Raw genomic sequence first — 57,671 nt, 5'->3', positions numbered from 1 at the left:
GCCCCCGAAGGGAATCGAACCCCCAGTATGAGAACCGGAATCTCATGTGTTATCCATTACACCACGAGGGCAATAATTGTATTATAACATAGACAAGTATATCTTTTGACCTTGTTTGACTAATATGTTTTAATAAAATTACGATATGTATATACAGGAGGATTTTTTATGAACTTAATACCTACAGTAATTGAATCAACTAACCGCGGTGAACGTGCGTATGATATTTACTCTCGTTTATTAAAGGATAGAATTATTATGATCGGTAGTGCGATTGATGATAATGTCGCGAACTCTGTTGTAAGTCAGTTACTTTTCTTACAAGCACAAGATGCTGAGAAGGATATTTATTTATATATTAACTCACCAGGTGGTAGTGTGACTGCTGGTATGGCAATTTACGATACGATTCAACATATTAAACCAGACGTACAAACGATTTGTATGGGTATGGCAGCGTCTATGGGTTCTTTCTTACTTGCTGCTGGTACTAAAGGTAAACGTTTTGCGTTACCAAATGCTGAAGTGATGATTCACCAACCATTAGGTGGTGCTCAAGGTCAAGCGACTGAAATTGAAATTGCTGCACGTCATATTTTAAATACACGTGAAAAGCTTAATAAAATTTTAGCTGAACGTACAGGTCAACCACTTGAGCGAATTGAAAAAGACACAGATCGTGACAACTACTTAACAGCTGAAGAAGCTAAAGAGTATGGTTTAATCGATGATGTGTTACAACCAGAAAAAGTTAAATAAGTATAAGGTAAAAGGGATTCAACTTTCGTTGAATCCCTTCTTTTATTTATTTTGTTTGTAATTATTATTAGATGACTTTACTCGTCGTGTTTATTTAACACTTTTCTTTTGATTTTGTTAGATATAATGATTTATCTAACATATTTCGGTAGTTTAGGATCATTTTTGTTAAATATATTGTTTTATCTAACATATTTTAGTTATATAGGATCATTTTTGTTAAATATAATCATTTATCTAACATATTTTTAGATTCTAGTCTCATTTTTGTAAATAACACGTAGAAATCATCGCATTATCCCCTACAACTTCACATCTTGCCCGCTTCTCAATTTATCTGCGATCTCATCGATTTTACGTAGTCGATGGTTGACGCCGGATTTTGATATCGGTCCTGTTGAGATGCTTTCTCCGAGTTCTTTTAAACTCATATCATGGTTGTCTCTTCTTAAGTACGCAATTTCTCGTAATCGGTCTGGTAGTTTTTCTAATCCGATTTCTTGGTCGATGTATTTGATGTTTTCTACTTGGCGCATCGCTGCGCTAATTGTTTTGTTTAAGTTTGCTGTTTCACAGTTGACGAGTCGGTTGACGGAGTTTCTCATGTCTCTTAGTATTCTAACGTCTTCAAATTTTAGCATTGCTTGATGCCCACCGACGAGTCCTAAGAAGTCTGAGATTTTCTCTGCTTCTTTTAAGTACGTAATATACCCACGTTTTCTATCGATGACTTTTGCGTTGAGTTCGTATTCGTTCATTAGTTTCATTAAAGAATACGCATGTTCTTCATAGAGTGACGCGATTTCTAAATGATAAGATGATGTTTCTGGGTTATTGGCTGATCCTGCTGCTAAAAATGCGCCTCTTAAATAACTTCTTACGCATTCATCATCTGTGAGTGACGTCAGTTCGACGTCATGTATAATCTCCCCGTCACGCATGACGTTTAGGTCATCTAATATTTCTCTCGTGTTTTCTTTTACTCTACATATATAGACGTTATTTTTCTTTAACTGCATTTTTCTTCGAACGGCTAATTCTGGTTCGATTTTATATAATTCTTTAATGAGTCTAAATATACGTCTTGCGATCGCTGCATTTTCTGTTTGGATGTTGATGATCCATTTTCCTTCTGATACTGCGATCGATCCGTTCATTTTTATAATTGCGGACAATTCTTCTTTACTACATTTTTCATCCACTTCTATTCGGCATAGTTCACCTTTCATTTCTGAGGCAAACGACATATTGACTCACCTCACTTTCAATATTCAATAGCTTCAAATAATTCGAGTATGAGTTCATATATATTTTTAGCTAATTGTATTGAGTCATGTCTTAATATACCATCCTCTGTTTTTTGGACGATATTATCATATAAATATACGTTAATTCCTCGTTGTTGTAGTTCGACTTTATTCAAGATCACTGCACTTACGCCTTCTTCTTTGTAGCGCTGTGAGACGAGTTGCTTAGTATCTTCGTCACTGGCGATAACATGTTTAATGACGTCTTTTCCAATATGTTTATGAATCGCATCGACACAGTCCGCTGCTGTCATCGATTTTGTTTCTCCTGGTTGCTCTACGATATTACTTATATAAATCTGATCTGCAGTTGATTCTTGGAGTGCCTTATTGATACTCGTCGGTAAAACGTTTGGGATAATACTCGTATATAAACTTCCCGGACCATATATAATAAAGTCCGCGTTTTGAATCGCTTCGATTGCGGTACTCGAACCTTCGATTCCCGATGGGCTTAAATATATATGATCGATTTTCTTTTTAACTTTCGGAATATAACTTTCTCCCTCGTATTTTGTCCCGTCTGTCATTATCGCGACGAGTTTTGGGGAGCGGTTTGTACTTGGAATCACTTTACCTTTTACGTTTAATATCTCAGATAACTTTTCAACCGCGACTGAAAAATCACCTTGCATATCATACATCGCAGCGAGCATTAAATTTCCGAGACTATGTCCGCTGATCTTTTCACGGTTAAAGCGATATGTAAATAAATCTTTTATTAATGCTTCAGATTCACTTAGTGCAGCGAGAACGTTTCGAATATCTCCTGGTGCTGGCATATCAATTTCAGAACGTATTTTTCCTGTCGATCCACCATCATCTGCAACTGTAACGACTGCAGATATATCGACTGGATATTTTTTTAACCCACGTGCGAGTACACTTAACCCAGTTCCACCGCCGATTAAAACGACGTTAATTGTCTTATGATTCATGGCGGTGCCTATGTGTTTCTTTGTGGATTGTATTAATTTTATACATATGCTTTGTCTTTAAATCATTTGAAATACGTTCTGCGATCGCAACTGAACGGTGCTGCCCACCCGTACAACCAATTGCGATATTTAATTGAGATTTTCCTTCTTTTACGTATAACGGGAGTGAAAAATTAATGATATCGATTAACTTCTCGTAAAATATTTCTGTATCTTTAAACTTCATAACGTAATCATAGACGTCTTGGTCGAGTCCCGTTTTCGGACGAAGTGACTCGATATAATACGGATTCGGTAAAAATCTAACGTCATACATAATGTCCGCATCTTGAGGGATTTCATGTTTAAACCCAAAGCTCATCACGTTAATAGTAAACTTTTCATCGCGGTCATATTTTAAGTAGTCGTAAATCTTTTCTTTTAATTCTTTTGCAGATGTTTCTGTCGTATCGATAATAATTGTCGACGCTTTTTTCACGTCTTCTAGTAAACTACGCTCATTTTTTATCGCTTCAGATAATGATACATTATCATTTAACGGATGACTTCTTCTCGTCTCTTTGTATCTACTAATTAATTTATTATCTGTCGCATCTAAAAAGACGATTTGTGTGCGAATCCCTTTTACTGAAATAAGATCGTTGATCGCTGGAATGAACTGACTAAAAAACATACGATCTCTTAAGTCGATACTTAGCGCAACGTCATGCATATCTTCGTTTGTCGACTGCATCATTTCTACAATTTTCGGTAATAACGGTACGGGTAAATTATCAATCGCAAAATAACCCATGTCTTCAAGAGATTCTAATGCGATAGATTTACCTGCACCACTCATCCCAGTTAATATAATTAAGTTTTTCACTCGAATTCCTCCCATCTACGTTTAAAAAGATGGAACGAGCGTCCCATCTTTTAAATTCTATTCTGTAAATGTTTCGATATATTCGCTTGCATTTTGTGCCGCGATACTGCCGTCTCCAGTTGCAGTGACAATTTGACGTAACGTTTTTTCACGTACGTCTCCTGCTGCGAAGATTCCTGGAATACTCGTTTCCATTTCTTCGTTCGAAGTGACATATCCTGTTTCTTCGTCTAAAATACCGAGGTCTTTAAACGGTTCAGTTAACGGGAGCAGTCCGATGTAAATAAATACCCCGTCTGCTTCATAGTCGTACGTTTCGCCTGTATTTTTGTCGAGTAGCGTCACTGATTGTACGACGCCGTCTCCATTAATAGACTGAATTTCAGTGTCCCAAATGAACTCCATTTTGTCGTTGTTAAATGCACGGTCTTGAATAATTTTTTGTGCACGTAACGTATCACGACGGTGAACGACTGTTACTTTACTTGCGTATTTCGTTAAGAAAATACCTTCTTCTACTGCTGAGTCTCCACCACCGATAACGACTAAATGACGCTCTTTAAAGAACGCACCGTCACATACCGCACAGTAACTGACACCTTTACCTGCTAACGCTTCTTCACCAGGTACACCGATTTTTTTATGTTCTGTACCTGTTGCGATAATCACTGCTTTTGCTTTGATCGTCTCACTACCGAGGTCGATCAATTTATAATTACCGTCTAATGTAACTGATTTAACATCACCATATTTATATTCTGCACCAAACTTCGTTGAGTGCTCAAACATTTTTGATGATAATTCAGGGCCTGTTATTAAAGAAAATCCTGGGAAGTTTTCAACGTCTTCAGTACTTGCTACTTGCCCACCAGGCATACCTCGTTCGATCATTACTGTTTTTAACTCTGCACGTGAAGCGTATACTGCAGCAGTCATCCCCGCAGGACCTGCCCCTAAAATCGCGACATCATACTCTTTTACTTCTGACATAATGACTCTCCTTTACTCGTAACATACTTTTCATATTATATCTAAAATGAGCCGGGTGTGTCACTCATTCTGCTTAATATCTTCAATTGCTTTTTTTAATTTATGCGGATAAACCTGATACTTTTCTGACAATGTTTCTACTGTAAAACCGTCGTTATAATACACATATAAAAAAGCTAACGCATATGTTTTCCCAGATTCTTTTAACTCGCTAATGTCGATATGTGTAATCGCGTCAATCCAGCCAAGTAAAATGTCATCTCTATCGAGATAATCAATCGATAACACTTCAAGTCCTTCATGTAATATATCAAACTTTTTAAACTTAAAATTGTTAAATATATACGCCGTGTACATCTTTTCAAAGTTTCCAAACTGTTCAATTAAATCCCATACGGGTGACCCTAATATGACATCTTCAGGTCGAATAATACTCGTACGGAACAAGCCGAGTATGCGCTTATGTGGATCATCACTTTGTAAATACTCGTCGATAATTTTATTTAACGTTTCAGCCGCTTGTTCTTTTTGCCATGGACTGTGAATTTCATCGAGTGGGTGATAGAGCTGCATCTCTTTCCAAAACATTTCTGCTTCTTCGACTTCGCCAATTTTATACGCGGCTTGACTGAGTGCGTGTAATAACTGGAAATTGACCATATACTTCTTTTTATATAATGGATAAAGTAATTGATACGCTTCTTTATGCTTTTTTAAAAAGTTTAAAACGAGGCCGACTTTTAAACGGTCGTCTTCGTCGAGTGGTTCGACGACTTCTAAATGACGTAAAAACTTTACATATAAGTCGTGACGATTCGTATAAAAATAAAGCAACGTTAAATGACTTAACGCATGCATATCTGTTTGGTCTTCTTTTAATAGCTCTGTTAAAATCGCTTCTGCTTCTTCGAATCGATTTAAAAAGAGTAACGCCATCCCACGTAAATTTCTAAATTCACGTTTATTTGATAAGTCAAAGTCGATATCATCTAAATAATCGAGTGATGTTTCAATTTGACCACTCATAAAGTACGACTGGAATATATATTGACCAACGAATTCTTTCGCTTCCTTTAGGAGTTCATCGTAACTATAGTCTTCAACGGTAAACATTTCCATTAAATCGTCGTAATAATCATCATCTTTATGAAGTTCCGCATACAATATACCAAATAACAGTCCTTTATTTGCATCTTCGATTAACACATTCATCTCAGATAATTCATAGTAATATGTCGTATCAAAATTTGACGCTGCAAACTCTGTCATTATAAACTGTTCTGCTCTATCGTATTCACCGAGTAGCGTGAGAATATACGCATATTCACTCACATATTCGCGTTCTTTACTTTCATTTAACGCTCGCTCCATAAGATTTAAAGCATCACGATATGATCCGTGATGCTTTTTCTTCATCGCTTGACGGTAGTATACCCTCCCGTCGTTACGAAGCGAGATAATTTTACTTTTCAATATCGCTTCTCTCCTTTATAACTAACGGATTACCGTACGCGATACTATTATCTGGAATATCTTTAGAGACGACACTTCCAGCACCGACTAATACGTTGTCACCAATCGTCACACCAGGTAACACCGTAACGTTCGCGCCGATCATCGTATTTTTACCGATCGTAATTGAACCGATACGGTACTCATCGACTAAATATTCGTGCGTAAGTAACGTTGCGTTATAGCCGATAATCGAGTTCTCTCCAACTGTAATATTTTCAGGATAAAATAAGTCCGGCATCGCTTTATATGCAAAACTTACTTTGTCACCGAGTTTCATATTGAGTCCCGTTTTATACAGTGTATGTTTCATTCTCGTCGATGGGAAATACCTTCCCGCTTCAACAATGATGAAGTTTTTAACAACTCTAAAAAACGAAATCGTACGGTACATCCGCCAAAGCGGATTTTCTTTTTTTGAAGGAAAACGTTCGAGCTTACGCATAATTATTTCCTCTTTTTCTTTTTCGTGTTTTGTTTAACTGTCGCACGCTGTTTTTTGTTAAACGTGTTAAAGTTTCCGTGTACGTTACCATATACCGGTAAGTCGTACTTTTTATTTCTATATATCCATACAATAATCGCAAGGGCGATAAGCGAGAGACTCATCACTTGTGCTGTACGGAGAAGGTCTAGAATCATTAAACTATCTGTACGCATTCGTTCGATAAAGAAGCGCCCGATAGAATAGTAAATTAAATAGAGTAAAAACGTCTGACCAATTTTTAATTTCGGACGTAAACGCATCAGTATAAAAATACCGACGACGTTCCAAATCGATTCATATAAAAAGGTCGGATGATAATACACACCGTCGATATACATTTGGTTAATGATAAACTCTGGTAAACGTAACGTCTCTAAAAACGCTCGAGACACAGGGCCACCGTGTGCTTCTTGGTTAATAAAGTTCCCCCAACGTCCGATTGCTTGGCCGAGTAGTACACTCGGCATTAACATATCCCCAAACTGGAAAAAACTATAATTGTTTTTACGCGTGTAGTAATATCCTGCAAGGACCCCACCGATGAGCCCACCGTGGATCGCCATTCCACCTTCCCATACTTTTATAATATCGAGTGGGTGGAGTAAATAATAATCTAAGTTGAATAACACGAAGTAAAGTCTCGCACCAACGAGTGAGAAGACGATGATATATACCATCATCTCCGTGAGTGTTTCGTCGCTAAATCCTTTTTTAACCATTTCATGATTTGCTAAAAAGTATGCACAGATCATTCCTGTAAATATTAAAATCCCGTACCAGTAAATATCGAATCCACCGATACTTACTGCGACGCGGTCAATCGCATATATCATTATTTCCCTCCGTTATCTTTACTCCTAATATGCGCAATTAAGCGCTCGTTAAATTCTCTCGCGGCACTGACTCCCATATTTTGAAGTCTAAAGTCCATCGCTGCCACTTCAATAATATTCGATACGTTTCGCCCTGGTCGTACAGGGATTAACTTACTCGGTATTTCAGAATTTAATATATTTTTTGTTCGTTTATCTAATCCGAGGCGGTCGTATTCTTTATCTTCTTGCCAAAACTCTAAATGAACGTTTAACATAATACGCTTTTCACTTAGCACAACACTTGCACCGAATAATGTCATCACGTTTATAATGCCGAGCCCTCTAATTTCAAGTAAATTTTCGATGAGCTCTGGAGATTTACCGATGAGAACGTTTTTACCGATTTCTTTGATTTCGACGTTATCGTCTGCGACGAGACGATGTCCATTTTTAACGAGCTCTAACGCAATTTCACTTTTACCGATACCACTTTCACCAGTAATTAATACGCCGATTCCGTAGACATCTAATAGTACGCCGTGAACGTTCGTCTCAGGTGCGAGAGAAATCTCTAAATAATCGGTTAAGTAAAACATTAAATTCGTAATCGTATTCGACGTTTTTAAAAGTGGAATATTTGCATTCTCACACGCTTCTATAATTTCTTTTGGTGGTATTAAATCGTCTGTAAATATAAAACACGGCGTCTCATTTGTACATAGTAGTTGTGCACGAGTTGCGCGTTCTTCATCCGTTAATTTCGTATTAAAATACGTCGTTTCAGTCAGTCCGAATAACTGAACGCGTTCTTTTGAATAATGTGAAAAATAACCCGCAATCTCAAGACCTGGTCGTGAGACGTCGATACTTGTGATTGGTTTATGTATACCTGTTTTACCAGTGATAATTTCTAATTTGAATCGTTCGATGACGTTACTTACCGTTAACATAATATACCTCTCAAATTTGATACTTCCTATTATAGCAAAAAAGGACAAGTCTGATAGCTACTTGTCCTTTAAATACGTTTTATACTGTATGGAGTGTGACTGAACCTACTTTAGTGCTCGCTTCTATAACGAGACCTGATTCATCTGTGTCGTTAATGATCATAATTTCTTTTAATCCTAAATCGGATGGCTTCATATCTCGGATGTTTAACCCAGGCGGATAGTTAATATGTCCAAGCACTGTGTTTAAACGTCCTTCGACTTTACGACCTGACGGAATTTCTACGTTGATGCTTCCCATGTTCGTTTGAATTTTAGCATCACGTGTATCTTCATTTAATGAAAGTGACACTGAGCCGTTCGCTTTAATGTCGATTTCTTCAACATCTAGTTCTTTCGTTGAAATCGTACCGAGCATCGATACGAGTTCTAAATTCGTAAACGCACTTTCTTTAACATCTAACGACCCGCGTGACGTTCTAACGAATGCATGTTTTGCTGAAATATCTTCGACTTCGATATCTCCATTTAAAATATCGATAGATAAATCTTTTAACAGTAAATCTTCAACGTCGACGCTGCCGTTTGAACTTGAAATGTGTAAGTGGTCGAGTGCACGTTCGTTAATTTCTAATACGACGTTTACTTTCGCACTACGAAGTGGTGACATAATTTCTAAGTTGCCGTTTTTTACTTCGCAGAAAATATCTTCAAAGTAATTGCGTTTTTTATCGAGTTTTCTATAGAACGGTGTCACTTCAAAACGTACCGCTGTTACGCCATCTGTCTTTTTCACTTCGACGTTACCATTCGTTACGTCTAACGTAACAGATGAAAAATCTTCTTCGATCGTTTCGATGAGTTTATTTTTAGACCCTTGCTGGAAAATCGCATCGATGTCTCCTGTTTTAGCTTTGTCGAATACGTCTTCTAACGTTTTTAAAATATCTGACGTGCTCTTCGTTGCTTTTGCTTTACGACGGACATCGTCAAACGTTTCTTTCGCGTTTTTTTGAATCGTATCGGGATCTAAAATCTTTCCAACTTCGTCTGTCATATTTTCAAAAAACTTATAAATACTGTTCTCTTCTTCTTTTTTATCGCTCGTGTGTTTCTTATCTTGATCGTCTTCGTTTAATGCATTCATAAGGTCGATTGCTTCTTTTGTCGTGATTAAACCATCTTCAAGCATCTTTAAAATTCGCGCTTTACTATCCATTATTTAACCTCCTGATGGTTACGATTAAGCCATTTTTTTAAGTGATATCCTGTATGGCTTTCTTTCGTCTCCATGATATCTTCTATTGTACCATGCGCAACGACTTCTCCTCCACCGTCGCCCCCTTCAGGGCCAAGATCGATGATGTGATCTGCAACTTTTATAACGTCTAAATTATGTTCGATAATGACGACGGTGTCACCGTTATCTACGAGTCGCTGAATGACTTTAATCAGTTTTCGAATATCTTCTGAGTGGAGTCCCGTCGTTGGCTCATCGAGTATATAGAGCGTCTTACCATTTGAACGTTTTTGAAGTTCACTCGCAAGTTTCACGCGTTGTGCTTCCCCACCGGATAACGTCGTTGCCGGTTGGCCGAGTTTTACATAGCCGAGTCCAACATCTAATAACGTCTCTAGCTTACGACTGATTTTCGGAATGTTTTCAAAGAATTTCGCTGCTTCTTCTACCGTCATTTCAAGGACATCTGAGATGTTTTTATCTTTATATTTCACTTCTAACGTCTCTCTGTTATAACGTTTACCGTGACATACTTCACACGGCACAAAGACGTCTGGTAAAAAGTGCATTTCAATTTTTAAAATTCCGTCACCTTTACACGCTTCACAACGTCCACCTTTTACGTTAAAACTAAATCTCCCTTTTTTGTACCCTCGAACTTTCGCTTCGTTCGTTTCAGCGAAGACGTCACGAATGTCATCAAAGACACCTGTATACGTCGCCGGGTTACTTCTCGGTGTACGACCGATTGGAGATTGGTCGATGTCGATAATCTTATCTAAATACTCCGCGCCTTCTATTTTTTTAAACTTTCCAGGTACGAGTTTAGATTTATATAACTCTTTATGGAGTCCTTTATATAAAATTTCGTTCACTAACGTACTCTTACCAGATCCTGAGACACCTGTTACAACGTTTAAGAGACCATGCGGGAAGTCTACATCGATATTTTTTAAGTTGTTTTCTTTCGCACCTTTTACTCTAAACTTTTTAGTCGTTTGTTTTCGATAATTTTCTGGTAATGGGATTTCTTTTTTACCACTTAAATATTGACCTGTAATTGAAGCGTCGTTATTCATGACTTCTTTCGGTGTTCCAGCTGCGACGATTTCTCCACCGTTTTCTCCTGCTCCTGGTCCGATATCGATTAAATAATCACTCGCAATCATCGTATCTTCATCGTGTTCGACGACGATTAACGTATTCCCTAAATCGCGCATCTCTTTTAGCGTTGCGATTAGCTTATCGTTATCTCGCTGATGTAGTCCAATCGAAGGCTCGTCTAGTATATAAAGCACGCCACTTAACATCGAACCGATCTGTGTCGCGAGTCGAATACGCTGTGCTTCCCCACCAGATAACGTACCGCTTCGACGATTGAGCGTTAAATATCCGAGCCCAACATTTCTTAAAAACGTGAGTCTGTCATTGATTTCTTTTAATATCGGTGTTGCGATTGCTTGATTCTTTTCACTTAAATGTAAATCATTAAAGAATTGAAGCGCATCATTCACCGATTGATCGACTGCTTCACCGATATGGCGTTTGTTAATTTTAACTGAGCGCGCCTCAATATTTAAACGATATCCATGACACGTCGAACAGTCTGTTTCACGCATATACTGCGCCATTTGTTCACGCGTATACTCTGACGGGCTGTCTTGATATCTTCTCTCGATATTATTTAAAACACCTTCAAATTGAATCGTACGAGTACGCTGTGCACCGTTACGCTGTGTGAACGTAACGTCTAAATAATCGGTAGACCCTTTTAAAATAATGTCTTGTTCTTCTTTAGATAAATCTTTGAACGGTTGGTCCATATCGATATTAAAATGTTCAGCGACTTGTTTTAAAAGATTCGGATAATAATCTGAACTTATCGGTCTCCACGGTAAAATCGCACCGTCATTTAACGATAACGTGTCATCTGGAATAACGAGTGACGCGTCAACCGACCATTTTTTACCTAATCCATCACACGTTGGACACGCACCGAACGGACTGTTAAATGAAAAGAGTCTCGGCTCTAATTCACTAATTGTAAATCCACATTCAGGGCACGAAAAGTTTTCTGAGAAGTGGATATCTTCTCCATCTATAACGTTAGCGACCGCGTTACCTTCTCCTTTTTCTAATGCGATTTGAAGTGAATCAGAAAGTCTCGCTTCAATGCCTGGTTTAACTCCGATTCTATCGATTACGATATCGATATCGTGTTTTTTATTTTTATTTAATTCTGGTACGTCCTCTATATCATACATTTCACCGTCAACGACGACTCTTGCGTATCCTTCTTTTCGAAGACTTTCAAATATCTTTTTATGTTGTCCTTTTCTGCCACGTACAACTGGAGATAATATTTGAAGACGTGTACGTGTCTCTAGTTCCATAATCGTATCGACCATTTCTTCAATCGTTTGGCTTTTAATTTCAATATCGTGATACGGACAATACGGCGTCCCCGCACGTGCATATAATAATCGTAAATAATCGTATATTTCTGTAATTGTCGATACCGTTGAACGCGGGTTGTTACTCGTCGTTTTTTGGTCGATTGAAATTGCTGGTGATAACCCTTCAATCGTATCGACGTCTGGCTTTTCCATCTGTCCTAAAAACTGTCTCGCATACGCACTTAAGCTCTCAACGTAACGGCGTTGTCCTTCTGCGTAAATCGTATCGAATGCGAGCGAAGACTTACCAGAACCCGATAAGCCCGTCATTACGACGAGCTGATCTCTCGGTATATCTATATTTATATTTTTTAAGTTGTGCTGTCTTGCACCATTAATTTTAATGAATTTATTATTTATCTTTTCACTCACGTATTTATCACCCTTCTGCTTCTAACTCAAATAACGCATCTCGAAGTTCTGTTGCTGTTTCGAAGTCTAAGTTTTTTGCCGCTTCTTTCATATCGCGTTCGAGTTTTGCTTTTAAATCTTCGCGCTCTTTCTTTGTGAGTTTTACTGTACCCGTTTTTTCATATGTTTTATCATCTTTAATTTCAACTTCTGCACTGATAACGTCACGAATTTCTTTTTGAATCGTCGTCGGTGTAATCCCGTGCTTTTCGTTATATTCGATTTGAATTTTACGTCGCCGCTCTGTCTCATCAAGTGCAACTCTCATAGAATCCGTAATTTTATCTGCATACATAATGACGTGACCTTCACTGTTACGCGCAGCACGCCCGATTGTTTGTATTAATGAACGTTCGGAACGTAAAAATCCTTCTTTGTCTGCATCTAATATCGCAACAAGTGACACTTCAGGTATATCAATTCCTTCACGCAGTAAGTTAATACCGACGAGAACGTCATAAGTTCCTAATCGTAATTCACGAATGATTTCGATACGTTCTAACGTTTTTACTTCGCTGTGTAAATATTGAACTTTAACGCCAGCTTCTTTTAAATACGCCGTTAAGTCTTCTGACATCTTCTTCGTTAACGTCGTAATTAACACTCGTTCGTTCTTTTCAACACGCGTTTGTATTTCATGAAGCAGATCGTCAATTTGATGTTCAGTCGGACGTACGTCAATTGTTGGGTCAAGTAGTCCTGTCGGTCGGATAATTTGCTCGACCATCTTATCTGTATGTTCTAATTCATACGGTCCAGGAGTTGCAGACACGTACAATAGTTGTTGTGCTTTATCTTGAAATTCTTCAAATTTTAACGGGCGGTTATCTAACGCTGACGGTAATCTAAACCCGTGATCGACGAGCACTTGTTTACGCGCTTGGTCTCCGTTATACATTCCTCTAATTTGAGGGAGTGTCACGTGCGACTCATCGATCATAATAACGAAGTCTTTGAAATAATCGAGCAGTGTATACGGTGTACTTCCAAGTGGACGTAACGTTAAGTGAACCGAATAGTTCTCGATTCCTGACGTAAAGCCCATCTCTCTCATCATTTCTAAGTCGTAATTCGTACGCTGCTCAAGTCGCTGTGCTTCGAGTAATTTGTCTTCATCGCGTAATTCATTTAGTCGTTCTTCTAATTCTTTTTCAATACGGTCGATCGCAACAGTCATCTTTTCATCGCGCGTGACGAAGTGAGATGCTGGGAATAGAACGAAGTGCTCGCGTTCACTTAACACTTCACCACTAATAAAATCAATTTCACGTATTCTATCGATTTCATCACCGAAAAACTCAACGCGAATACACTGATCATCTCGAGCTGCAGGGAAGATTTCAACGATATCTCCGCGCACTCTAAACGTACCACGTCCAAAATCGATATCGTTTCGTTGATACTGTATGTCGACGAGACGACGTAATAATTCGTTTCGTTCAATTTCCATTCCAACACGTATATTTAAACGTAAGTTTTGGTATTCTTCTGGGTTACCTAAACCGTAAATACACGACACAGAAGCGATGATTATTACGTCATCGCCTTCAAATAATGCACTCGTCGCCGAGTGTCTCAGTTGGTCGATTTCATCGTTAATAGACGCATCTTTTTCTATAAACGTATCCGTAGATGGTACGTACGCTTCAGGTTGATAAAAATCATAATAACTGACGAAATATTCGACTCTATTATTTGGGAAAAACTCTTTAAATTCACTATATAACTGTCCAGCTAACGTTTTGTTATGGGCGATAATTAACGTCGGCTTACCGATTTCTTTAATAACTTGACTCATCGTAAATGTTTTACCTGTTCCAGTTGCACCGAGTAATGTTTGGTGTTTTTGTCCGGAACGTATTTGTTCTACTATTTCTTTAATCGCTTGCGGTTGATCACCGGCAGGTTCAAAGTTTGAAACGAGTTCAAATTCTGCCATAATGTACCTCCAAATTTTTAACTTATATCTATCTTACACCACTTCTTCGAAATTAAAAAAAGAAATGACCGAACGGATGTTTGTCATTTCTTAAATATCATCTTTACTATCTAAATTGTATACTTCAACGAATATATAGCCAATCACAATGCTTAGCGCATCTAAATATATAATCCAATCCGAGTTATAGTATCCACGGTACATCGAAATTGCAAATACGATAAACGTTAAAAATATTGCGACGTAACGATTTCTCGTAATCGTCGTAAATAAAATCACTGTAAATGCTGGTACAGTAATTGCCATCATATACCAAAAAACGTCTTCCATATTATTCATCCTTTACATATTGAATGTAACTGTCTAACGTTTTTTTAGAAATCTCTCCGACATATGTCTTCACAATCTCACCATCACTGTTAATAAACAACGTTGTCGGTATGATCGTTAAACGAAGACCTACCATAAAGTCTTTATCATTGTCCATATTGTATATCGGATATTGAACATCAAACTCTTCAATAAACGCATCTCGTGCTTTACTACTATCTTGTACATTTAACCCGACAAGTTCTACGTCATCTGGTAAATCTTTCAAATAAAATTCATTTAAATCTGGCGTTTCATTGCGGCATGGATTACACCAAGACGCAAACAAATTCACAACAGTTACTTCATTGTTTTTAATAATATTATCAAACGATTCATCTGTCGTCACACCATTAAACGAGTATTCCGTAATCAACTGACCTTCCGCATGATTATTAGTAGGTGGCTTTTGTTTTATATCATTTGCTGCTTCATCCTTCAACAATTCACTCGAAAACGTAATAACCTGGTATATGCTAAAACTAATCAGCGCAAAAAGAACAATGCCAACTAATACTTTCAACTGTTTACTCACAGAACTAACCTCCGTCATCCTACTACTCTTATTATAATAAAAAAAGCACCCGTTCGGGTGCTTGCAGATTGTAGACGAACCTTTTTTTAAATTCTAAAAAAGAGGTTCGTCTTTTTTTCTACATATATTTTAAAATAAGTTTGATATTTCAAAGAAAAAACAGTGGTTTACACTGTCAGTTGAGGCTCTTTGATGAGCCAGTTTGCCAACTTTTTCAAGTTCATGCATGCACAAATAAGCGTGGTGTCTCGGAACACTTTTTTAATACCTCTATGACGTGTCCATCTGAGTCCATGCTGCTCTTTCGCATCTCCAAAACGACGTTCGACGGTTTGGGATCTCTTCTTATATTCAGTTTTACCTTTTTCCGTATGTCGAATTTCTTCGACTGTATCAATGTAGGATTGCCATACATGTCGGGTAATCACTTTTTGTTTCCCCTGACTTTTTGTACACTGTGAAAGTAACGGACACTCTTTACATTTCATAGGATCTGACATATACAGGCGATAACCGTCCTTATCTGTGCGTCTGTAAGTGAGTTCTGAACCGCCAGGACATAAGTAAACATCATAATATTCATCATAAACATATTCACTCTTTTTGAGTAAATCCTTTGAACCTCGTGGTCGAGTATATGGCATATACGGTGTAATGTTTTTATTAAGTAAATATCTCGCGTTCGCTGGTGTTTTATACCCCGCATCTACCGCAACACTTTGAATGGAATAGCCCTTTTCGAGTAAACGATCGATGGAGACATGGAGTTGGGTACTATCATGAATGTTTCCAGGGGTCACATGTTGATCAAGTACAAATCCGTGACTATCTACACAGGCATGCATACTGTAAGCAAATTGTTTTTCACGCTCACTTTTTACATAATATCCTGCATCCGGATCTGTTTTACTAACACGACTCGTTTTTTCTTCATTGGATTCTTTTGGAGGGTAAAGCTTTTTTCCTTCTGATAACCGGATGTCATTGACTTCTTCACGTAATTCCTCAGCATAGAAAGTCGCTGTTTTTTTAATCGTTTCTTTCGTATACTTATTACGATTAGCGTTTGCTTTGATATGCGTTGAGTCTATGTATAATGCAGAAGTGTCAATCAGTCCATGAGACATCGCGATTTCTAAAATATGCTCAAAAATCTCGTCAAATAATTGACCGTCACTAAAGCGACGTGCATAATTCTTTCCAAAGGTTGAAAAATGTGGCACCTTATCATGAAATCCAAAACCAAGATACCAACGATAAGCAACGTTTGTATCAATTTCTCTAATTGTTTGTCGCATGGATTTTATACCAAATAAATGTTGAATCAACACAATTTTTACAAGAATTACTGGATCAATCCCAGGTCGACCATTATCTAAACAGTATCTATCCTTTACAGAATCATACACAAAATTTAAATCTAATACGGCATCCACTTTTCTTAGTAGATGATCTTTTGGTACGAGGTCGCTAATCGCTACAAATTCTATTTGATCACGTGAATTTAATGATTTTCCTAACATGATTTCCCTCCAAAATAATCATATTAATTATATTTTATAAAAAAAGGCTGTAGACGTCATCTCATAAGAGACTTTGTCTACAGCCTGAAAGCACCCGTTCGGGTGCTTGATTTTTATATTTTAGTGAATGTAGTTAAATGTTGATACTTGTGATGCTGGAATTGTACGGTAGCTTACAACACCTACAGTACCGTTCCAACCCATTTCTGAGATTGTGATTGATCCGTCGCCGTTGATTGATTCGACAACTGCAACGTGACCTAATGCACCTGCTCCGTTTGTACCTGCATAACTTTGTGCAACTGCTCCAACTGATGGTGTGTTGTTAACAGCAAATCCATTCGCACTTGCTCCGTTTACCCAGTTATTTGCGTTGCCCCACATGTTGCTGACAGGTTTACCGAGTGCCGCACGTTTTTCAAATACGTGCCATGTGCACCATCCCCAGTCATAGTAGTTAGATAAACCAGCAAACTGTGAACTATTTACAGATGGTGCTGAAGCTGCTGGTGCTTGTTGTGTTTGTTGTGCTTGTTGTACTTTTTTAGCTGCTTCTTCTTGAGCTCTCTTTTCAGCTGCTGCTTTTTCTTTAGCAACACGTTGTGCTTCTGCACGCTCTGCTGCAATACGTTGTTCTTCAGCTTTTTGAGCTGCTGCTACTTGTTCAGCTGCTACTCTTTCAGCTTCTGCTTGAGCCGCTGCTGCTTCTTCAGCTGCAATTCTGTCAGCTTCTGCTTGAGCTGCTGCAGCTTCTTGTACTGCTTTTTCAGCTTCTGCTTGAACGTTGTTTTCAACTTCTGCTACTTCTTCAGTTTGTACTTCTTGCACTTCTTCAACTTGTTCTACTACTTCTTCAGTTTGTACTTCTTCTACTGTTTCAGTAACAACTGGGTTACCTTCTAATACAAGTACGTCACCTGCAACGATATGATCGCTTGTTAAACCGTTTAATGCTTTTAGCTCGTCAACAGAAAGTCCTGTTGCACGTGAGATTGAGTATAAAGTGTCTCCAGCTTGGATGTGGTAAACACCTGAAGCAACTTCGTTTACTTCATTTTCTTCTACTACAGGCTCTACAACTTCTTCTACTGCTTCAACTTCAACAACTTCTTCAACTTGTGCGACTTCTTCAACCGCTTCAACTTGTGATCCAACTGTTAATACAAGTCCTGGGTGAATTAAGTCTGATGAAAGGTTGTTTACTGCGAATAACTCATCTAAATCCATACCGTGGTCTAAAGCAATTTGCCATAAAGTGTCGCCTGCTTTTACTGTGTATGTATTACCGTTGTTTTCTTCTACTGCTTCAACTTCATATGTTAAAACATCTTCTGGGTGAATTAAATCACTGTTTAAGTTGTTTAACTCTTTTAACTTCTCAACTGTCGTGCCAACTTCGTTAGCGATACCCCAAAGTGTATCTCCTTCTTTAACGATAACTTCTTCTGCGTTTGCTGTAAGTGATGTCCCTGTTAATGCTGTTAATGTTGCTACTGAAAATACTGTCTTCTTCATAAGTTCTAATGTCCTCCTGAATACTATGTATTAAATAAACGTATATAAATAATAAAAGTAAAATTCAAAGTTGATAAATATAAAATTAGTGAATGTAAATCAAACTATAGCACATATTTTTGCTGTTTTTCGCGTTGTAACATAAATGTAACAGAATAGATATAACACCATAATAAAAAGGCGCTGTTTGTTACAGCGCCTAGTATTTACGTAACATTTACTTCTGTTCCATTAGCCATTCTACGAGTGCATCTAAGTCTTCTTCATCCGTTACTAAGTCGCTCGGCATACTTCTCGTACCATTTTCGATAATCGAACGGATATATTCTGGTGATTTTTCGCTGCCGATTTGAGATAGATCTTTTGCACTACTGCCGCGTCCTCTTAAATCGACGCCGTGACATCCAACGCACGTCTGCTTATAAACAACTTCTCCGCGGTGCATTTCTGACGCCACACGGCTTTCTTCAGTCGTTTCTTTGTTAGACGTGCACGCTGACAAAATAACAACTGCCATTAAACTTAATAAAAATCGCTTCATATTTGTCTCCATTAATTAAAAGGCTTTGTCGAGTGACAAAGCGTTACGAGTTTTATTTCGTGAAGTAGTCGTATAAGTCGCTAACTTCTTCGTCTGATAAACTACCAAACGCTGGCATTCCGCCTTTACCGTTTTTCACGATATCTGTAAATTCATCTTCACTTAATGAAGTGCCCGCTAGTGCTGGACCTGAAGCTCCTGTGAAGTCAGCTCCGTGACAAGATGAACAGTTTTGTTTTGCAACTTGTTCTCCTGGATGTGCTTCGTCAGTGCTTGAGTCGTCACCATTGTCTGCAGAGTCGCCGCCCCCGCCGCACGCTGCTAATACTAACGTTGAACCTAATAAAAACGTTGATAAGAACTTTTTCATAATGGTCACCTCTAATAAATTTTTAAAAGCTTATTCATACTTTTACATACCTATATTTTATCATATATAAACATTTTGTCATAAATAATGTTTTAAACATTTAAGTGCCATCTTAAATAACTGTCGATAAACGGCATTAAAACTCCGTTCATTACTTTGTCGACATTACCGACTTCGTAATTCGTACGGTGATCTTTTATCATCGAATATGGGTGAAATACGTATGAACGAATTTGCGATCCCCATCCAATTTCTTTTTGCTCACCTTTTAAAGCCGCGATTTCTTCTTGTTGACGTTCTAGTTCTAGCTGATAAAGTTTTGACTTTAACATCTTCAGTGCCGTTTCACGGTTTTTAATTTGTGAACGTTCATTTTGACACGTAACTACGACTCCTGTTGGACGGTGTGTAATACGTACCGCTGAATCTGTCGTGTTCACGTGCTGCCCCCCAGCACCACTTGCTCGGTACGTATCAATTGAAATATCTTCTTGATTAATTTCGATATTAATTTCAGAGTCTTTAAACTGTGGTGTTACTTCACACGACACAAATGACGTATGTCTTCGTCCTGATGAGTCAAATGGTGAAATACGAACGAGTCGATGGACGCCTTTTTCACCTTTTAATAATCCATAAGCAAACGGACCTTTAACACTGAGCGTCACACTTTTCACACCCGCTTCATCTCCAGCGAGATAGTTTAACACTTCTGTTTTAAATCCTTGGTTTTCAATAAAACGCTGATACATTCTCAGAAGCATCTCTGCCCAGTCTTGTGCTTCAGTACCACCCGCTCCAGGATGAAGTTCTAAAATCGCATCTTGTTCATCGTGCTCTTCACTTAAAAGAATGTTTAACTCGAATTCATCGGATTCTTTTTTGACGTTTTGAATCGTCTCTTCCATCATTTCCTGTAAATCCGGATCGTTTTCTTCCTTCAATAATTCTAAAGACACCTCGATGTCATTCACTTCGTCTTCTAGCGTATTAAATCCATCGACGACGCGTTTTAACTGGTTATTTTTTTCAATAATTTCGTTTGCTTTATCTGTGTCGTCCCAAAAGTTAGGTTCGACCATTAGTTCTTCGTACTCACGAATTTGTGTCTCTTTTTCTTCTAAGTCAAAGAGACCCCCTAAATTTTTCTAGTTTCGTACGCATCTCTTCTATAAAGCTTTTAATTTCACTTACTTCCATAATTTTCTCCTTAAGCACCGTGGCAGTTTTTGTACTTTTTACCAGACCCACATGGACATGGATCGTTTCTGCCAACTGTTTGTTTTTTAACGACCGGTTGCTTTTTCATTTTCTTTTTACCGTCAGATGCTTGCATTTTATTTTTATCGACGACTTGTTCACGTTTAATTTCTTCGTCAGATTGTACTTCTGATTTTAGAGTCATACGTGCTGTTGAGTCTTCGATTGCGTTCATCATCTCTTCAAACATTTCTAGCCCTTCGTTTTGATATTCTCTTAACGGGTTAATTTGTCCGTAAGATCTTAAGTGAATACCTGTACGGAGTTGGTCCATCGAGTCGATATGCTCTGTCCATTTTTGGTCGATCGTACGTAACATCATCATGCGCTCAAATTGACGCATACGTTCAGGTGTTAAAATCTCTTCTTTACGCTCTAACTCTTTATACGCTTTTTCTTTGATGAGTTCGATAATTGACTCCGTCGATTGACCGACTAAGTCATCCATTTCAATTTCACCTTCACGAACGTAATACTGCTCGAGCAACTCTTTAAACGTTTCATAGTCGATCATTGAACTGTCTTGGTCATTGTAATAGTGAATTGTGCGTTCAATAGAGTTATCGATCATACCGTGAAGTAAGTCTCTCACGTCTTTTTTGTCGATAATTTCGTTACGTTCACCGTATATAATTTCACGTTGTGTTCTTAACACTTCGTCATATTCTAATACACGTTTACGTGCGTCGAAGTTATTTCCTTCCACACGCTTTTGTGCAGATTCTACATTACGTGTAATAAAACGACTTTCTAACATTTCATTTTCCATACCGAGTTTTTCCATCATCGCTTGAATACGTTCAGATCCGAAACGTTTCATTAAGTCGTCTTCTAAGGATAAGTAGAACGTACTCACTCCGACGTCACCTTGACGCCCTGAACGCCCACGTAACTGATCGTCAATACGACGTGATTCGTGACGCTCTGTACCGATAACTGCAAGTCCACCGAGCTCTCTAACTCCTTCACCGAGCTTAATGTCTGTACCACGACCGGCCATGTTTGTAGCGATTGTAACTTGTCCACGTTGACCCGCATCTTCAACGATTTGAGCTTCTTGTTCGTGGTTTTTAGCGTTTAATACGTTATGGCGTACACCCGCTCGACGCAGTAAATCAGAAATAATTTCTGACGTTTCTACCGCGACTGTACCGATTAAGACCGGTTGACCACGTTTATAACGTTCGACAACTTCTTCGATGACTGCCTTATATTTATTATCTTTTGTCGAATAAATTCTATCGTTTAAGTCTTCACGTTGAACCGGACGGTTCGTCGGAATTTGCGTAACGCGCATATTGTAAATATCTAAAAATTCTTCTTCTTCAGTTTTAGCTGTACCTGTCATACCCGATAACTTATTGTATAGCCTAAAGAAGTTTTGGAACGTAATAGATGCGAGTGTTTTAGATTCGCGCTGAATCTCAACCGCTTCTTTTGCTTCTAACGCTTGGTGTAACCCTTCAGAGAAACGACGCCCTGGCATCGTACGACCTGTAAATTTGTCGACGATTAATACTTCTCCGTCATTCACGACATAATCGACGTTACGCTCCATCGTATAGTTTGCTTTTAACGCTTGGTTAATATGGTGAAGCGTCGAAACATTTTTAACGTCGTAAAGGTTATCTAACTTATACCATTTCTCCGCTTTTGTCATACCATCTTCAGTTAAAAGAATCGTATTTTTACGCACGTCATACGTATAGTCTTGTTCTTTCTTTAACGTTGATACAAATAATTGTGCTTGTTGGTATTCCGTCACGCGCTCATCTGCTTGACCTGAAATAATTAACGGTGTACGCGCTTCGTCGATTAAAATCGAGTCGACCTCGTCCACGACACAGTAATTTAACGGACGCTGCACACGATCTTCTTTATATGCGACCATGTTGTCTCGTAAGTAGTCAAATCCGAGCTCGTTGTTTGTCGTATACGTAATATCACAGTTATACGCTTCACGTTTTTCTTCACTATTTTTTTGGTTTAAGTTGAGTCCAACTGTTAACCCTAGGAAGTTATATAACTTTGCCATCTCTTCACTTTGTACTGAAGATAAATATTCGTTAACAGTAATTACGTGTACACCGCGTCCTGTTAAGGCATTTAAATATACCGGCATCGTCGCCGTTAACGTTTTACCTTCACCGGTTTTCATCTCTGCGATGTCGCCTTTATGAAGTGCAATACCACCCATAATTTGTACAGGGAATGGTTTCATTTCTAACGTACGCTGAGATGCCTCACGTACAACAGCGAATGCTTCTGGTAAAATTTGATCTAAAATTTTGTCTTGCTTTTTTCTATCTTCACTATGTTCAGTTAATTTCGCTTTAAATTTTTCAGTTTCTTGCTGTAGTTCAGAATCGCTATATGTGCTATAGCGTTCTTCAAGCGCGAGTACTTTTTTCATTTCTTTTTCAAGAGATTTAAGTTCGCGTTTATTGCCGTCGAATAATTTACGCAACATACTCATCGAAATTTCTCCTTATAAAATCATTATCATTACATTTTACCAAATTTTTTGCTGAAAATAAAAGCTTACACATTAAAAGCCTCTAGCTTTTTGCTAGAGGCTTAGATGTTCAATTAATTTGTTTCAATTAAACCGTATTTACCATCTTTACGTTTGTAAACGATACTTGTCGCTTCTCTATAACGGTCGTTAAACACGAAGAAATCGTGACCAAGCATATCCATTTGTAGAATTGCTTCTTCAGCATCCATCGGTTTTAACGTAAACTCTTTAGATTTTACAATTTTAATATCATCGTCATCTTTAGATTCTTCTGGTTGCTCACTTAACACTTGGAATAAATCTACGTGGCTTGCATCTTTTTCACGGAATTTACGGTTAATTTTAGTTTTATGTTTTCTAATCTGACGTTCTAATTTTTCAACGACTGCGTCTACTGCAGTGTATAAGTCGTCATGTCTTTCTTCCGCGCGTAATGTTAAGCCTTTCATTGGGACTGTAATTTCTACTTTCCCCATTTTGTTGTGGTACGTTTTGATGTTTGCGTGTGCAAATACGTCTTGCTGATCGTTAAAATAACGATCTAATTTATTTACCTTATCTTCGATAAATGAACGAATTGCATCAGTGACTTCGATGTTTTCTCCTCTAATTTCGACTCTAATCATGATGATACCTCCTAATGTTATCTTGTACCTTAATTATATCAAAGTTTTCTAGATATAGAAAACGTTAACACATCGATACGCTTTGGATTATGCGCCTTTAATATTTCACTCACTTGGCGCACAGTTTCTCCGGTCGTAAATATGTCGTCGACGATTATAATCGACTGATTTTTTAAATCAATATCCTCTCGCATTGAAAATGGATTAACCTCTGTCTCTCTTTCATATTTAGAAAGTTGTGATTGACGCATCGTTCGATGTGACGTCAAAATATCGTCGTATTTAACGCCCGCATCATCTAATATGCGCGTCACTTGATTAAACCCACGTTCTTTTAAACGAAGCTTTGATATTGGGACCGGGATTACTTTATCATATAGCCGGATTTTTTCTTTTACAAACATCGAAAACACCTTTTCTAGCGCGACATCTCCTAAAAACTTATATCGCCGTATCATCCGCTTTACAATTCGTTCATACTCATACAACGTTACGACATTCATATCATGAAACTGAAACGATTCATCGATTTTTAATTCCATTAATTCAGATAAACAACCGTCACATAAACAAGACGGTTGTAGAAATATATTAATTAGATTATAGTCCCTTTCTATCTCATTATGACAATACACGCAGTTCATAGTTTTACATCTCCTTTATTAAACCGATACGTTTTTTCTAATGCTTTTATGATGCCGAGCGTATTGTGCTTTGCAAAAATATAAACGTTGCCTTTCGTATCTTCGAGTTTACGTCCAACGCGTCCTGCGATTTGTATGAGTGACGTGTCATCAAAATATTCACCGTGAATGACGAAAACGTCTAAACATTTAAATGTGACACCGCGCTCTAAAATTGTCGTTGTGATCATAATATCGATGTGACCGTTTCGCATAGCATCCATCTTCTCTTTACGATGAGGATCTCCACTAAAAATCGTTTCGACCGTTTTAAATTCTTTCATAATGACATTTTTAATCGGCTCTAATAAGTCGATGTGAGGTACGAATATAAACACCTTTCTATCTTTTGACATCGATTCTTTTAATAAACGCGAGAAACTATTCGGCAATTTCTTTTTCTTTAAATGTTGTTTCACATTTGTAAAAAACACTTTTGGCATGACGAGAGGATCTCCGTGATACCTACGTGTAATCGAGACGATATGTTCTTTTTTAACATCCTTAATTAAAGTTTTACTCGGCGTCGCAGTTAAGTAAATGATGACTCCGTTAGTTGATTTTGATTGCTGGATTTGTGACTCGAGCACTTCATCTCGAGCGAGTGGAAAGGCATCTACTTCGTCGATAATAATAACGTCATAATGATTTCTAAAATTAAACAATTGATGGACTGTCGACACTGTAAAGACAAAATCCGCTTCAATTTTTTCTTCTCCGTATAATAAGTCGATCCGTGCGTCTTTAAACGCATCTGTTAACCGTAAATATATTTCTCGTATGACATCGATTCTCGGCGAAACGAATAATACATTCATACCTAAACTTCTTGCATATTGTATACCGCGAAATGTAATTTCTGTTTTCCCTGCTCCAGTTACTGCATAAATCATTAGATCGTGATTATGTTGAATCGCATCTACAATACGTGTTTGCGCTTTTAACTGCTCGGAGTTTAACTCAAAGTTTAAAACATACGGCATAAACTTACGGTAGCGTATCGGTGAGATAACACGTAACGGTTTACGGCTATCGCTTCTACCAAGTGTCACGCAGTGCATACAATACGTGACGTCTCCGAAGAAATCTGAATACGAATAAAATAGATTCTGATTTTGATTGCCACATCTTATGCATTTGTACGCACCATTTTCTTTTTTAACACCGACTTTAGAGTAAATCGTTGTGTTTGATTTCGTTCTTGTAAATTTCATATACACTCCAATAAAAAAACACGCAACGAAATACGCTGCGTGTTTATATATAATATTTATGATTGATTAAAATCCTGTGACATCGACATCAAACGATGTAATCGAGACTCCGATTGCATGTTCACCTAAATGTGTACCGATAACTGGTCCAAAGTGACTGATAAGTACTGTTGCATCTTTAAATTTACTTGCAAGTTTTGCTTGGAATTCTTTTGCTTCATCTTCAATATTAGCGTGAATGACCGTTAACACGATATTGTCGCCTGCTTGTTTGTCGATGGCTTCTTGAACGAGGTCTTCTACTTTACTTAACGCTTTTTTCTTCGTACGGATTTTTTGAATCGCAACGATTTTACCTTCTTCAAATTGTAAAATCGGTTTGATTTTTAGCAATTGACCGACGAACGCTTGTGCGTTTGAAAGTCTACCACCCTTTTTTAAATTCGTTAGATCATCGACGACAAAGTATGCGTCTAAATAGTCTTTATTGGTAAAACGGTTGAGTGTTTCTAACAACTCTTCTAGTGGCGTATCATCTTTATGTTGCGCGGCATAGACTGCAAGTAAACCGAGTGGCGTACACGCGATTTTTGAATCGACTGCATGTAGTGTAATTCCTTCTACACTTTGTCCCGCTGCGACTGCGTTTTGTAATGTTCCACTAATTGAACTCGATAAGTGGAAACTGATCACGTCTGTATACCCTTTTTTATAAAGTTCTTCTAATAGAAGAATATAGTCTCCAATAGACGGTTGAGACGTCATAGGAAGTTCTTCTTGTGCGCGCATTTTGTCATAAAATTCTTCAGGCGTAATATCGATATCTTCTCGGTACGTGTCATCGCCAAAAATTGTGTTTAAAGGTATTGTATAAATGTCATTTTTTTCTTTAATTTCATCTGATAAGTATGCTGTTGAATCTACTACAATTGCTATTTTCATAAATATCCCTCACATATTAGCACTCGTTTCTATATTACACTAAAACCGCTCTATGTTAAACTGTTTTAAAGAGGTGTACACGATGGAACAAATTTACATGAACAAATTAAATACGTCTGTTGAAATCGATATTAAACGTTCAACGTTTATATCGTATATCGCACGTACTGAAACTGAAGATGAAGCAAAACAATTTATAAATGAAATTAAGCAAACACATAAAGACGCAACTCATAATTGTAGTGCTTACATTATTGGAGAAAATGCACTCATTCAGCGAGCCGATGATGATGGAGAACCTCAAGGAACAGCAGGCATTCCAATTTTAGAAGTATTAAAGCGTGAAGAGTTGTACAATACGACGATCGTCGTTACGCGTTACTTCGGTGGCATTAAGCTCGGAGCCGGTGGGCTAATCCGCGCATATTCAAGTGGAGCTGCTGAAGCTGTAAAAGCGAGCGGTAAAGTATATCTCGTTCCGATGGTGCCGTCCATGATCGTATTAGATTATACATTCACGAAACGTTTCGAACATTTTTTAGAACAAGAACAAATCGAGATTAGAGATCAGAAATATACAGACAAAGTCACGTATCAACTGATCATTTCAGAAGAAAAAGTAGAAGATGTTAAAAGTGAACTCCAAAAAATAACGAGTGATACGTTTACGATGTCTACTTCAGAAGTAGAAATGGCAGAACGTACACTCGTCTAGCGATTCATATATATAAACATTCGTTTAACAAATCTTAAAATCGGGCGGCGGGTTGATCCTATCAAATCCGTCGCTTCTACTATAATGACGACCGATAAGATAAGCAGTAAACAAATGAGTACTGCACCTGTCACTGTAGATAAATATAAAATTACTGATGCAAACGCAAATAGCGTTGCCATAAAGTAAAGTAAAATCACACTTTGACGGTGCGTAAACCCTAAGTATTGTAACCTATGGTGCAAATGCCCTCTATCGGCGCGCGTCAGTGAGACTCCTTCTCTATACCGTCTAACGGCTGCAAATGTTATATCGATAAACGGTACGCCAAGAATGATAATTGGGAATAAAATAGAGAAAAACGTCACGTTTTTAAATCCTAATATCGATAATACTCCGAGTACATACCCTAAAAACATCGATCCGTTATCTCCTAAAAAGAGTTTCGCTGGATAGAAGTTATAATATAAAACCCCGAGCGTTGACCCGATAAGAATCACGCTTATCATCATGACAAATATATTATTTTGTAAAATCGCAATTACTGCAATACTTGCTAAAGCTATAACTGTTACACCAGAGGCTAATCCGTCTAATCCATCAATTAAGTTAACTGCGTTAATGATCACTGCGATCCATAAATACGTAAATGGAATCGCAAATATACCAAAATCTACCGTTATCCCAAACGGCGTAATCGTATCAATGACAACCCCAAACATCACGGGTATCGTAATAACAACGAGTTGTCCAATGAATTTAATACTCGGTTTTAGATCATATTTATCGTCGATAATACCAATTAATACAATTAACCCTCCACCGAGAATAATCGGTATGTATTCTGGTTCGATCGGTCGAGCGATAATTAATGTAATTACAAACGATACAAAAATCGATATCCCGCCGGAAAACGGCATTGGTTTCGCATGTTGTTTTCTATGGTTTGGATAATCGACAAACCCAAACTTATAACTTAACTTTATAAATATCGGTGCAACGATGAATGATATGATTGCAGATAATATTAATAGAAATAATGTATACATATCCTCACCTGCTAATTATTCTTATTAACTATATCATAATTCGCTATTAAATACTCCTACCACTTAATTTCATTTAAATTTAAAACACTGTATAATATGATATGAATTTGCTCAAAAAGGCGGTATGCAAATGATTATAAACTTTATATTAAATATCGCGCTCATTATTAGTGGAATCTATGTATTTTATAGATTGCAGTATAAATTTAGAAAAGGCGTTAAAAATCCACTCCTATTCCAAAGTTTAATGATGACTGCTCTAGCCGTATTATCACTTATGGTCCCTTTACATATCGGGGACGTCACGTTATCGTTATATTACATACCGATGATTCTATTGTTTTTACACAATAAAATACCGTATAAAATATTATCGATTGCAATCGTATTTTTGTTTTATCATTTCTTATTTCAATACGACCTCATCCAGTTTGTGATATTTTTAGTGCTCATGGTTCTTTATCAAATGATTGTACCGTTCATTAAGACACCTAGGACGAGTATTATCATATTGTCGAGTGGACTTTTCACTGTCGTGTACTTGATTACGTTGTATATTTTCGTCACACCAATTAGCGATAAGACGTTAGTCGCATTTTTCTTATCGTCTTTATGTGCAACTATCTTTATATTGTTAGTATACGAAGACATTAATCGAACATTTAACTTCTTTATCAATAGAGAAAAATATAAATATTACGACCGTCTCACAAAACTTGGTAACGTTAAAATGTTTGACCGCTTCATCGACAAATTGTTTAAAGAAGAAGAAAACGTCAGCATATTATTAATCGACATCGATAACTTTAAGTTTTTTAATGATATCAACGGATATGATTCTGGGGACGAGCTCATTAAACAAATTGCTCGCCTGTTAAAAAACCATCTACCTACAGGTGGGGAGATGTTTAGAAGTACAGGAGAAGAGTTCTCGATGGTCATTCCAAATTTATCGTTTGACCAGACAGTCCGTCTTGGTGAGGCGATTCGTTACACTGTTGAACATACAAAGTTCCACATTGATGATACGCACGTCGTTAACATGACTGTATCTATTGGCATCGGTTATAAGTCGACTCAGACGATGCTTAAAAAAGACGTCATTCGCCAAGCAGACAACATGCTTTTTGCAGCGAAAAAACAAGGACAAAATAGAATTATGTTTGCTCCAGTTGGATAAAAAAACAGGAAACATTTCAGTTTCCTGTTTTAATCTTCAACACGTGCAAGTGCTTGAACTGTTATTTTACTATGTGAATCGTGCCACTTCACTTCACCATTTTCAAAGTAAAACGCTTGTGGTGATTCGTGTTTAATGTTAAATTTTTCAGCAATGTAGTTTGAAAGTTCTCTGTGATCTCGAACGATTAAATAATAGCCATCGATATCACGTTCATAGTGAAACTTTTGAAACTCCTCAAACGCTGTCGCAGAGATTGGACATGTGTTACTATGTTTCATAAAGTAAAAATATGGCTTTTCTTCGAGCAATCGGTCAAATGACTCGATTGATGTTATCTTTGTTAACATCTTGAACAACTCCTTAATAGCTTTAATTAATTTATCACGGTTTTATATTAAAATCAAATTAAAATCAATTTAGTACAATTTGAAAGGGTGAAAAATATGCAAAGAGAATTAAAACGTTGGACGATTTTAGACACGATTAACGCGACACTTTTAATCGTTGTGTTTTTATACGTACTGGATTTCCAAAATAACGCACTCGTATCTTGGATTTTTGTGATTGTATTCGCATTTTGGATGGTTACAGTCATTTCTAGAAACATTATCATCTCTAGAATACGTGACGGTAAAATGGAAGATCCGACAAAGAAATAATGAAATGGAAAACTGCACATCAATATGATGTGCTACCCAAAAGTTGGACTTTTGGAATTATGCAGATTGTAAGGTATGTTTCCTGAATTCTTCAGGAGACATGCCTTTTAATTTTAGCTTAATTCTATCTTTATTATAGTATCTAATATATTCATGTACTGCAATCTCTAATGCTTCATATGTCTTGAATACTTCTCCATAAAACATTTCCTGCTTTAATAAGCCAAAGAAGTTCTCCATCGGTGAATTATCTAAACAGTTTCCTTTACGTGACATACTCATTGTTGCACCATATTCTGTTATGGTATTTCCCCAACTACTATGCTGATAATGAAATCCTTGATCCGAGTGAACAACTAATTGGTTTAGATTGTGTTGGTGTTCCTCAAGTGCTTTATTTAAAGGATTTATAGCGATTGCTAGGTTTGGTGAACGACTTAATTGATAGGCAATCACTTCAGAGTTATAACAATCCATAATCGTTGATAAATATAGTTTCTTGCCTTTGATAGGTAACGCAAACTCTGTGACATCTGTGACCCATAGTTGATTAAATGTTTTCGGCTTAAAGTTACGCTTTACCTTATTTGGAGCGACTTTTCCAACTTGTCCTTTATATGAACTGTAACGTGTTCTCGATTTGTTTTTGAATTTTTGACATAGTAAATTATAGGTTTTCATAATGCGTAACAAGCGCTTATGATTCACCACAATTTGTTCTCTGTTTTCGAGTATCGCTTTGATTCTTCTGTAACCATATCTACCTTTATGTTTTGATACAATTTCTTTAATTTTATTTACTAGCCATCGATCTTTTTGTTTCTGATCATCCATATGTTTTATCCAGTAGTAATATACAGACTTCGGTAGCTTCAACACTGTTAAAATCTCTTTTAGTGTATAAGTCGTTTCTTGCCTTACCTCAAGCGCTACTTTCGTTTTTTGTCTGTTGGATCTGTCGGTAAGGCATTTAACTTTTTTAGAATGATATTTTCCAGTTCTTTCATTCTTAGTTCTTCTCTTAGACGTTCTAACTCTTCGCGTTCTGTTTCATTCAGTGGTTCACTCTTCGATACTTGTTTTTGGTTATTTTCTTTATTAGGCATATGTTTTATTGGTCTCCCTTGTTTGCCCTCTAGAGCAGCTGGGCCACCTTCTTGAATCTTGCGATTCCAGTTAGCGATTGTTGAAAAATGCTTGATACCAAAGTGTTCCGCTGTTTCTCTATAAGACAATTGATTTTCTTCTCTATATTTTAAAACAGCTCGCTTAAATTCACTAGTATATTGAGTATTACTTAGAGATTTAGTGAGGCCCTGATAGCCATATGTGTTGTATTGTTTTACCCATGTTTGAACAAGCAATCTATCCACATTATACTTTTCACCTAAAAATTTATATCCTCCTGCTTCATTTAAATATTCATTAACTACTTTTACCTTAAATTCAAAGCTATGCTTTTTATACTTCATACAAAAACACCCCTAAAGTTGGATTTTAGTGTCCAACTTTAGGGGTGCACCTCAAATATTGATGTGCAGTTATTATTTTGTAGATTCTTTTAATTGATTCAGTTTTTCTGAGTACGTCATATCAAGTTTATTAAACGATTCTGTTTTTGGAACGATGTTTTGAATTTGAAGATTTTGTTCTTCTTCGTATACTTGGATGATGTTAATACGTTCTTTGTAATATGATTTGAATGTATAAAACATTTCTAAACTGATACTTCGTACAGATTTTGCTTCGTCAGTTTCAAGTGATAATTGATTTAATTTGTCGATTTGTGTATCTAAAATTGGCATTAGTACTTCATCCACAATGCGTTGTTTCTCAGCTACATCGTTATCGCTTTGTAATAAACCGACATTTTCTTCAAGCTCACCACTACGCTCATTGACGATGTCTATCACTTGGTCGATTTCTGCTGCAGCTACTTTAGAGTGGTTGCCTTGGATAATAGACTGACGTTCTTTTTTTGCCGCACTGACGGCTTCACCGTCTTTAATGAGTTGATTTGTCGACTCTTTATACGATAAATATAAATCGATCCCACGTCCGAGCTCTTTCGCGAACGTTTCTTTTAACTCTAAACTCTCTACATAATCTTCATGCACTTCTTTTAACTCTTCGTTTGAAACTTCTACCGTTTCTATTTTTTCATTCATTTTAGTCGACAATGGGACGAGAGATTCATCGACTACTTTTTTAATTTCAGCGATGTCATCTTTTGAAACATCTGCCTCTGTTGCATAGACTGTCTCTAGTTGCTTTAAGTCGAGTTCGTCGAGTGCCTCAAGAAATTGTCGGTCGAGTTCATAAATATCTTCCATATTTTCTTCATATTGCTGGATGTCACTTTCTAACGATGACTGGCACGCAGATATAATGAAGACTGTGCCGAGTAATATCGTTAACTTTAAATATCGAAACATGCTAGAATCTCACCCTTCCTCTTGCATGGTTATTCTAGTCTTTTTTTGTATTCCCGTTTATAATAGTAATTGATTCGTATTGAGAAAGGACTTTTGTTATGAACATTGAAAAATCCTTACGCGAGCGTCTAACAAATTCTGTCATTAAAACAGATGAACCATTACAACGCTATACGTATTCACATACTGGTGGTAATGCAGATTACTATATATCAGTATATAATATTCACGATGCAATGGAAACTATCCGTTTTGCAAAAGAGTATTCAATACCAATTACGTATCTTGGAAATGGTTCGAATTTAATTATTAGAGACGGTGGCATTAGAGGGATTGTGTTAAACACGTTAGAGTTAAAAGAAATTAAACGTGATGGCGATTATATTACGTCAGGCAGTGGTAGTCGAATTATTGACGTATCACGTTTTGCGCGCGACCATTCACTAACTGGATTAGAATTTGCGTGTGGCATTCCAGGCAGCGTCGGAGGCGCTGTATATATGAACGCTGGAGCGTACGGTGGCGAATTAAAAGACTGCCTCGTAGAAGCATCAGTAATTACGCCAGATGGAGAATTATTAACTTTAACAAATGAGGAATTACACCTCGGATATAGACAAAGTATCGTTCAAGAGAATGGATATTTAGTCGTCGAAGCGACATTTAAATTAGAAGAAGGTAGTTCATCTGAAATAAATGCGAAAATGGATGAGCTGACGTTTTTACGTGAATCAAAACAACCGCTTGATTTACCGTCTTGTGGTTCGGTATTCCAAAGACCCCCGGGACACTTTGCGGGAAAACTGATTCAAGATAGTGGTCTACAAGGACATAGAGTGGGTGGCGTGGAAGTTTCTAAAAAGCATGCCGGGTTTATGGTAAACATCGACAACGGTACAGGTAGTGATTACGAAGAGTTAATTCACCACGTACAACAAGTCGTTAAAGAAAAGTATGACGTGCTGTTACAGCGCGAAGTTAGAATTATCGGTGAACATACAGAAAAAACGATCCAAGATTAAATCTTGGATCGTTTTTTAATTATTTTACTTCATTTAAAAACCCTTGTAATTCTTCTAGTTGGCCAATCGCTGACGCGTGACCACCAGAGTTTAAGTACCATCTTACTGAATTTAATTCAAAGATGTTATCATCTTTTACAGCATCTACGTTGTTAGTAACATCAGTTTTAAGTACGTCTACTTTTGTAGCATCCTCACCGTTACTAATCGCTGCACCACGGTCCATCACTAAAATCATACTTGGGTTTGCTTTAGAGATGTACTCAAATGAAATTTGGTTACCATGTGACGCAGTTTTGTCTTCTGAGTCACCTTCGGAAGATTTGAATCCGATTGGATTGTATAAGAAATCATAACGTCCGCCTGGGCCGTGTAGTGATAGGTCGCCACCATTTGTTTGGATGAACATCATCGTTTTATCTTTTTCGGAAACTAAGTTTTTAGTTTCTTCGATTTTTTCATCTAATTCTTTGTTTAACGCTTCTGCGTCTGATTGTTTATCGTATAATTCTCCGATAAATGTCGTCATTTCTTTAATGTCTTCAAAGTAGTTGTCAGATTGAGCACTTACATAAATAATTGATGCGTTAGGTGCTGCCTTTTTAAATTCTTCGATTGATGGTTTGTTTGCTTGACGTCCACCAATCATGATGATTTCTGGATCTAACTCTGCAATTTTCTCGAAGTCTGGAATCTTTTAACCCACCGAGGTTTACATACTTCTCATCTTTATAAGTTTCTAGCTCAGGTCCAAGAATAGAGTCGTTCTCACCTTTAGGTAACGCGATAACGTTATCTTGTAAACCTAGTGCTTCAAATGTTGATGCAACCCCTAAGTCTAATAAAACTACTTTGTTAGAATTTTTAATTACGTCAATTGTTTCGTCAACAGCTTCAGTATCGCTATCACGTTCTGTTGTAAGACTCATATCAAAGTTATTTGTGTATGGAACTGTTGTTTCTACAGTTTCCTCATCATCTTTAGCTGGTTCTTCTTTTGTCTCTGACTGATCTGTACCGCCACCGTTACTACATGCAGCAAGTACAATCACTCCTAAAAATAATAAAAGTAATGCAGATAATTTTTTAATGTTCATTGAAACTTCTCCTTCTAAATTTAGCCCCCACTAAATTTCAAGCTGTAGCGCACCCATCACCTCCTTAAAATTTAAACGACTAGACTGCCCCAAATACTTGACGTGATTCAACAGCTTCACCATCGAAGTAAATACAAATACGGTGACCACAGACGTTTTGTATTTGTAAGTCCATGTCGTATATATCTCTCAAAATATCTTCTTGGATGACTTCATCTTTAGTGCCAGATATTTTTAATTTGCCATCTTTTAATGCTGCGATATTATCTGAGTAACACGACGCAAAGTTAATATCGTGAATGACGATAATTATCGTCTTATTTTTATCGCGACATAATCGACGTAAGATTTGCATAATTTGAACTGAGTGTTTCATATCTAAGTTGTTGAGTGGTTCATCTAAAAATATATATTCAGTATCTTGCGCAATTGTCATAGCGATAAATGCGCGTTGACGCTGACCACCAGATAACTCATCAATCATACGATGTTGTAAATCTTGAAGTCCCATATATTTAATTGCTTCGTCGATTTTTTCGTTATCTTCTTGTTTTAAACGCCCTTTACAATACGGATATCGACCGAATGCGATAAGCTCTCGTACTGTAATGTTTAAATTTAAATGGTTACTCTGTTTTAAAATCGATATTTTTTTAGCGAGCTCATTGTCCGGTTTTGTAAATAAATTTTCACCTTCTAGCAATACTTCTCCGCTGTTTTTATCCATTAAACGAGTGACCATCGAGATTACTGTACTTTTACCGGCACCGTTTGGCCCGATTAAAGACATCAGTTTCCCTTTTTCTATATCGAGTGACACGTTGTCGACAACTTTTTTGTTACCATACGCTTTAGAAAGACCTTTAATTTGTATCAAGCCTTACTCCTCCTTAGCATGAGATAGATAAAGTACACTCCACCTACTAAGTTAATGATAACACTTAGTTCGATGTTATTCTTAAATACGAACTGTACAACCATCTGACCAATTAATAACGCGATAATGCTGATTAATGTGGTTCCTATAATAAGATATAAATGTTTATACGTTTTAAACATTTCATGGGCTAAGTTTACGACGAGTAGCCCTAAAAACATAATCGGTCCAACAAGTGCTGTCGATGCGGATACGAATATCGCGACGATAATGAGTAGTTTCGAAACTTTTAAGTCGTAGTTTACTCCGAGGTTAATCGCGTGATCTCTACCGAGCGCCATCACATCGAGCGATGAAAAATCGAGTAGCACGATGATAAGTAACACGATGACGATACCGAGTGTGATATAAAGTAACGTTTCATTTATCTTCGTAAACGATCCGAATAACTGTCCTTGTAATATCATGAAATCTTCTGGAGAGATTAGCACTTGCATAAATGTTGCTAAATTTCCAAAAAACGTTCCAAGTATAATACCGATAAGTAATAGTATGAAGACGTTGTTTTTCGTCAATTTAAATAAGAATTTAAATACAAAAACTGTAAATATGACGAGTATTATTAAACTTAAGAAATAGTTATACGCGTCATTAAATAGTAATGGCGAACTAACTCCTGCAATAAATACGATCGCTGTTTGTATAAATACATAGACCGAATCTAACCCCATAATCGACGGAGTAATGATTCTATTTTTAACAATCGTCTGGAACACTACCGTTGATACTGCGATTGCGGTAGCAACGATAATAATTGCGAACGTACGGAGCATTCTTGACGGTAGTTGATAATGTAAAATCTTAAAATTTATACCGTACAACATGTAAAATGCTATAAGTCCAAGTGCAACGACTGATAAAACGATTAAAAGCGTTATATTTTTCTTATTACTATGCATGCTTTACCCTCCTATAAATCATAAATAGGAAGATTGCACTACCAAATACAGCGATGACGAGTCCAACAGACACTTCGTACGGGTAAATAATCACACGGCCGATGATGTCACAGATCATAACGAATATCCCACCGAGTGTTGCTGTTAAGAAAATCGTACTGCGTAAATGATCCCCTCTAAAAATAGAGACGATGTTCGGAACGATTAACCCTAAAAACGGTAGCATACCAACTGTTACAACGACAATTGCTGTAATCGCAGCGGTAATAAATAGTCCGATATTTACGACACGCTTATAATTCAGACCTAAGTTTTTAGAGAAATCTTCTCCCATACCAGCAACTGTAAACTGATGTGCATAAAAAATTGCTAATAGCAATAACGGAATACTAATATATAAAATCTCGTATCGCCCAGTGACTAGCGTAGAGAAACTGCCGTGCATCCACGCACCGATGGATTGTAAGTTATTCGTTCTAAGTGCTAAAAACGTCCCGATACTCGAAACGACCCCACCGAGCATAATACCGATCAGTGGAACGAAAATGATATCTTTAAATTTAATACGTGTAATAATCTGCATGAAGATTAACGTCCCGATAAGTGATAGCGCAGTTGCAAATGATAATTTCATTAACATATTCGCTGCCGGGAAAAATATCATTCCGATTAAAATACCGAGTTGCGCCCATTCCATCGTCCCTGCTGTCGTAGGTGATACGAACTTGTTACGCGTGAGCTGTTGCATAATTAAACCAGATGTCGCAAGAGCAGCACCTGCAATGATAATTGATACAGTACGCGGTATTCTACTATGTAATAAAACTGTCTTTTGTTGCTCATTTAAATTAAATATATCTGATAAAGGCAAACTACTTACTCCAACAAATAGAGAAAGTATCGATACTAATATGAGCACAATGATTAGTACATCTAGCCTAAATAATTTCTTCATCATGTGAAACCGCCTAATTGATAATCATTCTCACTGAATTTCTATTTATCATTATACTACACGATTCTCTATTTACAAGCATAATAGAGAAAAACCACTCGAAAATGAGTGGTTTTTTAATGAATGATGATCGTTTCGTTATTATCATTTGAAATCTCATCATCTAGAATTTTAAAAATAGTCCCAACTGCGCTGTCGTCGTTTGGATTGAACGAAGCATCTCGTTCAGTCGGACGATAGCTTAGCGTATAAACGTTAAGATCTTCTTTACGAAGCTCGCTTTGTATCGCATGCGTGAGTCCTTCTATCGCACCGGTAACTGCATAATATAAATTGTGTTCGAATGTTTCTTCACGTACAGGTTCTACTAAATTGATGATTTTCGTCTCTTTCATTTCGATCAATTGATTGCGTAACGTGCGTACTCCAAGGTACGTTCCCCACACGTGTTCGTTCATAACTTCAGTAAATTCATCGTATGAAACATTGTATACATCGTTATCTTCAGTCTCAATGGAGTGTATAAAAATCACACCATTTAAACCGTCGTATGTTGAATCTATTTTATCGACCATATTTAGCCAGTCGATTTCTTTTGCTTGTTCGAGTAAAAATACTTCGTGATGCGCATCACTATATGATTTTAATTCATCGTGCAACGCTTCGAGTTCGTTGTAGTCATTTCCAGATAATATTAAATTGTGGCCACGCTTTGCAAGTTCATGCGCCAAACGTTGCCCAATTGCTGTTAAAGCATCTGTAATAATGTACGTCTTTTTCATCTAAGTACCTCCATTAGAATGTTCACCATTCTTAGATACTTATTTTACGCCATTCTATTTTTTTCGTCTAGAAATGTAATTACTCTACGACAACCTCATTTTTAGGCATTGTGTGTAAGCCGTTCGCGTCAACGTGTGAGATCACTTCGTATGTTCCTGCTTCTTTAAATGTGTAGTTCAATTTGTAAAGTCCATTTTCAGTAAATTCACCTTCGATTTTATCGAGGCTTTCATCGTCTTTTAACACTTCAAATAATACTTTATCTGCATCGTTTACATCTTCATCGTTTGAAGTAACGTGTGCAACGAATTCAACTTCTTCACCAGCTGTTGCTTTTTCAGGAGTCGTTAACTCAACATCTAAACCAGCAACTTCGTCGTGATCGTGATGCTCGTGTCCTTCCATGTCGTCTTTGTTTTCGTCATTTCCACATGCTCCAAGTACTAAAACGCTTGATAATACTGCTGCACCTAATAATTTTTTCATTGATATGTTGCCTCCAATATGTATGATATAAATTTAGAATATCATACATTTTCTTGTTCTTTATCGCTTAATTATGTATAGATTTTGACAAAGATATATACCAATCTATGTGTTACACTATGATAGTAATTTTAATAATAAAGAAGGTATACAGTTGAACAATATAACGAAAGGGATTATCGCTTTAATTATTTCATCTCTTGGTTTTAGTTTAATGTCGCTCTTTGTAAAATACTCTGGCGACTTACCAACAGTACAAAAAGCGTTTTTTAGAAACTTCGTCGCGATGTTGATTGCGCTCGTACTCGTCATTCGCTATAAAGAACCACTGTTTGGTAAAAAAGAAAACCAAGGATTGCTATTACTGCGTTCAACGCTCGGGTTAATCGGGGTTATCCTTAACTTTTACACACTCGATAAACTCGTCTTAAGTGACGCAGATATTTTAAACAAGCTCAGTCCGTTTTTCACGATTATTTTATCCGCAATATTTTTAAAGGAATATATTAGACGATTCCAAATGACTTCGATTATTATCGCATTCATTGGTGCGATATTTATTATCAAACCGTCGTTTGAAAGTACATCATTTGATGCCTTAGTCGGGGTGCTCGGTGCTCTCGCAGCTGCAGGAGCGTACACTGTGTTAAGAGTCCTCGGAGATCGCGAGAAATTTTACACCGTCGTATTTTATTTCTCAGGATTTTCAACAGTCGCGTTACTGCCGTTTTTCATCTATAACTATGAACCGATGACCGGTGAACAACTCATGTTCCTATTACTTGCAGGAGTCGCAGCATCAGTAGGACAATTCGGCCTAACGATTGCATACAGTTATGCACCAGCGAAAGAGATCTCGATATTCTTCTACACGACGATTATATTTACTGCGATGTTCAGTATCATATTCTTTGGAGAATACCCAGATATTCTATCGATTATCGGGTACATTATCATCTTCGCAGCAAGTTTCTATATGTACATGAAAAACTTACCGCAAAAACGAACGTAATAATTCTGTTGAAAAGGAGCGAGACCATGCTGATTCCGGGTCTCGCTTTTTGGTGTGTTCGTTCGGTAATTTTTACTCTAAAAGAATAAAAATGTTATTTGAGTGTGTTTTATTTAACAAAAATTTTGCGATTTTGTTAGTTATCCGGATATATTTAACACATTTCGAGACCACGACCCAATTTTTGTTAATTATATTTTTTTATCTAACAAAAACGAGGCCAGTTCCGGAGTTTTTGTTAATTATCTCGATATATCTAACACATTCAATTGTTTTTTGTAAATAAGCGAGGAGTGATAATTTCTTTTTATCCTAAAAGATTAAAAACTCAACTTCTCTCGGTTTTATTTAACATAAAATCCCCGTTTTTGTTAGATATCCGGATATATTTAACATATTTTGGTGTTGGCGTCGTGTTTTTGTTAATTATATTTTTTTATCTAACAAAAACGAGGCTAAATCCGGAGTTTTTGTTAATTATCTCGATATATCTAACAAATTCAATTGTTTTTTGTAAATAAGCGAGGAGTGATAGTTTCTTTTTATCCTAAAAGATTAAAAACTCAAATTCTTTCGGTTTTATTTAACATAAAATCCCCGTTTTTGTTAGATATCCGGATATATTTAACATATTTAGAGGCCACGACCCAATTTTTGTTAAGTATCCTGTTTTATCTAAGTTACGTCCATATAATTGTGTAAAATAGAAAAAAAGAGCCATCGTATTCTCTGTTATAATTCAGTTACCAACAAAAATTAACAGGGAGAGAATACAAATGACTCAACTTAATTTTACAGTAGATATGAAAAAAATTCTAGAGGATATCTCTGGAAGTAACCTTAATGAAATGACTAAGGGTCTTCTAACTTTAGTGTTAAATCAAGTGATGCAAGAAGAACGAGATGAATACATGGGTATTGGCTCATATGAAAGAAACAGTAGTCGAAAAGACTATCGTAATGGCAGTTATCGCCGAGGGTTCACAACGTTAGTTGGAAAAATTGAACTCGAAGTCCCACGAACACGTTCCGGAGAGTTTTCACCACAGGTATTTGAGAAGTGGCAAAGAAAGGACCAGGCGCTCGTGCTTTCTTTGATTGAAATGGTAGTCAGCGGTGTGTCTACGCGTAAAGTCACTAAAATTGTGGAAGAACTAGTCGGAGAAAGTGTCTCGAAATCATTCGTATCTAACGTGATGAAACGATTAGATCCAGAAATCCAAGACTTCGCGGAGCGTTCATTAACACACAATATATTTAAATATGTATCAGTAGATGCGATGTATATTAAAGTACGTGAGAATCATAGAATCGTCTCTAAAGCTGTGTATATTGCGCTCGGTATTGGTGTAGATGGTCATCGTGAAGTACTTGGGTTTAAAGTGGATGATGCTGAGAGTAAGAATCACTGGGGCACTTTTTACGTGACTTAAAAAATCGTGGGTTAACACAACCAGAACTCATTACTTCAGATTCACATCAAGGTTTAAAGCAGGCGATTCAAGAAGAGTTCCCGGGCACACCTTGGCAAAGATGTACAGTCCATTTCTTAAGAAACATTACGAATGTAATGCCTAAAAAAGGTTCAACTGCTGCGCGTCAATTATTGAGAGAGATTTTTCATACGACAACACCCCAACATGCACGAGAAGCAAAAGAGAAGTTTTTAGACTTTGTATCAGAGGATCCAAGATTTAATCACGCGGTAGAAATTTTAGAAAGTGGATTTGACGATGCGATTCAATGTTTAATGTGTCCAGCGGCTAGACAAAAGTTTTTAAAAAGTACAAACGCACTCGAACGACTAAATAGTGAGTTAAGACGTCGTGAGCGCGTTGTTAGAGTATTTCCAAATGTCGAGTCTGCATTTCGTTTAATTGGCGCACTTCTTCTTGATGCGAATGAAGCCTATAAAGAAACAAATAGAAAAGTGAGCGCGTTCGTGGAAGCTAAAGAATAACAGAGAGATTTTTTATTTTACACAATATTTAAGACTTGACCCATTTTTTATAAATAAGCGACCCGAGAGACCCGAGAGACCCGAGAGACCCGAGAGACCCGAGAGACCCCACCAAGTCTCAATCCCGCTAGACCTCCCCGAACCACAATAAAAAAAGTCTTTTCATCCTCTAAAGATGAAAAGACTCTTCCCCTATTTCTTACTATACTCTTCGACGACTTTTAAGAAGTGTGGGCTGTAATGTTTGAGTTTATAGTTTCCGATGCCAAGCAGTTTGATCATGTCGCCTTTTGTTTCTGGCATCTTTTTTGCGATTTCTTTTAACGACGCATCTGTAAAAATCTGCGCAGCATCTATATTTCGCGCCACAGCAAGTTCTTCACGCTTATCTTTTAGTTGCTGATAAAGAGCCTCGTTAAAACTAGATTCCGTCGATACGCTTACTTTTTCTTTAAACTGCGTGCGATATGGTACCGTGTAAATCATTTCTATACCGTTAAGTACCGCTTCACTCTTCTTCACGACGTATAACGTATCGTTTTCTAAATGTATATATCCTCTAAATACGAGTTCTTCGATTATGTGGTGAATTTCGCTCGTTAAGTAGTTCGATAATTGCCCGAACTGGCTGACTTCAGTCAAGCCAGAATCAATAATATTATCGTTCACTTCACCGCGTAACACTTGAATCACTTTTTCAGGTGACAGCGACACTAGTTTAACGAGTGTCATAATAAGTTTCGCTTCCTCAGTCATATCAACTGTACGCGCGTCACTTTTACAGTTTGAACACTCCCCGCACTCAGTCACGTATTCATTTTTATCAAAATATTTTACGATAAACGACGACAAACATTTTGACGTTTCGTTATATTGAATCATTCGGTCGAGTTTTTCACGCATACTTTCTTTTACATCGTCACTCGCTTGTGATTGGTCGATGAAAAACTGTTGGAGCGCAATGTCTCTCGGGTTCGATAAAAGAATACATTGGCTCATTTTACCGTCACGACCCGCTCGCCCAATTTCTTGGTAGTAACTTTCCAGGTCTCCAGGTAAATTGTAGTGGATAATGAACCTGATATTCTCCTTATCGATTCCCATACCAAAGGCGTTCGTTGCAACGATGACTTTGACGTCATCCTTTATAAACGCATTTTGATTTTCTTCACGCTCAGACTTCGTAAGTCCTGCGTGGTAAATTCTGTTATCAATATTATTATCTGATAAAAAGCCACTGATCTTTTCAGTTTCTTTACGCGTCGCCGCGTATATAATGCCACTTTTGCCTCTATGTTCGTTTAAATAGTCAACGATAAAACGCTCGCGCTGGAACGTGTCATTGACAATTAACTCTAAATTGTCGCGTTTTACTGACGTTTTATAGACATCCGTCTCATCGATTTCTAAAAGCTCTATAATATTTTTCTCAACGTCTTCAGTTGCAGTCGCAGTTAACGCGACTTTTACCGCGTCTCCAATATATTCATTGATGACCGAAATAACGTCTTGATAACTTGGTCTAAAATCGTGTCCCCATTTTGAGATACAGTGGGCTTCATCGAATGCAACAAGCGGGATATTAATTCTCGAGATAATTTCTAAAAACTCTTCATTTTTAAAGCGCTCCGGCGCGACATATAATAAGTCAATATCCCCATTTAATAATCGTCGCTCGATTCGCGCTTGATCTTTTTTTGTCATGTTTGAGTTGATATACGCTGCTTTAATTCCTTTATCGACAAGCGCTGTCACTTGGTCTTGCATAAGCGAAATTAACGGTGAAATGACGATCGTCGTACCGTCAAACATTAATGCAGGAACTTGGTAACATAACGATTTCCCAGATCCTGTTGGTAATACACCTAACGTATTTTGACCGTTTAAAACTGACTGTATAATTTCTTTTTGCTTTGGTCGAAACGTCTCTAAACCAAATGACTTTTTTAATACAGATTCCATACAACTCACCCAATCGTCCAACTTTTAAGCTAACTTATTATACATTAAATGATTCAAATATTAAAGTGAACTGAACTTTTCTATGAGTTATACGCTCGAGTCTCTTTCTTCATATAATTTTTATGATTGTACGCTTTTAATATACGCGTACCAATGTATACGATAAAGAACGTTGCCGTCGAAATTGAAGCGACTGCGCCTGAAATTGAGATGTCTAAATAGAATCCGATGTAACAACCAATGACACTGTTAATGACAGATATCACAAGAGACAATATAATCATTTTAAGTAAACTTCTGTTGACGATTAAATAACTCGTTGCTGCAGGTGCGATAAAAAAACTAATGACGAGAATCGAGCCGACCGCGTCAAAAGCAGCAACAGCAGTGACTGAAACGAGCGTCATTAAAACATAGTAGACAATCATCGCGCTAAATCCTGCGAGCGTCGCATACACTGGGTCAAAACTCGATATTTTTAACTCTTTATAAAATATTACGACAAATAAAACGTTAATAATAAATATAATCGACAACTGTACGAATGCGTACGGTAAGCTCACCCCGAATAGATCGATGCGGTTTAAAGGAGCATATAACACTTGGCCGAGTAATACCGCATCAATATCTAAGTGAACGTTTCTTGCGTAACGTGAAACGAGTATGACTGCGACTGCAAATAGTGCAGTAAATACTAAACCAATCGCTGCATCTTGACGCATCATTTTCGAGGCCGTAACGACATTAATTAAATACACTGTTAAAATTCCAACGAGTGTCGCCCCGATAATAAGTAGCGGCGAACGTAAGTCACCAGTTAAGAAAAAGACGACGACGATACCGAGTAAAATAGTATGACTGATCGCATCTGTTGCCATACCACTTTTTCTAAGTACGAGAAAAACTCCGAGAAGACTCGTCGATAATCCAGTCATGATAAGTACGAGTAATACTTCTATCATAGCGCTCCTCCTAACCGTTTATTACGAATTATTCGACTAATAAAACCTTTCGGTGAAAAGAGCATCGAAACGATGACGAAGAAACTGAGTGCTAATATAATGGCAGGACCTGTAGGGATACCAGTGAACGCTGTAGATACATATGTCCCTATAAATGCTGATAATGCACCAACAATAGATGCTATGGTCAAAACGACACCATAGCGATTCGACCAGAGTTGACCGATAACAGTCGGTGCAATTAAAATATTAACAATTAAAATCGCGCCGACGGCTTTTAACCCGACAGATATAATCGCTAATGTCATAATGAGTATCAATGCATTAATCAACTTAATGTTAATACCAATAGATTTCGCGTATATATAATCGAACATGTATATTTTTAATTCGTTATAAAAGATAAAGAAAATCGAAAGTCCGATGACAGACGTCACGATAATTAAGTACACATCACTTTTTAAAATATATGCCGCTTGACCGAATATAAAATCATCGATCCCTTGAGTCCCTCTATAGTTCGAGTGTCCTTGGACGTAACTTTTTAACGCCATACCAAGTCCAAAAAATCCTGATAATATGAGGGCTAGCGCACTATCTAACGGAATTTTAGACTCGTGTGTAATAAGTTGTATCAGAAAGAACGCCACTGCACCCATCACCATTGCACCGACGACGAGTATATATGTTTCCATCACATTGAATAGCATAAAGGCTAACACGACACCTGGAAACGTCGAATGTCCAATCGCATCACCAATTAAACTTTGTCCTTTAATAACGCTGACAGAACCGATGACTGCACTCGCGATAGATAAAATAACAGTTCCAAGTGCAACGACTTGGAACGTGTAACTCATTAAGACGTCCATGTGCCGACACCCTTTTCAAAATAAGCTGCATTTACATTTTCTTTTGTCCATGCGTCCTCGATTGTGCCTTGTGCGATAATTTGTTTGTTTAATATGACGACGTGGTCAAAATACTCTGGAACTGTCATTAAATTATGATGAACGACGAGGAACGTTTTTCCTTCTTTTTGAAGTTGCTTCATCGTCTTAATTATTAGCTCTTCAGTCGTAATATCTATACCTTGAAGTGGCTCGTCCATAATGTAAATATCCGCATTATGTGCAATTGCACGAGCGAGGAATACACGTTGGCGCTGTCCTCCAGATAATTCAGAAATTTGACGGTCTTTAAACGGAAGCATCTTCATCGTTTCCAATGCATCATAAGCAATTTGTTTATCTTCTTTTGTCGGGCGTTTAATCCACCCTTTATGGACGTAGCGTCCCATTAAAACGACATCAAAAACAGTAGCAGGGAAGTCCCAATTGACTTCCCCTTTTTGTGGTACGTAGGCGATATTTTTTAACGCCTGTTTACTGCTACTATTTTCGACGGTCACTTTTCCGGAAACTGGCTTTACGAGTTGCATAATCGCTTTAATCATCGTTGACTTCCCGGAACCATTTGGTCCAACGATTGCTGTGCACGTTCCTTTTTTTAACGTGAAATTTAAGCTAGAAACCGCTGGCGTATTATCGTAAGCGACTGTAACATCTTTCACTTCGATTACATTTACGCTCATGTGACTCACCCCTATTTTAAATGATCTACGATAACGTCGATGTTATGACGATACATCGTTAAGAACGTGTCTCCATCTTCTCCAACAGGCGCTAGAGAGTCAGATAATAATTCGTTACCGTCACTCACAAGTTCAACTTCTCCACCTTGTGCTTTAACGACTTCTTGGAGTCGTTTCATACGATCAGGATTAGTAGTCGTTTCTATAAAGATTGCTTTAATATTGTTTTCTACAATTTTATCTGCAGTTTGTTGAATTTGATTGTTCGAAACTTCACTGTCTGTCGACACACCTTGAGGTGCAAATACTTCCATACCGTATGCTCTTGAGAAGTAGTTAAACGCGTCATGTGGTGTGACAAGGACACGTGATTTTTCTGGAATTTCATCGATTCTAGATTTAATGTATGAATCTAGTTCCTTTAACTCTTCGACATATGCATCAAAATTCGCTTCATACTGCTCTTTACCATCTGGATTATTTTCAATTAGCGTTTCTTTTACACGTTCCATCGCTTGCTGATAAAGATCTAAATCAAACCAGAAGTGCGGGTCGACGACGATTCCTTCATCCTCTTCCATTTCTTCTAAATTGCTTTCGTTAAATTTTTCAGTTACTGACACTCCACTCGATAACACATCTGCCATTCGTCCTTCAAAATCTAAACCATGATAAAGAACGACATCCGCATTTTTAAGTGAATCTAAATCACTCGCTTTTGGTTCGTATACGTGTGGATCCTCGCCTGCTGGGATGATTAAATGTGTATCAAATCCATCCACACCTTCCTCTAAAACAGAAACCATATCTTTTAAGAAAGTAGTCGTGACGACTAAGCTTGGTTTTCCTTCGTTTGATTCTTTCTTATCAGACTGAGACTCCGAATCTGAATTTCCATTACCACATGCAGCTAAACATAAAGTAACTACTGCTACAAATAGTAAATATATTGATTTTTTCATCATCAATACCTCCAATTATTTTTATAAAGTTTAGGTTATACTAAATTTATATTTTTGTAAAGGCTAAAAATTAAATTAATAATTTAGAAAAAAAGGCATTTAATAGTATTTAGCCCGTTTAATTTTTAGGTTTGTCTAATTTTTGAAAAATAAAACCCGACAACAAATTAATGTTGTCGGGTAAAAAATTGTTATTACATTTTTTCTTTTACGAGTTCTTTACTGATTTTATAATCGATCGCTTTGAATAGGCTTTTCTTCCACATTTCGTAGTTATATAAGTTTACGTATGCGTGCTCGACATCAATTTCAGTAAATTTAAGTTTCGAGTCTTTTGTTTTTTGCGCGAGCTTATGCATATGATAGCTCGGTATCGTTCCGATATGTGTGTATTCTGTGGAGTCTTCAAAGTCATTTAATGCGATAAACGGCTGGCCATCTTTTAAAAACACACCGCCCGATACACCGTAGTTATCGACCGAATCATCTGTATAATCGACCGCTTCACCTTCTAAATTAAGTGCGTAGCGGTATTTTTCAAACGTGACGGCATACGTGTCTTCTAACGTTCTATAGACAGATTCGTCGACACCTTTACGTTTTACGATATGGAAATTATCCGATAAATATACTTCAGCAAGTGAATACGATCCAATTCCCCATGACACTGTCGAACGATTTCGCATCATGCTAAAGATTTCGTCATGTAATTCAGTATAATCGCGTCGCATCGTAATTTCGTCTCCGGACTCTAATACGTTAGAACCGTTCGTTTTAATTCCGCCCGCGATCGCAAGGTAGACGCGTCCTCCACGGTCAGAATCGTGGAATGTTAATACGTCTCCACGGTCAAGTATGTACATACGGTTAGCAGATAGTTTTTTATCGCCAACTGTAACGTTAAATAGTGCACCAGAAAACGCGATTACTGTCGGTTCTGTAAATGCAATTTTAGCTGGTCGAATGACCATTTCGATTGTCTTTTCATCGACAGGGTTACCGACGAGTTTATTTGCGATTTGTGGAGATAAGTTGTCGAGTGCTTCAGATGATGAAACTACTGTAGACAGTAGTCCTTTATCTTGAATAATAATACTCATTTTAAAACACCTACCACTTCTTCAATCACTTCAAGTACAACTTCTGATGGGTCGATCATGCTTAGACGGTCCATCATTAACGTTGGATGGTACAAAATATTAACTGTAGATGTCGTAAATACGATATCGTATATTTCGTCTGTTTTTAACGTTTCAAATTTTTGCTGCATCAATTCTTTTTCGCTATCAGTCAGTGTTTTATTGCTTTGATAGGTCATTACACGTTCACCATTTTCAAAAATCATCACCATTCTCCTAACTGTCTGGATTGTAGAATATTTCTAGTTTTTGACTTACAAACTCTACGGTGTTATCCATGATCCAACCGACGAGTATAATACTTACGATGATACCGACGACTACGACGAGTAGTGCGACGAGTGTAATGTCATTTTCATATAAATATGTACTGATATAGAACGCCAATATAATGACGGCGACTAATATGCCTAATAATAATAGTGTAAACATAGTTCACTCCTAAACTTGTAGGTTCACTTTGACCCACTCTCTTAAACTATTGATTAAATAAATCGTAATCTCGTTATTGTTATATCGTTCGGTTAATTCATCTAAAGTAAAATCTCGTACACTTATAGTACCATTGTCTAATAAAAATTGTCTCATCACACCATTTAATAGACCACTTTTACTCGGTGTGAAATAACCATCATGCGTTTTAACGACGAGATTACCGATGTTAAACTCTGTGATTCTTTCCGTTTTATCATAGTATAACGCAAACGGATACTCACTTGTTTTATATTGTTCTCTCTTCGTCGTTTTATGTTTTAACCATTTCGTTTCTGTACAGTCCATTTGAATGACATTTGCGGTAATTTCTGTTGTTTCTTCTAACTTATCATGCATCAATGTCAAATCATTATTGTATAGTGCACGAATTCGGTATACGCCTTGATTTAAGTTATGTATTTTTACATAACTATTAACCGCTTCTTTTAAATCTATCTTGTTCAGATGAAATACTTCAGCCGACCGATTAATACGTCTATTATGATAGTCTAAACGCTTCACGACACCGTCTTCAAGGCGCATCGTTTCAATAAGTTCAGTCATATGCTTGCTCTAAAAATTTAGATTTTGTAAGAATTTCGTGATACTCACTCGTCTTATCAGAATTATACGTAATACCGCCGCCAGCTGCGTACGTATATTTATTGCCTTCGATGACAATCGTACGAATCGGTACGTTCACAACTGTCGTTTGATCTTTATATAAAAGACCGATTGCCCCGCAGTAATACCCACGCTTTGTCGATTCGAGCGCTTCAATAATTTCCATCGTCATTTGTTTTGGCGCACCTGTAATCGATCCACACGGGAAGAGTGAGCCGAACACCTCGCTAAATGGTATATCTTTTAACTGACCTTCAACTGTCGACGTCATTTGAAATACTGTTTTATATTTTTCAATTGTAAATAAATGCGGAACATACACCGTGCCACTTTGTGATACTCTCGATACGTCGTTTCTAAGTAAGTCGACGATCATTACGTTTTCTGCACGGTCTTTTTTAGAATTCTTTAAAAAGGCATAGTTTTCTTCATCTTGTTCTAGCGTTTCACCACGAGGAGCTGTTCCTTTCATTGGGCGCGTTCGAATCGTGCGGTCGCTATCGATTTCAAAAAACAACTCTGGTGACGCGCTGACAATCGCAAAATCACCGTGCTCAATGAACGCTGTGTAGCCTCCATTATTTTCCTCAGTGAGTCTTTCATAGAGCGCATGCGCATCTCCTGAAAACTGCCCATGCATACGCGTCGTATAATTCACTTGGTACGTATGCCCATCTCGTATATAGTCTCGCACTTTCTCGATATTACTTTCGATTTCTTCTTGTGATTCAATCATTTTATACGGAGATAATTTATACGAACCATTTTCTCTTTCAGATAAAAAGACGTCTCTCGAAACTGGTGCATCGTAAATTGCAGCGAGAAATTCTGTTTCATCTTTTTTATACGACTCATATGTCACTGCAAAAAGTGCATATTGGTCGTTGTTTTGTGCAGTTTCTAACGCGTCTAATACATCTTTTAAAGGTGTTGTTTCATCGTATGTTTTAACCGGTTTTACAAAATACAAGTCTTCAACGACGCCATTTTTTGTGAAATTGATATGTGCTTTCATTTAGCATCTCTCCAATACGATATCGATAAAATTATTAATTTGTGCATGACCTTCTTCAGATAATATCGATTCTGGATGATATTGAAGTCCAAAAATGTCCTCCGTTTTATGGCGGATTGCCATTATTTCATCGTCTGCTGTGCCGACGACTACAAATTCGTCGTTATCGCCTTTACAGACGAGAGAATGGTAACGCGTAATCTGAATTGGATTATCGATATTTTTATAGATAAATTTTTCGTCGTGCGTGAGTTCATACGTTTCTCCGTGCACCGGACGTTTTAAATGTGTCACTGTGCCACCTGTCATATGCCATAACATTTGATGGCCGAGACAAATTCCTAAAATCGGAACTTTCCCCCAAGCAGATTTTAAAAACTCGATTACTTCAGGTCGGTCTTTCGGATGAGATGGCCCTGGAGAAACGACAATCCCTATAATACTTTCGTCATCTATGGTATTATTGTTAAGTTCATACGGTTGTTTCACGATTATATTTACACCTTTGTCGTTCATTTCTAAATAATGAACGAGATTATACGTAAATGAATCGTAGTTATCAATCATTAGTATATTCATAAAATTTCCTCTATATGTTAGTGATACGTTCTATTTTATACGAAATTTAATTTAATAGAAAGGCGGATACTAGCGATGGACAATAGTAATTTACACGATAGAATATGGACAAAAGATTTCATTATTATTTTATTTGCAAACTTCTTTATTTTTCTATCGTTTCAAATGACGTTACCGACATTACCGTTGTTCGTTCAAGACCTCGGTTTAGATAATAAATATATCGGTCTCGTCGTTGGGATATTTACTTTTAGTGCACTACTCATTCGGCCAGCTGCTGGGACGTGGCTTGACACAAAAGGTCGTCGTTACGTGTTCTTCTACGGTTTAATCATATTTTTAGTGTCGACATATTCGTTAACAATTAGTACAGTACTATTCGTCTTATTAATAGTTAGAGTTGTGCAGGGCATTGGATGGGGATCATTAACGACCGCAACAGGGACGATCGCAACAGACTTAATTCCGGCATCTCGTCGTGGTGAAGGTCTCGGATTTTTCTCTATTAGTGCGAATATTGCTCTTGCGCTTGGACCGGCACTCGGTTTATTTTTAGTCGATTACATTTCGTTTACGTGGTTGTTTATCCTCTGCGGAACATTAATACTCATTGCATTCATTCTTGCAACGCAAATTAATTATGTTAAACCGGATAAAGAAGCGAGTAAGAGTACGACGTATCACCGTTTTGATTTATTTGAAAAAACGGCGTTACCGGCTTCATTTTTACTTATGTTTGTGACATTTACGTTCGGTGGTATCGCAGCGTTTTTACCTGCATACACAATCGAACTTGGATTCTCGTCTCACAGCATTCAAATATATTTTGTCGTATACGCGCTCGCACTACTCTCTACTCGATTTTACGCGGGACAATTATTTGACCGCCACGGTATGGGAGTCGTATTCGTTCCAGGAATGATCATGATTACAGTTGCTATGTTTATGATGTTCTCTATGACATCAGCGACGACGTTATACATCGCAGCAATACTATACGGACTCGGATTTGGATTTGTACAACCCGCACTCCAAGCGATGGCAGTAAATCGCGCAGCGTCGAACAGGCGTGGTATGGCAAACGCAACGTTCTTCTCATTTTTTGATTTAGGAGTTGGACTCGGAGCGTTAATATTTGGATTCGTGTCAGATTTATTTGGTTATTCGTACATTTACTTAATCAGCGCGATAAGTATTATCATCGCTTTTAGTTTTTATTTGGCCTTTGTATTTAAGCATCGAAAAGAAAAAGCATAAAAGTTTTTACTGTAAATGTTTATAACATATATAGTCGGGTATGTAATATATATCAGATAATAATACTGGTATTTAATAACACATTTAGTTTATTTAATATATGAACTACTTATAGGAGGAATTTTTATGTTAGGATGGCTTTGGACATTAATCGTTGGTGGTATCCTTGGTTGGATTGCCGGCTTAATCATTAGTAAAGACATTCCAGGTGGTGTTATTGGTAACATCATCGCAGGATTAGTCGGAGCATCAATTGGTAACGCACTTGGATTAAATATTGGACCAACAGTTGGTGGCATGAGTATCATAGGCACACTACTCGGTGCGATCATCTTAATCTTAATTGTTTCATTCATATTTGGACGATTAAGAAAATAATAATATTTAAAAGTAAGAAACTCCGCAAGGCTGATAAATGGCCTTGTGGAGTTTTTTGTTATTCTCAAAGTGTAATAATTCAACTTCGCTTTATTTTATTTAACAAAAAAGTGGTGATTTTGTTAGATATCCGGATTTATTTAACATATTTCGCGTCGCCGGCGCGTTTTTTGTTAAATATATTTTTTTATCTAACAAAAACGTGTTCTGAAGCCGGTTTTTTGTTAATTATATTGATATATCTAATAGATTTTAGTGTTCGAGGAGCTTTTTTGTAAATAAGAGAGATGAAAAGCTTGGTGTGCAGCTGTTAAACGGCGTGATAAGAGTTCTTTATCACCTAAAGAGTAATAAGACAAAATCGCCAAATTTTATTTAACAAAAATTTTGCGATTTTGTTAGATATCCCGATTTATTTAACATATTTCAGGTCGGCGCCACTGTTTTTGTTAATTATATCTTTTTAACTAACAAAAAAGAGGCCGGATCCTGAGTTTTTGTTAAATATCCTGATATATCTAACAAATTTCAATCTCCAAGCCTCATTTTTGTAAATTAGCAATGAGCGATAGTTCACTTTTTATCCTACAAGATAAAAAACCGCCCAGCTGTTAATCTTTTACTTCTTCGTCTTCGTAGTTATATAAACTTCGATAAAAAGCGATTGTCTTGATTGTGTGGTTGTCTGTTTCTAAGACGACCCACTTGTCTTCTTTCGTATCGACAACATCACCTTCTGAGATGTCGGGGTTAATGTTTTGCAGCCAGCCTCCGATTGTATCGATGTCTTCGCTGTCTTCAAATTCGATACCGAACATTTCTTCTAAGTCTGAAAGTAGCATTCTTCCGTTAATATGATACAGGTTGTCTTCTTGTTCGACTTTAACGATTTCTGGTTCTTCATCTTCGTCGAATTCGTCACGGATCTCACCGACGATTTCTTCGAGAATGTCTTCCATCGTCATCATGCCTGCTGTTCCACCGTACTCATCGATGACGAGTGCGATGTGGACACGTTCTTTTTGCATTTTAATTAGCGCATCTGAAATATGAGATACTTCAGTGATAACAGGGAGTTCGTGTATAAAGTCTTCGATGTTATCTGTTTTACCCGATAGATACTCTGTGAAATATTCTCTGACGTTTATAAATCCGATAATTTGGTCTTTATCTCCAGTTTCGTCTGTCACTGGATAACGTGTAAAGCTATATTCGTTTACAGTTTCTAAGACACTTTCTAACGTAATCGGTTGTTGCAGTGTGATCATTTGAGTTCTCGGAACCATAATATCTTTTGCGGCTCTTTCATCAAATGAGAATATATTTTTCATATAAGCGAGCTCTGTTAAGTTGATTTCTCCGCTTTTATAACTTTGTGTCATAATAATTTTTAATTCTTCTTCAGAATGTGCATGTTCTGTCGCGACATCTTTTATACCAATGAGTCTCACTAAAAATCGCGCAGTTCCGTTCATTGACCATATTAATGGCTTCATGATAACTCCAAATATATAGAGTGGTCTCGCAAATACCATACTCACTTTTTCAGCATACTGAATTGCAACTGTTTTTGGTGCAAGTTCACCGACAACGACGTGTATGAACGTCACGATTGTAAACGCGACAATAAAGCTAACGATCGTCATATACTCGTTTGGTATATTAATTAAGTCAAATAAGGGATTTAATAAAATTGCAAATGTTGATTCTCCAATCCAACCTAATCCTAGCGCTGTGATTGTAATCCCTAACTGACAGGCAGATAAATAATAGTCGAGATGAAGAATCATATGCTTCACTAATTCGGCTTTTTTATTGCCCTCTTCAATCAGTTGATCGATTTTTGATAATCTCGCTTTAACAAATGCAAACTCAGATCCAACGAACATCATCGTCAGTAAAATGAGTAGAATAAATATAAATAGATTTAAGATTGTGGTCGTATCCAATACGTTCCCCGAACTCGGGGTCACCTCCATTGATTAGCTATATATAGATAAGTATGCTTACGATACGTTTCTTTTTCCAATATAGTATTGATATTTTACCACATTCGCTTAATTTTGAATATATTTCTACATCATTCAAATGTAAAACGTTCAGTGATTTTTTTAATTTCTGAACTCTCTTCTTTTAACGCGTGACTCGTAATCGTTTCAACGATTTCTCCATCTTTTAAATAATGAATAAAATCAAACTCGTCCAAATGACTTAAATCATGTGTCACGACGATTAATGTCTCTTGCTTTAATATAAGGTCCCACATTTTTTCTCGTAAAATATCGTTTAGTCGGGCTGTCGGCTCGTCCATAATCCACGTATTTTTACGTTCTAAAATCATACGAATCGCATGCAGTCTTTTCATTTCACCCGCTGACATGTGACGAGTGGCGTACATATAATCATCCAGTTCCAGTTCTTTTAAATTAAAATCATCCAAATACTCTTTTAACTCGTCCGCTTCAATTTCATTTTTACCGAACATCGTTAAATTATCTCTTAATGTCCCGTTGTAAAAATCTAAAAACTGTGGCATCACACTCGCATCTTCTGTAATTAAATGATGAAGTAACGTCGACTTCCCAGATCCACTCGGCCCAATAATGACATGCTTTTCACCTCGTTTAACTTTTAACGTCACGTGTTTTAACACGTCGCGCTTTGAATTTTCATACCGAAACGTTAAGTCTTTAACTGACAACTCTTCGTTAAACGGACGCTCGTTCTCAGAATGACCTTCGATTCTTTTGATTGTCTCTTTCACACGACTGAACTCGCTCACCGGCTGCATAACTGGGACAAGCAATTCCACAACGTTTATAAATATCAAGAGAATCATCGGTAACAGTAGTACATCATCCACCGCGTAAATAATGAGTGACAATCCGATAATTTGTAGTACCTGTGCAGTCATTCGCATGATATGTGTTATGTTCGCGCGCATAAATTTCTTGTCGTTATATCGCTCAATTAACGTCTCGATGCCATGCTGCTTTTCATCGATTTCTTTGTTGATGAAAAAATCCGTATACCCGTATATGAGACTATATACTTTTAAATAGAGCGTGGACTCTACGTCACTTTCTTCATCATAAATACGTTCAAATACACGCTTAAAAATTAGTGGTACGACGAGTAAAACGAACAATGAAAACACACTAAATATAATGACAAGTTTCGTACTAACGAGCGCCGATAAAATAATGACAATAAGCACAGTCGAAACAGCTGTAACAATCGGGTAAACAATTCGTATATAATACCCTTCAATATCATCAAAATGTTTATTTAAACGTTCGATTAACCGGACGTCACGTGTCTTAATATGATTTGCCAATGTCTGATTTAAAAAATCAATACGCAAACGGTTGATCATTTGAAACGTCGCTTCATGAGAAAATATACGTTCAAAATATTTAAACGCACCTTTTGATAAGCCGAACAGTTTAATAATTACGATAATAAAAATTATTGTAATAAGTGGCGGATTAAAATAACTCAAGCTAATCATATAGCCACTTAAACCGAATATCGAGACACCAACAAGGCCACTTAAAATGCCGAGGATGATGCTTAAGTATACTTTTATTTGTTCATTTTTTAAAAAGTTCATACACTCACCTCTAGCGTTTCATTTTGCATAACGATATGTGTGTCCGCGATATCTAATAATGCACGTCGATGAACGACTGCGATAATTAACGCATGTTCTTTTAGCTGACTTAAATGCTCTAATACGATCTCTTCAGTCGTTTCATCTAAAAACTCTGTCGGTTCGTCCATCAATACGATATGTGGACGTAAAAGTAATACACGTGCGAGTTTCAGTCGAACAATTTCTCCGCCACTTAACGGTACATTATTGTTGATAATTAACGTGTCGAGCCCCGCTTCAAGATTCATAATACTGTCGTAAAGTTGAAGTTCTTGTAAGACGTTGAGTATTTTATCTTCTTCGAGATCGTTAAAATACTGTCTAAACGTCGTGTCAGATAAGTAAATATCGTCAGATATATATAACACGTCGTCGCTCTGAATCGTTACTTGTCCCTTTGTCGGTGGGTGTAATCCAGCGATCGTATTTAATAACGTCGTTTTCCCGACACCAGATTTTCCGGTAATCGCTATGAGACCAGATTTATTAAACTGAATAGACGTATTTTTAAGTAAGTCGCGGTCTGTCGTAATCGTAACGTCGTGGAGCTGTAACGACTCACCTTTTTCACGGTACTCTTTACGTGGTGCTACTAGTGACTCGTTCACTTTTTGTAAGTGACCGTCTGCGATTTTTCCGTTATGGAATTCTGTCCCCATCACTTTTAATGATGAATAAAATTCCGGTGCCATGAGCAGTACAAAGAAACTTTGGTAAAACGTAATATTTTCAAAGATGATAATACGTAATCCGACCTCGAGCGCCGTTAGACCAATACCGAGTATCGTTATAAACTCGAGCATTAACGTCGATTGGAAAGCATATTTTAATATATGCATCGTCGTCGATAAAAACTTGTCGTTACTCTTTTGTAACGCACGACTCGCCTCACGTTCAGCGTTCGTATAGGTGACTGTGTCTTTTCCGCGTACTAAATTTAAAAATAGCGTGCCCATCTCGTCGAACTCTGTCGCTTGCTCGAGTGCCTCATCTTCAGTTTTAAGGCCGACTAATATATAAAATAGCGGTATAAAAGGCGCCGTTGTAAGAAGTATAATTGCTGCAACTGGCTCTATAAAAAAGAGTGCAACGATAATTATAACGACCTTTGTC

At 37.2% G+C, this 57,671-nt stretch carries 56 protein-coding genes, 1 tRNA gene and 2 pseudogenes (2 of these 59 cut by a window edge); 9 read left to right on the top strand and 50 right to left on the bottom strand.

What is annotated here, in order from left to right:
- Positions 1 to 71, bottom strand: a tRNA-Arg gene (locus CJ229_RS07865) (it extends 1 nt beyond the left edge of the window).
- A gap of 97 nt (positions 72 to 168) precedes the next feature.
- On the opposite strand from CJ229_RS07865, the gene clpP reads away from it, so the two are divergent.
- A complete protein-coding gene (clpP, locus tag CJ229_RS07860) occupies positions 169 to 759 on the top strand; it encodes an ATP-dependent Clp endopeptidase proteolytic subunit ClpP (protein WP_068129892.1) in 591 nt (196 codons plus the stop codon).
- 302 nt (positions 760 to 1,061) lie between these two features.
- Here clpP and whiA read toward each other — a convergent pair whose 3' ends face one another.
- The 23 genes from whiA to CJ229_RS07745 all read right to left on the bottom strand — a co-directional run bounded on the left by whiA (position 1,062) and on the right by CJ229_RS07745 (position 26,765).
- Positions 1,062 to 2,006 carry a DNA-binding protein WhiA gene (gene whiA / locus CJ229_RS07855; RefSeq protein WP_102167809.1) on the bottom strand — a complete coding sequence of 315 codons (945 nt, stop codon included), beginning with the start codon at positions 2,004 to 2,006 and terminating at the stop codon, positions 1,062 to 1,064.
- 17 nt (positions 2,007 to 2,023) lie between these two features.
- Positions 2,024 to 3,004, bottom strand: a complete 981-nt coding sequence (locus CJ229_RS07850; protein WP_102167810.1) for a gluconeogenesis factor YvcK family protein — start codon at positions 3,002 to 3,004, stop codon at positions 2,024 to 2,026.
- The gene (gene rapZ, locus CJ229_RS07845) at positions 2,994 to 3,869 is read right to left on the bottom strand and encodes an RNase adapter RapZ (RefSeq protein ID WP_257993709.1); all 876 of its coding nucleotides are present in this window, start codon (positions 3,867 to 3,869) and stop codon (positions 2,994 to 2,996) included. The genes CJ229_RS07850 and rapZ overlap by 11 nt, the downstream gene beginning before the upstream one ends.
- Before the next feature lie 57 nt (positions 3,870 to 3,926).
- The gene (trxB, locus tag CJ229_RS07840; protein ID WP_068129881.1) at positions 3,927 to 4,859 is read right to left on the bottom strand and encodes a thioredoxin-disulfide reductase; all 933 of its coding nucleotides are present in this window, start codon (positions 4,857 to 4,859) and stop codon (positions 3,927 to 3,929) included.
- Between the two features lie 60 nt (positions 4,860 to 4,919).
- Positions 4,920 to 6,332, bottom strand: coding sequence for a tetratricopeptide repeat protein (locus CJ229_RS07835; RefSeq protein WP_040929452.1), 1,413 nt, complete (start codon positions 6,330 to 6,332; stop codon positions 4,920 to 4,922).
- The gene (locus tag CJ229_RS07830; RefSeq protein WP_102167812.1) at positions 6,322 to 6,816 is read right to left on the bottom strand and encodes an acyltransferase; all 495 of its coding nucleotides are present in this window, start codon (positions 6,814 to 6,816) and stop codon (positions 6,322 to 6,324) included. Before CJ229_RS07830 ends, CJ229_RS07835 begins: the two co-directional genes overlap by 11 nt.
- Before the next feature lie 2 nt (positions 6,817 to 6,818).
- Entirely contained in the window at positions 6,819 to 7,691 is an 873-nt protein-coding gene (gene lgt / locus CJ229_RS07825) for a prolipoprotein diacylglyceryl transferase (protein ID WP_145998156.1), read from the bottom strand.
- Positions 7,691 to 8,623 carry an HPr(Ser) kinase/phosphatase gene (hprK, locus tag CJ229_RS07820; protein ID WP_070622516.1) on the bottom strand — a complete coding sequence of 311 codons (933 nt, stop codon included), beginning with the start codon at positions 8,621 to 8,623 and terminating at the stop codon, positions 7,691 to 7,693. The genes lgt and hprK overlap by 1 nt, the downstream gene beginning before the upstream one ends.
- 79 nt (positions 8,624 to 8,702) lie before the next feature.
- Positions 8,703 to 9,842 (bottom strand): DUF4097 family beta strand repeat-containing protein, encoded by a 1,140-nt coding sequence (locus tag CJ229_RS07815; protein WP_102167814.1) that lies wholly within the window; start codon positions 9,840 to 9,842, stop codon positions 8,703 to 8,705.
- Positions 9,842 to 12,679, bottom strand: coding sequence for an excinuclease ABC subunit UvrA (uvrA, locus tag CJ229_RS07810; RefSeq protein ID WP_102167817.1), 2,838 nt, complete (start codon positions 12,677 to 12,679; stop codon positions 9,842 to 9,844). The genes CJ229_RS07815 and uvrA overlap by 1 nt, the downstream gene beginning before the upstream one ends.
- A 19-nt stretch (positions 12,680 to 12,698) precedes the next feature.
- Positions 12,699 to 14,669 carry an excinuclease ABC subunit UvrB gene (uvrB, locus tag CJ229_RS07805; protein WP_102167815.1) on the bottom strand — a complete coding sequence of 657 codons (1,971 nt, stop codon included), beginning with the start codon at positions 14,667 to 14,669 and terminating at the stop codon, positions 12,699 to 12,701.
- A gap of 90 nt (positions 14,670 to 14,759) precedes the next feature.
- Complete coding sequence (locus CJ229_RS07800; protein ID WP_068129865.1) at positions 14,760 to 14,999, bottom strand: DUF2198 family protein; 240 nt, start codon at positions 14,997 to 14,999, stop codon at positions 14,760 to 14,762.
- 1 nt (position 15,000) lies between these two features.
- Positions 15,001 to 15,573, bottom strand: coding sequence for a TlpA family protein disulfide reductase (locus tag CJ229_RS07795; protein ID WP_168165488.1), 573 nt, complete (start codon positions 15,571 to 15,573; stop codon positions 15,001 to 15,003).
- 167 nt (positions 15,574 to 15,740) lie between these two features.
- A complete protein-coding gene (locus CJ229_RS07790) occupies positions 15,741 to 17,096 on the bottom strand; it encodes an IS1182 family transposase (RefSeq protein WP_102167897.1) in 1,356 nt (451 codons plus the stop codon).
- Positions 17,097 to 17,216: 120 nt separating this feature from the next.
- Positions 17,217 to 18,611: a LysM peptidoglycan-binding domain-containing protein gene (locus CJ229_RS07785; RefSeq protein ID WP_102167877.1), complete on the bottom strand. Its 1,395-nt coding sequence runs from the start codon at positions 18,609 to 18,611 to the stop codon at positions 17,217 to 17,219.
- A gap of 217 nt (positions 18,612 to 18,828) precedes the next feature.
- Positions 18,829 to 19,152 (bottom strand): c-type cytochrome, encoded by a 324-nt coding sequence (locus CJ229_RS07780; protein ID WP_070709370.1) that lies wholly within the window; start codon positions 19,150 to 19,152, stop codon positions 18,829 to 18,831.
- A gap of 52 nt (positions 19,153 to 19,204) precedes the next feature.
- Positions 19,205 to 19,522 carry a c-type cytochrome gene (locus CJ229_RS07775; protein WP_070709368.1) on the bottom strand — a complete coding sequence of 106 codons (318 nt, stop codon included), beginning with the start codon at positions 19,520 to 19,522 and terminating at the stop codon, positions 19,205 to 19,207.
- Positions 19,523 to 19,614: 92 nt separating this feature from the next.
- A protein-coding gene (gene prfB / locus CJ229_RS07770; protein ID WP_102167878.1) for a peptide chain release factor 2 occupies positions 19,615 to 20,722 on the bottom strand; the annotation gives its coding sequence in 2 pieces (ribosomal slippage) (positions 19,615 to 20,649 and positions 20,651 to 20,722; 1,107 coding nt in all).
- 10 nt (positions 20,723 to 20,732) lie between these two features.
- Positions 20,733 to 23,258 carry a preprotein translocase subunit SecA gene (gene secA, locus CJ229_RS07765; RefSeq protein WP_102167879.1) on the bottom strand — a complete coding sequence of 842 codons (2,526 nt, stop codon included), beginning with the start codon at positions 23,256 to 23,258 and terminating at the stop codon, positions 20,733 to 20,735.
- A gap of 113 nt (positions 23,259 to 23,371) precedes the next feature.
- The gene (gene hpf / locus CJ229_RS07760; protein ID WP_102167880.1) at positions 23,372 to 23,926 is read right to left on the bottom strand and encodes a ribosome hibernation-promoting factor, HPF/YfiA family; all 555 of its coding nucleotides are present in this window, start codon (positions 23,924 to 23,926) and stop codon (positions 23,372 to 23,374) included.
- A gap of 38 nt (positions 23,927 to 23,964) precedes the next feature.
- Positions 23,965 to 24,468, bottom strand: a complete 504-nt coding sequence (locus CJ229_RS07755; protein WP_219718737.1) for a ComF family protein — start codon at positions 24,466 to 24,468, stop codon at positions 23,965 to 23,967.
- A 98-nt stretch (positions 24,469 to 24,566) separates the two neighbouring features.
- The gene (locus CJ229_RS07750; RefSeq protein ID WP_102167882.1) at positions 24,567 to 25,823 is read right to left on the bottom strand and encodes a DEAD/DEAH box helicase family protein; all 1,257 of its coding nucleotides are present in this window, start codon (positions 25,821 to 25,823) and stop codon (positions 24,567 to 24,569) included.
- A gap of 66 nt (positions 25,824 to 25,889) precedes the next feature.
- Positions 25,890 to 26,765: a DegV family protein gene (locus CJ229_RS07745; RefSeq protein WP_068129834.1), complete on the bottom strand. Its 876-nt coding sequence runs from the start codon at positions 26,763 to 26,765 to the stop codon at positions 25,890 to 25,892.
- A gap of 82 nt (positions 26,766 to 26,847) precedes the next feature.
- Here CJ229_RS07745 and CJ229_RS07740 point away from each other — a divergent pair, with 82 nt between their 5' ends.
- Positions 26,848 to 27,480 (top strand): YigZ family protein, encoded by a 633-nt coding sequence (locus CJ229_RS07740; protein ID WP_102167883.1) that lies wholly within the window; start codon positions 26,848 to 26,850, stop codon positions 27,478 to 27,480.
- On the opposite strand, the gene CJ229_RS07735 is transcribed toward CJ229_RS07740, so the two are convergent.
- Entirely contained in the window at positions 27,477 to 28,529 is a 1,053-nt protein-coding gene (locus CJ229_RS07735; protein WP_102167884.1) for a glycosyltransferase family 4 protein, read from the bottom strand. The two genes, CJ229_RS07740 and CJ229_RS07735, sit on opposite strands and share 4 nt — an antisense overlap.
- Positions 28,530 to 28,659: 130 nt before the next feature.
- Between CJ229_RS07735 and CJ229_RS07730 the strand changes: the two genes are divergently transcribed.
- Entirely contained in the window at positions 28,660 to 29,709 is a 1,050-nt protein-coding gene (locus CJ229_RS07730; protein ID WP_180953426.1) for a GGDEF domain-containing protein, read from the top strand.
- Between the two features lie 29 nt (positions 29,710 to 29,738).
- On the opposite strand, the gene ytxJ is transcribed toward CJ229_RS07730, so the two are convergent.
- Entirely contained in the window at positions 29,739 to 30,059 is a 321-nt protein-coding gene (gene ytxJ / locus CJ229_RS07725; protein ID WP_040929471.1) for a bacillithiol system redox-active protein YtxJ, read from the bottom strand.
- A 96-nt stretch (positions 30,060 to 30,155) separates the two neighbouring features.
- Between ytxJ and CJ229_RS07720 the strand changes: the two genes are divergently transcribed.
- Positions 30,156 to 30,371, top strand: coding sequence for a hypothetical protein (locus tag CJ229_RS07720; protein WP_040929472.1), 216 nt, complete (start codon positions 30,156 to 30,158; stop codon positions 30,369 to 30,371).
- A gap of 57 nt (positions 30,372 to 30,428) precedes the next feature.
- Here the strand turns inward: CJ229_RS07720 and CJ229_RS07715 are convergent.
- The 3 genes and pseudogenes from CJ229_RS07715 to CJ229_RS07705 form a co-directional block, all read right to left on the bottom strand.
- Positions 30,429 to 31,331: pseudogene (locus tag CJ229_RS07715) on the bottom strand (IS3 family transposase); the annotation flags it as partial.
- Positions 31,301 to 31,843 (bottom strand): helix-turn-helix domain-containing protein, encoded by a 543-nt coding sequence (locus CJ229_RS07710; RefSeq protein ID WP_317846558.1) that lies wholly within the window; start codon positions 31,841 to 31,843, stop codon positions 31,301 to 31,303. The pseudogene CJ229_RS07715 and the gene CJ229_RS07710, both read right to left, overlap by 31 nt.
- A gap of 72 nt (positions 31,844 to 31,915) precedes the next feature.
- Positions 31,916 to 32,806 carry an EMYY motif lipoprotein gene (locus CJ229_RS07705; protein ID WP_070709356.1) on the bottom strand — a complete coding sequence of 297 codons (891 nt, stop codon included), beginning with the start codon at positions 32,804 to 32,806 and terminating at the stop codon, positions 31,916 to 31,918.
- Positions 32,807 to 32,904: 98 nt separating this feature from the next.
- On the opposite strand from CJ229_RS07705, the gene murB reads away from it, so the two are divergent.
- Positions 32,905 to 33,828, top strand: coding sequence for a UDP-N-acetylmuramate dehydrogenase (gene murB, locus CJ229_RS07700; protein ID WP_068129815.1), 924 nt, complete (start codon positions 32,905 to 32,907; stop codon positions 33,826 to 33,828).
- 19 nt (positions 33,829 to 33,847) lie between these two features.
- Here the strand turns inward: murB and CJ229_RS07695 are convergent, their stop codons facing one another.
- The 7 genes from CJ229_RS07695 to CJ229_RS07665 all read right to left on the bottom strand — a co-directional run bounded on the left by CJ229_RS07695 (position 33,848) and on the right by CJ229_RS07665 (position 38,985).
- A complete protein-coding gene (locus tag CJ229_RS07695) occupies positions 33,848 to 34,477 on the bottom strand; it encodes an ABC transporter substrate-binding protein (protein WP_317846557.1) in 630 nt (209 codons plus the stop codon).
- Positions 34,431 to 34,925, bottom strand: a complete 495-nt coding sequence (locus CJ229_RS07690; protein WP_317846556.1) for a substrate-binding domain-containing protein — start codon at positions 34,923 to 34,925, stop codon at positions 34,431 to 34,433. The genes CJ229_RS07695 and CJ229_RS07690 overlap by 47 nt, the downstream gene beginning before the upstream one ends.
- Positions 34,926 to 35,004: 79 nt before the next feature.
- Positions 35,005 to 35,802: an iron ABC transporter ATP-binding protein gene (locus CJ229_RS07685; protein ID WP_068129807.1), complete on the bottom strand. Its 798-nt coding sequence runs from the start codon at positions 35,800 to 35,802 to the stop codon at positions 35,005 to 35,007.
- The gene (locus CJ229_RS07680) at positions 35,799 to 36,761 is read right to left on the bottom strand and encodes an iron chelate uptake ABC transporter family permease subunit (RefSeq protein ID WP_070623517.1); all 963 of its coding nucleotides are present in this window, start codon (positions 36,759 to 36,761) and stop codon (positions 35,799 to 35,801) included. Before CJ229_RS07680 ends, CJ229_RS07685 begins: the two co-directional genes overlap by 4 nt.
- Positions 36,754 to 37,716, bottom strand: coding sequence for an ABC transporter permease (locus CJ229_RS07675; RefSeq protein WP_070623525.1), 963 nt, complete (start codon positions 37,714 to 37,716; stop codon positions 36,754 to 36,756). The genes CJ229_RS07680 and CJ229_RS07675 overlap by 8 nt, the downstream gene beginning before the upstream one ends.
- A gap of 116 nt (positions 37,717 to 37,832) precedes the next feature.
- Positions 37,833 to 38,498 (bottom strand): SDR family NAD(P)-dependent oxidoreductase, encoded by a 666-nt coding sequence (locus CJ229_RS07670; RefSeq protein WP_102167887.1) that lies wholly within the window; start codon positions 38,496 to 38,498, stop codon positions 37,833 to 37,835.
- A gap of 79 nt (positions 38,499 to 38,577) precedes the next feature.
- On the bottom strand, positions 38,578 to 38,985 hold the full coding sequence (locus tag CJ229_RS07665) for a FixH family protein (protein WP_102167886.1): 408 nt from the start codon (positions 38,983 to 38,985) through the stop codon (positions 38,578 to 38,580).
- Between the two features lie 154 nt (positions 38,986 to 39,139).
- Between CJ229_RS07665 and CJ229_RS07660 the strand changes: the two genes are divergently transcribed.
- Both CJ229_RS07660 and CJ229_RS08850 read left to right on the top strand, forming a co-directional pair.
- Positions 39,140 to 39,997 (top strand): DMT family transporter, encoded by an 858-nt coding sequence (locus CJ229_RS07660; RefSeq protein ID WP_180953428.1) that lies wholly within the window; start codon positions 39,140 to 39,142, stop codon positions 39,995 to 39,997.
- A 776-nt stretch (positions 39,998 to 40,773) separates the two neighbouring features.
- A pseudogene (locus CJ229_RS08850) lies at positions 40,774 to 41,957 on the top strand (IS256 family transposase).
- Positions 41,958 to 42,149: 192 nt separating this feature from the next.
- Here the strand turns inward: CJ229_RS08850 and recQ are convergent.
- From recQ to CJ229_RS07595, 11 genes are all read right to left on the bottom strand, one after another.
- Positions 42,150 to 43,919, bottom strand: coding sequence for a DNA helicase RecQ (gene recQ / locus CJ229_RS07645; RefSeq protein ID WP_102167861.1), 1,770 nt, complete (start codon positions 43,917 to 43,919; stop codon positions 42,150 to 42,152).
- An 80-nt stretch (positions 43,920 to 43,999) separates the two neighbouring features.
- Positions 44,000 to 44,881: a metal ABC transporter permease gene (locus CJ229_RS07640; RefSeq protein WP_070623507.1), complete on the bottom strand. Its 882-nt coding sequence runs from the start codon at positions 44,879 to 44,881 to the stop codon at positions 44,000 to 44,002.
- Positions 44,878 to 45,753 (bottom strand): metal ABC transporter permease, encoded by an 876-nt coding sequence (locus tag CJ229_RS07635; protein ID WP_070623504.1) that lies wholly within the window; start codon positions 45,751 to 45,753, stop codon positions 44,878 to 44,880. Before CJ229_RS07635 ends, CJ229_RS07640 begins: the two co-directional genes overlap by 4 nt.
- Positions 45,741 to 46,475: a metal ABC transporter ATP-binding protein gene (locus CJ229_RS07630; protein ID WP_102167862.1), complete on the bottom strand. Its 735-nt coding sequence runs from the start codon at positions 46,473 to 46,475 to the stop codon at positions 45,741 to 45,743. Before CJ229_RS07630 ends, CJ229_RS07635 begins: the two co-directional genes overlap by 13 nt.
- Before the next feature lie 11 nt (positions 46,476 to 46,486).
- Positions 46,487 to 47,437, bottom strand: a complete 951-nt coding sequence (locus tag CJ229_RS07625; protein ID WP_210391812.1) for a metal ABC transporter solute-binding protein, Zn/Mn family — start codon at positions 47,435 to 47,437, stop codon at positions 46,487 to 46,489.
- 194 nt (positions 47,438 to 47,631) lie between these two features.
- Positions 47,632 to 48,537 (bottom strand): 5-oxoprolinase subunit C family protein, encoded by a 906-nt coding sequence (locus tag CJ229_RS07620; RefSeq protein ID WP_040929485.1) that lies wholly within the window; start codon positions 48,535 to 48,537, stop codon positions 47,632 to 47,634.
- Positions 48,534 to 48,782 carry a hypothetical protein gene (locus tag CJ229_RS07615; protein WP_070709189.1) on the bottom strand — a complete coding sequence of 83 codons (249 nt, stop codon included), beginning with the start codon at positions 48,780 to 48,782 and terminating at the stop codon, positions 48,534 to 48,536. The genes CJ229_RS07620 and CJ229_RS07615 overlap by 4 nt, the downstream gene beginning before the upstream one ends.
- 10 nt (positions 48,783 to 48,792) lie before the next feature.
- A complete protein-coding gene (locus CJ229_RS07610; protein ID WP_068129783.1) occupies positions 48,793 to 49,008 on the bottom strand; it encodes a hypothetical protein in 216 nt (71 codons plus the stop codon).
- Between the two features lie 9 nt (positions 49,009 to 49,017).
- Positions 49,018 to 49,614, bottom strand: a complete 597-nt coding sequence (locus CJ229_RS07605; RefSeq protein WP_068129780.1) for an aminotransferase class IV — start codon at positions 49,612 to 49,614, stop codon at positions 49,018 to 49,020.
- Entirely contained in the window at positions 49,607 to 50,689 is a 1,083-nt protein-coding gene (gene pabB / locus CJ229_RS07600; RefSeq protein ID WP_102167863.1) for an aminodeoxychorismate synthase component I, read from the bottom strand. The genes CJ229_RS07605 and pabB overlap by 8 nt, the downstream gene beginning before the upstream one ends.
- Complete coding sequence (locus tag CJ229_RS07595; protein ID WP_070709185.1) at positions 50,690 to 51,268, bottom strand: anthranilate synthase component II; 579 nt, start codon at positions 51,266 to 51,268, stop codon at positions 50,690 to 50,692.
- A gap of 75 nt (positions 51,269 to 51,343) precedes the next feature.
- On the opposite strand from CJ229_RS07595, the gene CJ229_RS07590 reads away from it, so the two are divergent.
- Together CJ229_RS07590 and CJ229_RS07585 are read left to right on the top strand one after the other, a co-directional pair.
- Positions 51,344 to 52,525, top strand: coding sequence for an MFS transporter (locus tag CJ229_RS07590; protein WP_070457231.1), 1,182 nt, complete (start codon positions 51,344 to 51,346; stop codon positions 52,523 to 52,525).
- Positions 52,526 to 52,651: 126 nt separating this feature from the next.
- Positions 52,652 to 52,903, top strand: a complete 252-nt coding sequence (locus CJ229_RS07585) for a GlsB/YeaQ/YmgE family stress response membrane protein (protein WP_068129769.1) — start codon at positions 52,652 to 52,654, stop codon at positions 52,901 to 52,903.
- Between the two features lie 611 nt (positions 52,904 to 53,514).
- On the opposite strand, the gene CJ229_RS07580 is transcribed toward CJ229_RS07585, so the two are convergent.
- From CJ229_RS07580 to CJ229_RS07570, 3 genes are all read right to left on the bottom strand, one after another.
- Positions 53,515 to 54,852 (bottom strand): hemolysin family protein, encoded by a 1,338-nt coding sequence (locus tag CJ229_RS07580; protein ID WP_102167864.1) that lies wholly within the window; start codon positions 54,850 to 54,852, stop codon positions 53,515 to 53,517.
- Between the two features lie 131 nt (positions 54,853 to 54,983).
- Positions 54,984 to 56,516: an ATP-binding cassette domain-containing protein gene (locus tag CJ229_RS07575; protein WP_102167865.1), complete on the bottom strand. Its 1,533-nt coding sequence runs from the start codon at positions 56,514 to 56,516 to the stop codon at positions 54,984 to 54,986.
- Positions 56,513 to 57,671: the 3' portion of an ATP-binding cassette domain-containing protein gene (locus CJ229_RS07570; RefSeq protein WP_102167866.1), read on the bottom strand. It continues 377 nt past the right edge of the window; 1,159 of the gene's 1,536 nt are visible here — the last part of the coding sequence; its start codon lies beyond the right edge, outside the window; it ends in the stop codon at positions 56,513 to 56,515. The genes CJ229_RS07575 and CJ229_RS07570 overlap by 4 nt, the downstream gene beginning before the upstream one ends.

Source organism: Nosocomiicoccus massiliensis (assembly GCF_002871345.2).
GTDB lineage: Bacteria > Bacillota > Bacilli > Staphylococcales > Salinicoccaceae > Nosocomiicoccus > Nosocomiicoccus ampullae_A.
This window is presented reverse-complemented; position numbering and strand designations above follow the sequence as displayed.

What these genes read in the sequence shown, in the direction of transcription:
- clpP (WP_068129892.1), top strand. Translation starts at nt 169, where the DNA reads ATGAACTTAATACCTACAGTAATTGAATCAACTAACCGCGGTGAACGT.
- CJ229_RS07620 (WP_040929485.1), bottom strand. Translation starts at nt 48,537, where the DNA reads ATGAGTATTATTATTCAAGATAAAGGACTACTGTCTACAGTAGTTTCA.
- CJ229_RS07735 (WP_102167884.1), bottom strand. Translation starts at nt 28,529, where the DNA reads ATGTATACATTATTTCTATTAATATTATCTGCAATCATATCATTCATC.
- CJ229_RS07720 (WP_040929472.1), top strand. Translation starts at nt 30,156, where the DNA reads ATGCAAAGAGAATTAAAACGTTGGACGATTTTAGACACGATTAACGCG.
- CJ229_RS07745 (WP_068129834.1), bottom strand. Translation starts at nt 26,765, where the DNA reads ATGAAAATAGCAATTGTAGTAGATTCAACAGCATACTTATCAGATGAA.
- CJ229_RS07780 (WP_070709370.1), bottom strand. Translation starts at nt 19,152, where the DNA reads ATGAAGCGATTTTTATTAAGTTTAATGGCAGTTGTTATTTTGTCAGCG.
- murB (WP_068129815.1), top strand. Translation starts at nt 32,905, where the DNA reads ATGAACATTGAAAAATCCTTACGCGAGCGTCTAACAAATTCTGTCATT.
- CJ229_RS07755 (WP_219718737.1), bottom strand. Translation starts at nt 24,468, where the DNA reads ATGGAATTAAAAATCGATGAATCGTTTCAGTTTCATGATATGAATGTC.
- CJ229_RS07605 (WP_068129780.1), bottom strand. Translation starts at nt 49,614, where the DNA reads ATGACTGAACTTATTGAAACGATGCGCCTTGAAGACGGTGTCGTGAAG.
- CJ229_RS07630 (WP_102167862.1), bottom strand. Translation starts at nt 46,475, where the DNA reads ATGAGCGTAAATGTAATCGAAGTGAAAGATGTTACAGTCGCTTACGAT.
- whiA (WP_102167809.1), bottom strand. Translation starts at nt 2,006, where the DNA reads ATGTCGTTTGCCTCAGAAATGAAAGGTGAACTATGCCGAATAGAAGTG.
- CJ229_RS07665 (WP_102167886.1), bottom strand. Translation starts at nt 38,985, where the DNA reads ATGAAAAAATTATTAGGTGCAGCAGTATTATCAAGCGTTTTAGTACTT.
- pabB (WP_102167863.1), bottom strand. Translation starts at nt 50,689, where the DNA reads ATGAAAGCACATATCAATTTCACAAAAAATGGCGTCGTTGAAGACTTG.
- CJ229_RS07740 (WP_102167883.1), top strand. Translation starts at nt 26,848, where the DNA reads ATGGAACAAATTTACATGAACAAATTAAATACGTCTGTTGAAATCGAT.
- CJ229_RS07695 (WP_317846557.1), bottom strand. Translation starts at nt 34,477, where the DNA reads ATGATTGGTGGACGTCAAGCAAACAAACCATCAATCGAAGAATTTAAA.
- CJ229_RS07710 (WP_317846558.1), bottom strand. Translation starts at nt 31,843, where the DNA reads ATGAAGTATAAAAAGCATAGCTTTGAATTTAAGGTAAAAGTAGTTAAT.
- CJ229_RS07790 (WP_102167897.1), bottom strand. Translation starts at nt 17,096, where the DNA reads ATGTTAGGAAAATCATTAAATTCACGTGATCAAATAGAATTTGTAGCG.
- CJ229_RS07680 (WP_070623517.1), bottom strand. Translation starts at nt 36,761, where the DNA reads ATGCATAGTAATAAGAAAAATATAACGCTTTTAATCGTTTTATCAGTC.
- CJ229_RS07585 (WP_068129769.1), top strand. Translation starts at nt 52,652, where the DNA reads ATGTTAGGATGGCTTTGGACATTAATCGTTGGTGGTATCCTTGGTTGG.
- CJ229_RS07635 (WP_070623504.1), bottom strand. Translation starts at nt 45,753, where the DNA reads ATGGACGTCTTAATGAGTTACACGTTCCAAGTCGTTGCACTTGGAACT.
- CJ229_RS07590 (WP_070457231.1), top strand. Translation starts at nt 51,344, where the DNA reads ATGGACAATAGTAATTTACACGATAGAATATGGACAAAAGATTTCATT.
- CJ229_RS07730 (WP_180953426.1), top strand. Translation starts at nt 28,660, where the DNA reads ATGATTATAAACTTTATATTAAATATCGCGCTCATTATTAGTGGAATC.
- CJ229_RS07800 (WP_068129865.1), bottom strand. Translation starts at nt 14,999, where the DNA reads ATGGAAGACGTTTTTTGGTATATGATGGCAATTACTGTACCAGCATTT.
- CJ229_RS07610 (WP_068129783.1), bottom strand. Translation starts at nt 49,008, where the DNA reads ATGTTTACACTATTATTATTAGGCATATTAGTCGCCGTCATTATATTG.
- CJ229_RS07850 (WP_102167810.1), bottom strand. Translation starts at nt 3,004, where the DNA reads ATGAATCATAAGACAATTAACGTCGTTTTAATCGGCGGTGGAACTGGG.
- lgt (WP_145998156.1), bottom strand. Translation starts at nt 7,691, where the DNA reads ATGATATATGCGATTGACCGCGTCGCAGTAAGTATCGGTGGATTCGAT.
- CJ229_RS07690 (WP_317846556.1), bottom strand. Translation starts at nt 34,925, where the DNA reads ATGAACATTAAAAAATTATCTGCATTACTTTTATTATTTTTAGGAGTG.
- CJ229_RS07595 (WP_070709185.1), bottom strand. Translation starts at nt 51,268, where the DNA reads ATGAATATACTAATGATTGATAACTACGATTCATTTACGTATAATCTC.
- CJ229_RS07670 (WP_102167887.1), bottom strand. Translation starts at nt 38,498, where the DNA reads ATGAAAAAGACGTACATTATTACAGATGCTTTAACAGCAATTGGGCAA.
- CJ229_RS07615 (WP_070709189.1), bottom strand. Translation starts at nt 48,782, where the DNA reads ATGATTTTTGAAAATGGTGAACGTGTAATGACCTATCAAAGCAATAAA.
- CJ229_RS07575 (WP_102167865.1), bottom strand. Translation starts at nt 56,516, where the DNA reads ATGAACTTTTTAAAAAATGAACAAATAAAAGTATACTTAAGCATCATC.
- CJ229_RS07675 (WP_070623525.1), bottom strand. Translation starts at nt 37,716, where the DNA reads ATGAAGAAATTATTTAGGCTAGATGTACTAATCATTGTGCTCATATTA.
- hpf (WP_102167880.1), bottom strand. Translation starts at nt 23,926, where the DNA reads ATGATTAGAGTCGAAATTAGAGGAGAAAACATCGAAGTCACTGATGCA.
- CJ229_RS07830 (WP_102167812.1), bottom strand. Translation starts at nt 6,816, where the DNA reads ATGCGTAAGCTCGAACGTTTTCCTTCAAAAAAAGAAAATCCGCTTTGG.
- secA (WP_102167879.1), bottom strand. Translation starts at nt 23,258, where the DNA reads ATGAGTATGTTGCGTAAATTATTCGACGGCAATAAACGCGAACTTAAA.
- CJ229_RS07775 (WP_070709368.1), bottom strand. Translation starts at nt 19,522, where the DNA reads ATGAAAAAGTTCTTATCAACGTTTTTATTAGGTTCAACGTTAGTATTA.
- CJ229_RS07640 (WP_070623507.1), bottom strand. Translation starts at nt 44,881, where the DNA reads ATGATAGAAGTATTACTCGTACTTATCATGACTGGATTATCGACGAGT.
- CJ229_RS07815 (WP_102167814.1), bottom strand. Translation starts at nt 9,842, where the DNA reads ATGGATAGTAAAGCGCGAATTTTAAAGATGCTTGAAGATGGTTTAATC.
- recQ (WP_102167861.1), bottom strand. Translation starts at nt 43,919, where the DNA reads ATGGAATCTGTATTAAAAAAGTCATTTGGTTTAGAGACGTTTCGACCA.
- CJ229_RS07705 (WP_070709356.1), bottom strand. Translation starts at nt 32,806, where the DNA reads ATGTTTCGATATTTAAAGTTAACGATATTACTCGGCACAGTCTTCATT.
- ytxJ (WP_040929471.1), bottom strand. Translation starts at nt 30,059, where the DNA reads ATGTTAACAAAGATAACATCAATCGAGTCATTTGACCGATTGCTCGAA.
- CJ229_RS07785 (WP_102167877.1), bottom strand. Translation starts at nt 18,611, where the DNA reads ATGAAGAAGACAGTATTTTCAGTAGCAACATTAACAGCATTAACAGGG.
- hprK (WP_070622516.1), bottom strand. Translation starts at nt 8,623, where the DNA reads ATGTTAACGGTAAGTAACGTCATCGAACGATTCAAATTAGAAATTATC.
- CJ229_RS07750 (WP_102167882.1), bottom strand. Translation starts at nt 25,823, where the DNA reads ATGAAATTTACAAGAACGAAATCAAACACAACGATTTACTCTAAAGTC.
- uvrB (WP_102167815.1), bottom strand. Translation starts at nt 14,669, where the DNA reads ATGGCAGAATTTGAACTCGTTTCAAACTTTGAACCTGCCGGTGATCAA.
- trxB (WP_068129881.1), bottom strand. Translation starts at nt 4,859, where the DNA reads ATGTCAGAAGTAAAAGAGTATGATGTCGCGATTTTAGGGGCAGGTCCT.
- CJ229_RS07625 (WP_210391812.1), bottom strand. Translation starts at nt 47,437, where the DNA reads ATGAAAAAATCAATATATTTACTATTTGTAGCAGTAGTTACTTTATGT.